Raw genomic sequence first — 57436 nt, forward strand, 5'->3', positions numbered from 1 at the left:
TGCGCCAGCTGGTGGGAACACAGTGCCGGACCCGCACGCTCCCGGACACCTATCTGATGGGAGACTTTGCGGACACTACCGGGGACGACGCCGTGGGCGTTCTGTACCTCGAGTCCGGCGGCATCGTGGAGAGCTTCCCCCTGCCCGGCGGCGTCCGGCGATGGGTTGCCCACACCGACCAGCTGATGGGGTCGGCCACAGCGATGGACCTGGCCCGCCTGGTCCGTGAGCGCACCGGAATGCATCCGGATCCGGAAACCAACACCATGCTCAGTGCTTTTTCGGTGCGCACAGGGCTGGCGCGCCGGCTGGTCCGGGGCCGCACCGTACTCATCGGTGACGCCGCCCACGAGGTAAGTCCCATCGGCGGCCAGGGCATGAATCTCGGCTGGCTGGATGCCGAGGGACTCGCCCCGATCATCACCGCCTCCCTGCAGGGACACGATGTTGGATCGAAGCTGGAAGCCTACGGCCGGGACCGTCGCCGGGCTGCGCTTGTGGCTTCCCTGCAGGCCCAGCTGAACATGGCGCTGGGCAGGCCGCTGGCTCCGAGGATTTTGGCGGGCCGCAATGCGGGGGTAGCCCGGATCCTCCGGTCCCCGTCGGCCGGCAACCTGGTAGCCCGCCGGTTCACCATGCAATAGGCCGGCGGTGCAGCTTGTGGCTGACACAGGTCATTGCACAGCCGCAGCTTAACGCGATCAGGCCCGGCCCCTGAGGGGACCGGGCCTGAAGGTGCACGACCTGTCACTGCTGAGCCCGCGGCCTCCGGCCGGCGGCACTGCCGTCGGCCGGAGGGTTATCGCCTTGCGGCGCCGCTGCCTTGCACGGTTTCCGCGGCGTCTGCGGCGGTTCCGTTGTCCTGGGCAGTGCCCGGCACGGTGGACATGGCTCCGGAGTTCCCCACATCGGAGCCGCCGTTCATCCCCGGCTCAACCGATGTCGTGGCGGTCGGCTTGATGTCGAGCGTGCGGCGCAGGATCTGCTCCTTGATGAAAAGCACGGCAATGAATGCCACCACGGAGATGACTGCGGCGATCTGGAAGATCGTGGCAGTGGCGTCGCCGTATGCGGCACGGAAGATGCCCTGGATGGCGGGCGGCAGGCTGCCAATGTCGAGCGAGTCGCCGGCACCGCCGTCGGACACCGGAATGTTGGCGGCGCGCAGGCCGTCAGCAGCACGGCTGCTCACGGAGCTGGACATGACGGCACCCAGCACCGAGACACCGATGGCACCGCCAACGGTGCGGAAGAACGCAATCGAAGCGCTGGCAGAGCCCACCTCGGAAACCCGGACGGTGTTCTGCACCGCCAGGACGAGGTTCTGCATGAGCAGGCCCATGCCCAGGCCGAGGACGAAGATGTACAGGCTGACCAGGACCATGTCGGTTTCGTGGTCCACGGTTCCTGCCAGCCCGGTCCCGGCGATAACCATGATCGTTCCCGCAATCAGGAACCGCTTCCACTTACCGAAGCGGCTGATCAGTTGCCCGGAGCCCACGGAACCGGCCAGGTTGCCGGCGATCATCGGAAGCATCAGCAGGCCGGCTTCGGTGGGGCTGAAGCCGCGGGCAATCTGGAAGTACTGGCCCAGGAAGGTGGTGGAGCCGAACATCGCGATTCCCACGGAAACGGAGGCCACAATGGCCAGGGCCGTTGTGCGCTGGCGGATGATCTGCAGCGGGATGATGGGTTCGCGGACCTTGGACTCCACGAGGACCAGCAGGGCCAGGAGAACGACGGCGCCGCCCACCATGGCGGCGGTCTGCCAGGACATCCACTCGTAGTAGTCGGCCTTGCCGGCGAATGAAACCCAGATCAGCAGCAGGGAGACACCGGCGGTCAGCAGGAGCGAACCGAGCCAGTCGATGCTGACCTTGCGGCGGGTGTGCGGCAGGCGGAGCGTGACCTGAAGCAGGAACAGTGCCACTACGGCCAGCGGCACGCAGAGGAAGAAGGTCCAGCGCCAGCCCAGCGGGCTGTCCACGATGAAACCGCCCAGCAGCGGGCCGCCGGCCGTGGCGACAGCCATGACCGCACCCATGTAGCCGGAATACCGGCCTCGCTCGCGCGGCGGGATGATCGATCCGATGACGGCCTGTACCAGCGCGGTCAGGCCACCCATGCCGATGCCCTGGATGACACGGGCGGTGAGCAGGACGGGCATGTTATCCGCCAGGCCGGCAACCACGGAGCCGATGACGAAGACGATGATGCTCAGCTGGACCAGCAGTTTCTTGCTGAACAGGTCGGCGAGCTTGCCCCAGATGGGGGTGGAGACGGCGTTGGCCAGCAGCGCCGCCGTGACCACCCAGGCGAAGTCCGTCTGCGTGCCGTGCAGGTCCGCCATGATGGTGGGCAGGGCGTTCGCCACAATGGTGGTGCTCAGCATGGCGGTGAACAATGCCGCGAGCAGGCCGGTCAGGGCCTGGAGGATCTGGCGGTGGCTCATTTCGCCGGGAACGTGGTTCTGCCGGGCAGGCTTGGCGCTCCGGCGGCCCTTGGCGGCCTTGGGGTTGTTGGGTTCGTTGGGGTTCTTGGGGTCGATGCCGGATGCGGACGCCGTGGCGTCCTGGCCGGGACTGGTTGTGGTTCTCTGCGACTCTGTCACTTCGCTGTCTCTCCTGCCGGGATGGGCATCTGTTGGGTACCCGGCTTCATTGCGCGGATTGCTGTGTGTAGTGATTCTGTGAGCTTGGCCAGCGATTCGCTGGCCGAACGTGCTTCTTCGCCTGTCCAGTCTCCGAGCATGTCCTGGAGCAGGGCTGCGCGGCGGCGCATCTCGTCAGCTACCACCCGGGTTCCCACCGGGGTGAGGCTCATCAGGTACGCCCGCCCGTCATCCGGATGGGGCCGCCGGAAGACGTAGCCCATCTCCACCAATTCGGTGATGTGCCGGCTCAGTCCTGCCGCCCCGATGCCCAGCTTCTCGGCCAGTTCGGTGGCCCGGATCTCGCCGGCATCGCCGATCATCCGCATTACTCCCTGCAGAGCAGTGCCCGGCCCCCGCGGATCCGCACTCTTCTGCGAGAGGCAACGCAGCTGGCGCTGGAGCTTGAAGACCAAGCTGATGAGTTCTTCGGCCGACTGCTGGTTGACTGCCACAAAACACCTGTCTGAATAATGTTGTTTGCCTCAGGCAACGATACGAGAAGTAATTGCCTTAGTCAACGAAATAATGGCAGGAGTTGCTTCACGCTGAAGTTTTTCGGCAGGGATGCCTCAGGCGGGCTCGCCGGAGTCAGCGGTTTACCGGCGCTACATATTCCCTGCTCCGCATATTCCTTGGTCCGCACCGGAAGCCGCTCAGAGCCCTCCAGCGCGGACCGCTCCGGACCGCTTAGACCGCCAGGTGCGTTGGGGAGAAGAGGCCAAGAGTCGCTTCGACCACCACCACGTTGGGCCCTTCGGCGGCGAGGGATTCAGCCAGTGCCGCCCCCACGCCGTCGGGCGCGGTCCTGAGGGCCGGGACGCCAAAGGACTCGGCCAGCTTCACGAAGTCCGGACCGGCAAGCTCGGTGGCGGTGGCCTTGCCGAAGGCGTCCACCATGTATTCGCGCAGGATGCCGTAACCGCCGTCGTCGACAATCAGCCAGGTCACGGGCAGGTTGTGCTGGCGGGCGGTGGCGAGTTCGGCGATGGAGTACATCGCCGAGCCGTCACCGGAGACGGCGAGGACGCGCTCCCCCAGCCCAACGGCACCCCCGATCGCTCCGGGGTAGCCGTAGCCCAGGCCGCCGGCACCCTGGGCAGAATGGAACTGTCCGGATCTGGCGTCCCAACAACTCCAGGCCCAGTACGCGGAGATGGTCATGTCCCAGTAGGTCTGCATGGAATCAGGAACTGCGGCGCGGATGTCGGCCATGAATTTCCGCTCCGTCACCAAGTCCTGGCCATCCAGGCGGGCGGATACCTTCGCCAGGGTCTGAGCCACGAGATCCTCGGGCGCCTGCCCGTTCCAATCCGGAACCTTCGCTCGCGAACCGGGGACAACGACGTCGAGGGCCTCCACCAGCGCTGCGAGGGCCTGGCCGGCGTCGGCACGGATGCCCAGTGCGGGCCGGTTGGATTCGAGCACCCGCGGCTCGGCATCAATCTGGATGATCCGGCCGCGCGGCGCGAGCGTGAAGTAATTGGACGTGACCTCGCCCAGGGAGGAGCCGATCACCAGCAGGACGTCGGCCTCTTCAAGGACATCGGTGGTGTGGCGGTCCTCGATCCACGACTGCAGGGACAGCTCATGGTTCCAGGGAAAAGCACCGTTTCCCCCGGGCGTGCAGATCACCGGTGCCCGCAGCATCTCAGCCAGGGACAACAGGTCCGCTTCAGCACCTCCCCGGCGGGTGCCGCCGCCGGCAATGATGGCCGGACGCTGCGCTCCGGAAAGCCACCGGACCGCTTCCTTGACCAATTCGGTCCGCGGCGGATTGTCGAACGGTTCGGCCAGCGCATCCTCGACGGCAGGAACCATCACCGGGTTCAACAGGACGTTTTGCGGGATTTCCAGCCACACCGGACCCATGGGTGAGGAAATGGATTCCGTCCAGGCATCCTGGATGGCCGAGGGGATGCCTGAGGCGTGCTGGATGAGGCGCTGGCTTTTGGTGACGTTGGCTGCCGACGCCTTTTGGTCATCGAGCTGGTGCAGCATGCCGCGGCGGCGGGCGCCAAGTCCCTCGATGGGTATCTGGCTGGCCACCACCACCATCGGCACGCCGGTGGCGTAGGCCTCCTGCAGCCCGGCGAGTGCCGTGAGAGCCCCCGGTCCGGTGGATAGGAAGACAACGCCCACCTGTCCCGTGGCCCGGGAGAAGCCGTCGGCAGCAAAGGCTGAGTTGTTCTCCACCCGCGAGGAGACAAACCGAAGCTCTGAGCGGGAGAGGGCGTCGAAGAGCCCCAGAGCGTGCTGGCCGGGAATGCCGAATACGGTGGTGGCCCCCAGAGCAGCCAGGGTTTCCACCACAAGGTCACCACCGTTGCGCACCGGAGTCTGTTCGCGGAGGCCCCGGTCCCTGCCGTCTTCTTCCAGGCCGCCCTCTTCTGCCAGTGCACTCATTCCGAAAGTCCCATCAACGTGATCAGGTCATAGGCGACGTGGGAAGCGGCCACCGCGGTAATGTCGGCGTGGTCATACGCCGGGGCCACCTCGACGACGTCGGCGCCCACCAGATTCAGGCCCCGCAGCCCGCGCAGGATTTCCAGCAGTTCGCGGCTGGTCATGCCGCCGGCTTCAGGAGTGCCGGTTCCGGGCGCATGGGCCGGGTCCAAAACGTCGATGTCAACGGAAACGTAGAGCGGCCGGGTTCCGATGCGGTCCCGGAGTTTGGCGATCACTTCGTCCACCCCCTGCCGGAAGACATCGGAGGAGGTCACAATGCCAAAGCCAAACCGCCGGTCGTCCTCAAGATCCCGCTTGCCGTAGAGCGGTCCGCGGGTGCCCACGTGCGAAATGGCCTCAGTGTCGAGGATCCCTTCCTCCACCGCCCGGCGGAATGGGGTGCCGTGGGTGTATTCCGCGCCAAAGTAGCTGTCCCAGGTATCCAGATGCGCGTCAAAGTGCAGCAGGGCAACGGGCTGCCCGGCGCGTTCGGCGGCGGCGCGCAGCAGGGGCAGGGCAATAGTGTGGTCCCCGCCCAGGGTCAGGAGCTTGGTTCCGGATTCGGTCAGGCCGAGCGCGTTGGCCTGGATGGCTTCGATGGCCTCATCGATGTTGAACGGATTGACGGCCATGTCTCCGGCATCCGCAACCTGGAGGTTCTCGAACGGAGAGGCATCCAGCGCCGGGTTGTACGGACGCAGCAGCCGTGAAGCCTCGCGGACATGGTTGGCTCCGAAGCGGGCGCCGGGCCGGAAGGAGACCCCCGAGTCGAACGGAACCCCGACAACGGCCACATCCGCAGATTCGACCTCGTCCAGCCTCGGCAGCCGCGCATACGTGGCCGGGCCGGCGTACCGCGGCACACGGGCCGCATCCACAGGTCCGATATTGCCGTTGGCGGTGATCCGCGGCGGATTCTGCATGCTGGCTGCTCCGATTCCGGACCTGCCCGAAACGGCCATGCCCTGTGCAGGCCTCTCCGGGACAGGCGCCCGGACCTCCGGACGCCGTTGCCTGGGAGGCATCAATAGTTTTCCCTGAGGCTAAAGTGGAACGGCAGCTCCCGTCAAGACTAGGCTGTTCCTATGGCGGCTCAACAACACAGTGCGGACAGTAACTACGACGTCGATGTTCTGATCGTGGGCGCAGGCCCCACAGGGCTGGCCCTCGCGGCTCAACTGGCGAGTTTTGGCACCAGTTTCCGAATCATCGACCGCGACTTGAACCGGTCGGAACATTCCCGGGCGCTGGCTCTGCAGCCGCGCACATTGGAAGCTCTTCGTCCGTTCGGCATCAGCAGTGCGCTGGCAGCGGCCGGCCGCCCCGCACGCGAACTGCACCTCCATCTTCCGGACCAAACCATCCCCGTGGATTTGGCCGACGCCGGCATCGAAGACTCCGAGTTTCAGCATCTGCTCTTCCTCTCCCAGGCGGAGACGGAACGCGCCTTGCTTTCTTACCTGGCCGGACGCGGAGTCCGGGTTGAGCGCGGTGTTGAGCTCCACGACTTGGAACGCCTTGACTCCGACGATCCCTTCGCCGGGATGGAAGCCAAAATCCAGCGGATGGACCGAGGCATCGAACGCGTCCGTGCCCGCTACGTGGTGGGTGCTGACGGCGCGCACAGCACCGTCCGCGCCAAGGCCGGCATGGACTGGCGCGGCGGGGTCTACCCCGGAACCTTCGTGCTGGCGGACCTGGAAGCCGACGGCGTGGAACCGGGCATTGTGCATTCCTATCTCAATGAGGACGGCTTCATGCTGCTGTTCCCGCTGGGCAGCCCCTCCACCTGGCGGCTGATCAGCATGAAGGATAAGGCAGACACCGCCGAGGCAACCCTGGACTCCCTGCAGTCCATCGCCGACCGGTTCACCGGCGGCACGGTGACGCTTTCCGATGCCAAGTGGATCAGCACCTTCAAGCTCTCCCACCAGATGGCCGAATACTTCCAGGACGGCTCGGTCTTCCTGGCCGGCGATGCAGCTCATGTTCACTCCCCCGTGGCGGCCCAGGGCCTGAACACCGGAATCCAGGACGCCCTGAACCTCGGGTGGAAGCTGGCCCTGGGTGCACGCGGGCTGGCTTCGGACGACCTGGTGGACAGCTATGACGCCGAACGGCGGCCCGTGGACCAGAGCGTCCTGCAGTTTACGGACCGTATCTTCCGGCTGGCTTCCAGCAAGAACGGTCTGCTGAAGCTTCCCCGGACCAAGATCCTCCCCGCCCTCGCACCGAAGGCTTCGGGCTCCAAGGCCCTGCGCAACCGCCTCTTCCGTACGGTCTCCCAGTTGGACACGCAGTACCGCGGCAGCGACGTGGTGGACACCGGCGCTACCCGTCTGCCGGCGTTCCTCACTGCCGGGCCCAAAGCCGGCGACCGGCTTCCGGACGCCGTGGTGCTGGACCACGGGCGCGAACTGCGCCTGCACGACGTCCTCTCCGCCCCCGGCTTCCATATCCTTCTGTGCGGTCCGGGCTGGCCGGCAGACGCCCAGCTGCGGCTGCACAACGCCTTGGAACGGCTCTCCCCGTGGGTCAGCGTCCGGCGCCTGAACGTGGGGAGCCGGCTGGCAGCCGCAAACCCCAATGAGGTCCAGGACGTCACCGGACTGGCGTTCGAACGGCTTGGTTTGAGTGTCCGCCGCCCGGAACTCCTGGTGGTGCGGCCCGACGGGCACATCGGCTTCCGTTCCCAGGGCATCGACACCACCGCGGCAGTGGATTACCTGAACCGGCTCACCACGCCCGCGGCAGCACTGAAGCCCGCCCCGGCAGAGGCTTAACCGTCCCGGCGGAGCCCGGGAACCGGCGGCCGGCTTTCGTCAGCTGGCCGCCGGGCTAACCAGCGTCCACAGGACCACGGCTTCCTCATCCGAGGGGTTGTGCCAGGAGTGCGGCTCCTGCCCGGGGAACGTCACGGTGTCTCCCTCGGACAGCTCCATCGTCTCCCCGGCGAACAGCAGGACAAAGCTTCCGCGGGACACATGGACCACCTCTACATCGCAGTCCACCGAGTACAGCTCGGTTTCCCCGGACCCGTGGGGCGCAATGACGGCCCGGATGACCTGGACCCGGCGTTCCGCCCGGGAAGTCACCAGCCGCTCGGTGATGCCGGTGCCGCCAAGCTGCACCGACGGTGCGTCATTCCAGCGCGTCAGCTCCCTGGCAGGAGCGGAGAAAAGGTCTCCAATGGAGATCGACAGCACCTGGCACAGGGTCAGCAGCGAGGCTACCGACGGGGAAGTGAGGTCCCGCTCCACGCGGCTCAGGAAGCCCTTCGTCAGGCCGGTCGCCCCGGCCACCTGCTCAATGGTCATTCGCCGGGCCTGCCGCGCGAGGCGAATCTTCGGCCCGATGGCCACCGGGGCGTTGGAGGGCTCTACGGGCAGGGCCTTCATCACGGCAAACGTCCTCTCACTTCTCGTCCCTGCCGCAAACCCGCAGAGTTCCCTTCACCGGTTCCGTACTCTGCAACCTAGCTGCGTTCCGGGACTCCGGCAGCTTCGACCTCGTCCGAGTCCGAATCCTCGTCGTCGTCCTCTTCCTCGGGATCACCCTCGTCTTCTCCGGTCCACACCTTGATGATCGCCCAGGTGACGGCCGCGATCGGAACCGAGAGGATGGCGCCGACAATGCCGGCAAGGATGGTTCCGGCGGTCAGGGCCAGCAGGATGACGAGGGCGTGGATGCTCAGGGTCCGGCCCATCACCACCGGCTGCAGGAAGTTGCCTTCCAGCTGGTTGACCAGAATGATCACGATGACCACGATCAGTGCCACGATCGGACCGTTGGCCACCAGGGCGATCAGGGCCGCGAGCACGCCCGCCGCCGTGGCACCCACCAGCGGGATGAAGGACCCAACAAACACGATCACGGACAGCGGCAGGGCCAACGGCACCTGCAGGATGAACAGGGCCGCACCGATGCAGATCGAGTCGACGGCGGCCACAATGGCGGTTCCGCGCACGTATCCGCCCAGCACTTCCATGGCACGGGTTCCGGACAGGCGCGCCTTTTGCAGCCGTTCGCCGTGGAACCAACGAAGAATGAAGGCCCAGATCTTGTCCCCGTCCTTGAGGAAGTAGAACAGGACCACGGCCATCAGCAGGAATCCGGTGACAAAGTTGGTGGCCACACCGATGCCGGCCAGCGCACCGTTGCCCACGGTGGAACTGGTGGCGAAACTGATCGCAGTGTCACGCGCGTTTTCGATGGTGGCGGCGTCATGCGGGATGGGGCTGTCCTGGATCAGCTCATAGAGCTGGTTGAAGCCATCCACTGCCTGGTCCACGAGCGAGCTCCACTCACTGCGGATGGCAAAGACGATGCCCGTGATGAGCCCGCCGAAAACCGCAAGCAGGAGCAGGAAGGACACCCCGGTGGCGAGGGCGCTTGGCCAGCCCTTGTGCCGGAGCCAGTTCACGAACGGAGCGATTGCTGCGGCCAGGATCAGGGCCAGCAACACGGGGATGACCACCAGGGTGATCTGCAGCAGCCCGTAAACTGCCACGCCCACCAGGAGCAGAACCAGCAGGATCTGGGCGGAACGCTGGCCGGCATGGCCAAGGGCGCCGTTCCAATACCCGTTGGGAGCATCCCGAGCCGGTCCGCGCTTGAGGGGGGACGGTGTTCTGGGCATATCTGATCTTCCTGTCTGCGAAACCGGGTGAAGAGTTGCTCTAGCTGTTTTCTGTTGTGCTGCCGTTTTCGGCAGAGTTTGGGGTGTCCGGGGCATTGCCGCCGGCGGCGCCTGGCTCGGTGTTACCCGGACCGGTCAGGCTGTCCCGGACATGCCGGCGCATCACCTTCCCGATCAGCGAGCGCGGCAGATCCGGGATTTGCACGATCCGGCGGGGCACCTTGTAGGCGGCGAGTTCATTGCGGACGTACTCGCGGAGGCCTTCAGGGTTGAAATGCGCGTCTTCCTTCAGGACCACTGCCGCCACCACGTCCTCACCCCCGCTGGCCCGGCCAATGCCGACGACGGCGGCGTCGGCAATGCTGTCATGGCGCATCAGGGCTTCCTCCACCTCGGTGGGGGAAACATTGAAGCCGCCGGTGATGATCAGTTCCTTGATCCGGTCGCGGATGGTGACGAAATGGTCTTCATCCACGGTGACGATATCGCCGGTCCGGAACCAGCCCCCGTCCAGCAGTGCAGCGCTCGTTTCCGCCGGCTTGTTCCAGTACCCCTGGAAGACCTGGGGCCCGCGGACCAGCAGTTCCCCCGGCTCGCCCTGCGGGCGGTCGATGTCCGGGTTTTCCGGGTCCACAACGCGGATATCGGTCAGCGGGAACGGCACACCCACTGTCCCGGACTTCCGGGTGGGTCCCATCGGGTTGCCAACCGCCACCGGCGAGGTCTCGGTCAGGCCGTACCCTTCGATCAGGTGGCCTCCGGTGGCCTCTTCCCAGACCTTGACGGTGGACGCCGGCAGGTTCATGGCACCGGAAATCGCGTAGCGCAGGCCCTTCAGCGATATGCCCTGCTCCTTGGCCCCGGCCGCAATGCGGTCGTAAATCGGAGGAACCGCGGGCAGGAAGGTGGGAGGCGACTTCTTCACGGCCTTCAGCACCAGGTCCACGTCGAATTTGGGGAACAGGACCAGCTTCGCACCGAGGCTCATGGCCGTGGTGAGGCACAGCGTCAGCCCGTAGGCGTGGAACATGGGCAGGACGGCGTAGAACGTCTCCTTGCCCGGGCGCAGCCCGGGCACCCAGGCTCTCCCCTGCGCCGCGTTGGCCATCAGGTTGGCGTGGCTGAGCATGGCACCCTTGGGGCTGGACGTGGTGCCGCTGGTGTATTGGATGGCGGCCAGGTCCGACGCCGCGGGGCGGGGATGACGCCGGGGCAGCGGCCTGTTATCCAGCAGTTTCTTCCACACGACCACGCGGCGCGGCCCCGCGGCCGGGGGCTTGGAGACAGTCAGGGCGCTGCGGGCCTTACGTGCGGCGGGCACCGGAAGTTTCAGGGCCAGCCGGTTTTTCAGCGGCATGCTGTCGATGAGGTTCACTGAGATGATGGTGCGCAGCGGAACGTCCTCCGGAAGCGCCTGCAGCCGGTCCACTGCCTGGTCCCACGCCACGGCTACCGTGGCGCCGTGGTCCTCGAACTGGTGGCGCAGCTCCCGGTCGGTGTACAGCGGGTTGTGCTCCACGACGACGGCGCCCAGCCGCAGGATCGCGTAGAACGCCACGATGTGCTGGGAGCAGTTCGGCAGCACCAGGGCAACCCGGTCGCCCTGCTTCACGCCGAGCTTCTTCAGGCCGTTGGCTGCCCGGCGGATCTGTTCGCCGAGGGCCTGATAGGTGGTGGTTGCACCAAAGAATTCAAGGGCCGGTTTCGACCCGTACTTCCGGATTGATTCGTCCACCATGTCCACCAGGGATCCCTCCGGCAGACGCAGGTCCACGGGGACTCCGGCGCTGTAGTGGCGGGTCCAGGGCCGCGGGAAGTCTGCCGGGGCTGAAAGCGTAGAAGTACTCACGTCTCCGACTTTAGCCGCTGGGCGGAGGGCATCCTGCCGTGGCCCGCCCGGTCCGGTGCCAAAAACGTCTCCCACTGGCTGCATCCTGCCTTCCTCTGATTGCTGGTCATTCTCGGCTACACTGATAGGTCGAAGGGGAGTAGCTCCGGCCCTCCCGCATCATCCATGGTAGTAAACGCACGCAGCAGCGATTGCGTTTCATGCGCCGGATGTGCGGGCAGCCGAGGTCTGTCGACATACTGGCCGCCGTTGTGCGGCCCGGCATTCCACCCGCAGCGTTCAACGCGCGGGCGAGCGAGACCTTCGGTCAGTTTGACTACCAACTGACCGGAGCCTCCCGAAAACCGCTCCGGTCCCCGCACCAGGAGCATTGTGAACACCCACCCCGCAGACGAGCGCTTCTCAGGTTCCGAGCCGCCGTCGTCGTCCGACCTTAAGCGGTGGCGGCAGTATCTGGCGGATGAACGCGCCGAGGCAGACACCTACCGCTACCTGGCCGAACGCCGCGACGGCGAAGAACGCGACATCCTGCTGGCCCTCGCCGAAGCCGAAGGCCGCCATGCGGCCCACTGGCGCGAACTGCTGGGAGAAGACAGCCACCGCGAAGTCAGGGCAACCCTGCGCAACCGGATGCTGGCATTCCTGGCCCGGCGCTTCGGATCGGTCTTTGTACTGGCCCTGGCCCAGCGTGCCGAAGGCCGCTCCCCCTACGCACAGGATCCCCATGCCACCAGCGCCATGGCGGCGGATGAGCAAATCCATGAGGAAGTGGTCCGCGGACTGGCCACCCGCGGACGGACCCGGCTCTCCGGCAATTTCCGGGCAGCCGTATTCGGGGCCAATGACGGCCTCGTATCCAACCTGGCCCTGGTGATGGGCATCGGAGCCACCGGCGTGTCCAGCGGTTTCATCCTCTTCAGCGGGCTGGCCGGGCTGCTGGCCGGCGCGCTGTCCATGGGCGCCGGCGAATACGTGTCGGTGCGTTCCCAGCGTGAGCTGCTGGAAGCCTCCCGCCCCACCCAGATCACGCTGGATGCCGCCAAGTCACTGGATATCGACGCCAACGAACTGGTGCTGGTCTACCGGGCGCGGGGCATGACAGCCGAAGCAGCCGAACACCGGGCAGCTGAACGGATGGGACTGTACAGCTGCGACTGCGACCCGAGTTTTTCACTCAATCCCGAGGCTGAGGAAGACGCCGGCGACGAGCACGAAACCGTGGGAACCGGACTCGGTGCCGCCGTGTCCAGCTTCTGCTTCTTTGCTTCCGGAGCCGTTATCCCCGTCCTGCCGTATATCTTCGGGCTTACCGGTGTGGCCGCCGTCGTTCTTTCCTGTGTCCTCGTGGGCCTTGCCCTGCTCATGACCGGCGCGGTGGTGGGCCTGCTTTCCGGCGCTTCGCCGCTGAAGCGCGGACTGCGCCAGCTGGCCATCGGGCTGGGCGCTGCCGGGGCTACCTACCTGCTCGGGCTCCTCTTCGGCACCGGGGTGGCTTAGGCTTCCCCCATGACTGTTTCAGTGCCTGTCCTTCCGCTGCGCAGCGGAGCCGCCATCCCGCAGATCGGACTGGGCACGTGGCCCCTGGACGACGACGAAGCGGCGAGCGCCGTGGACACTGCTGTGGGACTGGGCTACCGCCACTTCGACACTGCCGAGAACTACCGCAACGAAAAGGGCGTGGGGGTTGGGCTGCGCCGCAGCGGAATCGACCGTACGGAAGCTTTCATTACCACCAAGTTCAACAAGGAATGGCACAGTTACGACGGCGTCCGCAGGGCTCTGGACGCTTCCATGCAGCGGCTGGGCACGGAGTACGTGGATCTGCTGCTGATTCACTGGCCCAATCCCGGGCTGGACCAGTACGTGGAGGCGTTCCGAGGGATGCGCGCCGCGCAGGATGAGGGCCTGGTGCGGGCGGTGGGCGTCTCCAATTTCAAGCCGGCCCATCTGCAAAAGCTCGCCGACGCCGGGTTGGTTCCGGAAGTGAACCAGGTTCAGCTTGACCCCTACCGTCCGCGCCGTGATGTGCGCGAGGCCAACGCGTCGCTGGGCATCGTGACGGAAGCCTGGAGTCCGCTGGGCAAGGGCACTTCCCTGCTGGAGGAAGCCCTGTTGAAGGACCTTGCGGCCAAGTACGGCAAGACGCCGGCCCAGATTGTCCTGCGCTGGGATGTCCAGTCCGGCATCGTCACGATTCCCAAATCCGCTAACCCGCAGCGCATGGCGGAGAACCTGGACATTTTTGGTTTTGAGCTGGCGCCGGAGGAAATGTCGGCCTTGGGAGGCCTGGAAACAGGGCTCCCGGTAACCGATTCGGACAGCTTCGGCCATTAGGACAGGAGTCCGCTGCACCTTCGCCTCCGGCCTGCGTCCCCGCACCTTTGCGGAGAGGCGCGTGTGTGTGTTCTGCCACCGCGCGGCCGCCGGAATTCGCGTAGAACCGCGGTAACATGCGGTTGCCGCGGTTAGCCGGCCCTCGGAGCATTTGACTTGAAAGCCCAGCCGGGAAACTCTGATAATGACTACGAGTCATTACGTACCAGGTACGGAAGAACGCACAAGAGGGGCAGCGTCGCTTTCATCACCCGGTAGAGCCATGCCCGCAGAACCATTGGACGCAGAGTCTGTGTCTGCGAATCCGCTGATGAGCCGCCTCGTCCCAAGCCGCCTGTCGACTCCCTGCGGAGCCGGGCATTTCTTCCGTTAACACCAAGGAAGGCCTATGGCTAACATGACTGAACCTAACCCCGTTCCGGGGCAGGGCCGGGAAGGACGCGGCGGAGCGATCCTCCCTGACGCGGCCCCCGGAACAGCTTCACTGCACGGCTATGATCAGCCCGCAGCGACCGTTGAAGCAGACGTAAACCCCGACCAGGAGCTGTTGCAGCAGCTGCGGGAAACCGAGCGTGCGCACGAAGAAGCGCGCAGCACCGAGACTCCGGCCAAACTGGACAAGGTTCTCTTCGGCATTACCGGAGCGCTGGCCATTGCCTTTATCCTCTGGGGTTTCTTCGGCGGGGATTCCCTGGCGACGTCGTCACAGGCCGCCCTTGACTGGGTCATGACCAATACCGGTTGGCTCTTTGTGCTGCTGGCGTCCTTCTTTGTGGTCTACGTCCTGTGGCTTGCACTGGGCCGCTTCGGAAACATACCGCTGGGCAAGGATGACGAGGAACCGGAGTTCACTACTCTGTCCTGGATTTCCATGATGTTCGCCGCCGGCATGGGCATTGGCCTGATGTTCTACGGCGTGGCAGAACCGCTCTTCCACTACGTGTCGCCGCCCCCGGGCACCGTGGACGGACAGACGCCCGAAGCCCTGCGCACGGCGATGGCCACCTCCATGTTCCACTGGGGCCTGCACCCGTGGGCCATGTACGCCATTGTTGGCATCGCCATGGCCTACGGAAGTTACCGGCTCGGCCGCAAACAGCTCATTTCTTCGACCTTTACCTCGCTGTTCGGCAGGGCACGGGTGGACGGACCCCTCGGGAAGCTGCTGAATATCTTCGCCATCTTCGCCACCCTGTTTGGCACCGCAGCATCGCTGGGCCTGGGCGCACTCCAGATCGGCAGCGGACTTGAATCGACCGGCTGGATGGGAACGGTGGGCACTCCGATCCTGGTGGGCATTGTCGCCATTCTGACGGCCTGCTTCGTAGCCTCTGCCATGTCCGGAATTTCCAAGGGCATCCAGTGGCTCTCCAACATCAATATGGGCCTGGCCCTGGTTCTGGCGATCGTCGTCTTCATCGCCGGACCCACCCTCTTTATCCTGAACGTGGTTCCCTCCGCCATTGCCGACTATGCCGGCAACATGGCGGAGATGGCTTCCCGGACCGAGGCCGTGGGCGATGAATCCATGCGCGAATGGCTCTCCGGCTGGACCATCTTCTACTGGGCCTGGTGGCTGTCCTGGACGCCTTTCGTTGGCATGTTCATTGCCCGGATCAGCCGCGGCCGCACCATCCGCCAGTTCGTCACCGGCGTCCTGCTGGTGCCGTTCGTGGTGACTGTTCTGTGGTTCTCCATCTTCGGCGGAGCCGCCATCGGCACGCAGCAGAGCGCGGCACCGGGAGAGGCAGACGCCCTGACAGCGGCCGCCGGATCCGATGCCGCACTGTTTGAGCTGCTCGCACTGCTGCCCATGCCCAACCTCATCGCCGCCGCCGTGGGAGTTCTGGCGATGGTCCTGGTGGGCATCTTCTTTGTCACCGGAGCAGATTCCGCGTCCCTCGTGATGGCTTCCCTGAGCTCCAACGGCTCGGAGAAGCCGGCCCGCGCGATCGTCATCTTCTGGGGTGTGCTGACCGGCGCCGTGGCCGCAGTGATGCTCATGGCCGGAGGCGATGATCCCTCGGCGGCCCTGGGAGCCCTGCAGCGCATCACCATTGTGGCGGCCCTGCCGTTCGCCATCGTCATGCTCCTCATGACCGTGGCGCTGGCCAAGGACCTCGCCCGCGACCCCATGGCCCTGCGCCGTGAGTTGACCAAGTCAGTGGTGCAGCGCGCCATTGCCGCCGGCGTGGACGAGCACGGCGGATCAACGTTTGACCTGTCGACCGTTGAACACGACACGACAGCGCACGACGTCGTAACGCCCGCCCCGGTGCCGGCACCCTCGGCCCGGGCAGGCAAATCAGCAGACGGGGAAACTCTGAACCCGCGCAGCTAACCGCGCCGAGGACTCCAGCAAGCTGAAGCACCACAACAAAAAGGTTCCGGCCGCCGCTTTCTGCGGCGGCCGGAACCTTTTGCTTTACCGGGGCTGACCCCTAGTGAACCGTTCCGCGAAGCTGCTCTTCGACCTCTTCCAGGCTCTTTCCCCGGGTCTCGGGCATGAAGCGCTTCACGAAGAGGATGGCGCAGATGCCCAGGGCCACGAAGATGAAGAACGTGGAGGAGATTCCCAGTCCCGCCATCAGGACCGGGAAACAGAAGCCGACGGCGAAGTTCGCCATCCACTGGACGAACACGGACAGGCCCATGCCCAGACCGCGGACCCGCAGCGGAAAGATTTCAGCGATCATCAGCCAGGTCACCGGTGAAATGGAGCCCTGCTGGAAGGCTAGGAACAGCACGGTCAGGGACAGCACCACAAAGCCGCGCGCAGTTCCCTCGGGCATGGCAATTGAGGCAACTCCAATCAGCAGCAGCGTGGTGGACGTGCCGATCAGCCCGGTGATGAGCATGGGCCGCCGCGCCACCTTGCCCAGCAGCCAGATGCCCAGGATTGCCGCGGCAACAGACACCACCCCGTTGGCGATGTTGGCGGTGAGCGCGGCCTCGGTGCCGAATCCGGCGTCGGCCAGGATTTGGGTGCCGTAATACACAATCGCGTTGACGCCGGTGATCTGCTGCACCACTGACATCCCCATGCCGATCAGGAGCACCCGGAACAGCCAGGGCTCGGCGAAGTCCTTCAAGGACCCGTGACGGGTGGTTTCCTCGGCGGCCAGGGCCCGGACGGCGTCGTATTCGGTTTGCGCATCTTCGGTGCTGCGGATTTTCTGCAGGACGGCCATCATCTGCGGATAGCGTCCCTTCGCGGCGAGCCAGCGCGGGCTTTCCGGAACGAACTTCATGCCGATCCACAGGGCGATGGCCGGCAGCGACGCCGCGGCAAGCATCCACCGCCAGATATGGTCTTCTCCGCCCCACACATTGCCGATGCCTGCGTTGACGGTGAAGGCAGCCAGCTGGCCGGTGACAATCATCAGCTGGTCGCGGGTCACCATTTGTCCGCGCCGGTTGGCCGGGGCAATTTCGGACAGGAACATGGGCACGACGGCGGAGGCGCCGCCCACGGCCAGGCCCAGCACCACGCGGGCCACCACCATCAGGCCGACGGCGGGTGCTGCGGCAGTGCCGAGGGCGCCTGCGAGGAAGACCGCGGCGAGGACCATGAGCAGGCGGCGGCGGCCAAACCGGTCAGCCAGCTGCCCGGCGGCAAGCGCGCCGAATGCCGCCCCGAAAAGCAGGCTGGAAGTGATCAGTCCTTCGGTGAACGGGGTCAGGCCCAGGTCATCTTTCATGAAGGGCAGCGCCCCGTTGATGACCCCCGTGTCATAACCGAACAGGAAGCCTCCGAGGGTGGCAATCCAGGAGGCACGCCCCAGCGCACCGGGGTGGCGGTTGCGGCCCTGCCGGCCGGAGGGGGTTTCAGTTGCGGACATCACGTTCTTTCTGGATATAGCCAAGCGCACAAAAACCCCCGCCGGCCGGAAAAACTCCGGCAGACGGGGGCAGATGCGTGCGTATTAGAGCGCTGCGAAAACTTCGCGCAGCAGAGTCGCAGTCTCGGACGGCGTCTTGCCGACCTTGACGCCCGCAGCTTCAAGAGCTTCCTTCTTGGCCTGGGCGGTTCCTGCGGAACCGGAGACGATGGCGCCGGCGTGGCCCATGGTCTTGCCTTCGGGAGCGGTGAAGCCGGCCACGTAGCCCACAACGGGCTTGGTAACGTTGGCCTTGATGTACTCGGCAGCGCGTTCTTCGGCGTCGCCGCCGATTTCGCCGATCATGACGATTGCCTTGGTCTCGGGGTCAGCTTCGAACGCAGCCAGGGCGTCGATGTGCGTGGTGCCGATGACGGGGTCGCCGCCGATGCCGATTGCGGTGGAGAAGCCCAGGTCCCGCAGTTCGTACATCATCTGGTAGGTCAGGGTGCCGGACTTGGAGACCAAGCCGATCGGGCCCTTGGAGGTGATGTTGTTCGGGGTGATGCCAACCAGGGCCTCGCCCGGCGTGATGATGCCGGGGCAGTTCGGGCCGATGATGCGCGTGATCTGGTTGCCGTTTTCGTCCACCTTGGACTGGGCGTGGGCCCAGAACTCGGCGGAATCCTGCACGGGAACACCTTCGGTGATGACGACGACGAGGCCGATGCCGGCGTCGATCGCTTCCATGACGGCGTCCTTGGTGAAGGCCGGCGGCACGAAGACGATGGAGACATCGGCGTCGGTCTTGTCCATGGCCTCGGTGACGGTGCCGAAGACGGGCAGTTCCACGTCGCCGTGGGTGACGGAGGTGCCGGCCTTGCGGGCGTTAACGCCGCCGACAACCTGGGTTCCGGCCTTGAGCATCAGGGCGGTGTGCTTGGTTCCTTCGCCGCCGGTGATGCCCTGAACGATGACCTTGGAGTCCTTGTTCAAGAAGATAGACATAAGGGGATTCTCTTTCTAAAGGTTCGACAGGCTCTGGATCAGCGAGCGGCGTGAGCGAGCTCGGCAGCCTTGTCGGCGCCTTCGTCCATGGTGGTTGCCAGCGTGACCAGCGGGTGGTTGGCCTCGGCAAGGATGCGGCGGCCTTCTTCGACGTTGTTGCCGTCCAGGCGGACGACCAGCGGCTTGTTGGCTTCGTCGCCCAGGATTTCCAGGGCCTTGACGATGCCGTTGGCGACTGCGTCACAGGCGGTGATGCCACCGAAGACGTTGACGAACACGGACTTGACCTGCTCGTCGTTCAGGATGACGTCCAGGCCGGCGGCCATGACGGATGCCGAGGCTCCGCCGCCGATGTCCAGGAAGTTGGCGGGCTTCACGTTGCCGTGCTTCTCACCGGCGTAGGCGACGACGTCCAGCGTGGACATGACCAGACCGGCGCCGTTGCCGATGATGCCCACCTGGCCGTCGAGCTTGACGTAGTTCAGGTCATTGGCCTTGGCCTTGGCCTCGAGCGGGTCCGCTGCGTCCTTATCTTCCAGCGCGGCGTGGCCGGGCTGGCGGAAGTCTGCGTTTTCGTCCAGGGAAACCTTGCCGTCGAGGGCAACGATGTCACCGGCTCCGGTGCGGACGAGCGGGTTGACCTCCACGAGCGTGGCGTCTTCCTTGACGAAGACGTCCCACAGCTTCAGGATCGCGTTGACGACTCCTTCGCGCAGTTCCGGTGCGAAGCCGGCGGTGTCGACAATCTCTTCTGCCTTTGCCTGGTCGATGCCCACGGCGGGGTCAACGGCAACGCGGGCCAGGGCGTCGGGGCGCTCTACGGCGAGGACCTCGATTTCCATGCCGCCTTCAACCGAGCACATGGCCAGGTAGTTGCGGTTGGCGCGGTCCAGAAGAACGGAGAAGTAGAACTCCTCGGCAATGTCCGCACCCTGTGCGATCATCACGGTATTAACGGTATGGCCCTTGATGTCCATTCCGAGGATGTCGGAAGCGTACTGGAACGCCTCGTCAGCGGTCTTGGCGACCTTGACGCCGCCGGCCTTGCCTCGGCCACCGACCTTGACCTGCGCTTTGACGACAACTACGCCGCCAATCTTCTCGGCTGCAGCTTTTGCTTCTTCAGGAGTGTGCGCCACGATTCCGGCAAGCACGGGTACTCCGTGCGCCTCAAACAGATCGCGCGCCTGATATTCAAACAGGTCCACGGGCTAGTGTCCTTCTACGTCGAAGTAGGTTTACATTCGATCAAATGATCGCAGAAGCAGATGCGTCACGCCGGTCTGCCTCTCTGGGAACTTTAGTCGCTTGGTGTCCGACGCCGTCCCCAGAGTACCCCTTTAGTGATTAAGCGCACAGTTCTATGGTTTGTAGAAATTGGGCACCGTGAGCTATGAGGACGGAGCTTACCGCAAGCGTCAGGACTCTTTGGTCAGCGGCGCGTACCGCAGCAGGAGGCGCTTCTCACCGACGTCGAACTTGACCTTGGCTACGGTCTTGTCTCCGCTGCCTTCCACCGCGAGCACGGTCCCGTGTCCAAAGGAGGTGTGGTTAACCTTGTCCCCCGCGGACACGGCAATGACTTCCTTTTGCGGCTGGACCCGGCCGATGGCCTTGGCCACGGGCGCGGCGGAGATGTTGCCGCCGGTCCCGGAGCCCGACGCCGATCCGGCGCCCCAGTGCGAGCCGCCGTAGCGGCTGGAGCCGGAACCGGTGCTTCCGCCCCAGGTGGGCCGGTCCATCCCCTCGCGCTTCCAGTCGATGAGCTCCCCCGGAATTTCGCCCACAAACTGGCTGGCCGGGTTGTACTGGCTCTGTCCCCACATGCTGCGCACTTCCGAGCGCGTGATGTAGAGGCGTTTGCGGGCGCGGGTCAGGCCCACATAGGCCAGCCGCCGCTCCTCGGCCAGTTCCGCCGGGTCGGTGGCGGAGCGCTGGTGCGGGAACAGCCCCTGCTCCATGCCGGTCAGGAAGACCACGGGGAATTCCAGGCCCTTGGCGGTGTGCAGCGTCATCAGGGTGACCACACCCTGCCGCCGGGATTCCTCCACGGCAGCAGCAACTTCCTCGGCGGATCCCTCCGGGGCGTCGGGAATGGAGTCGGCGTCCGCCACCAGGGAAACCTGTTCCAGGAATTCGCCCAGCGATCCCTCGGGATTGTCCTTTTCGTATTCGCGGACCACGGCCACCAGCTCGGCAAGGTTTTCCACCCTTGATTCATCCTGGGGATCCGCGGAAGAACGCAGCTGCGCCAGGTAACCGGTCTGTTCAAGCACAGCTTCCAGAGCGGCGGAGGCGCCGGAGCCGTTGGCTACTTCGGCCAGGTCATCGATGAGCTTGACGAACCCGTTGACCGCGTTCAGTGACCGGGTGGCCAGCCCGGGGGCCTCCCCGGCCCGCCGCAGGGCTGCCATGAAGGAGATGCGTTCCCGTTCGGCCAGGGCCGCCACGGAGTATTCGGCACGGTCGCCGATCCCGCGTTTGGGCTCGTTGAGGATCCGGCGCAGGTTCACGACGTCGTCGGAGTTCACCAGCACGCGCAGGTAAGCCAGCGCGTCCTTGATTTCCTTGCGCTCGTAGAACCGGGTGCCGCCCACCACTTTGTAGGGCAAACCCACGCGCACCAGGACGTCTTCCAGGGACCTTGACTGTGCGTTGGTGCGGTAGAACACCGCGACGTCGCCCGGGCGCAGACCCTCTTCGTCCTGCAGGCGGTCGATTTCCTCGGCAATGAACCGGGCTTCTTCGTGTTCGTTTTCGCCGACGTAGCCAACAATCTTCTCGCCGTTGCCCTCGGCCGTCCACAGCCGCTTTTCCGGCCGGTTGGGGTTGCGGGAGATGACGGCGTTGGCCGCGTTGAGGATGGTCTGGGTGGAGCGGTAGTTCTGCTCCAGCAGGATGGTGCGTGCCCTCGGGTAATCCTTCTCGAAGTCATTGATATTGCGGACGTCGGCACCGCGGAAGGCGTAGATGGACTGGTCAGAGTCCCCGACGACGGTCAGCTCGGCCGGCGGAATGTCCAGCGTGTTGCCTTCCCCGGGCACACCCACCAGTTCCCGGACCAATGCGTACTGGGCGTGGTTGGTGTCCTGGTACTCGTCCACGAGGATGTGGCGGAACCGGCGGCGGTAATACTCGGCCACTCCGGGGAAAGCGCGGAACAGATACACCGTCTGCGCAATCAGGTCGTCAAAGTCCATGGCGTTGGCTGAACGCATGCGTTCGGCGTAGCCCTTGTAGACGTCCGCCACGGCCTGCTCGAACGGATCGGCGTAGTTGGCGGAGGCTGCAAAGGACTCCTCATCAACCAGCTCATTTTTCAGCGCGGAGATCTTATGCATGATCATCTTGGGAGTGAAGCGCTTGGGGTCCAGATCGAGACCCTTGGCCACCAGGGTGATCAGCCGCAGGGAATCGGCGGAGTCGTAGATCGAGAAGTTGGAATTCATGCCCACGGTCTTCGCCTCGCGGCGCAGGATGCGCACGCAGGAGGAGTGGAACGTGGAAATCCACATGGTCTTGGCCACCCCGCCCACGAGTGCTTCGATGCGCTCACGCATTTCCGCCGCGGCCTTGTTGGTGAACGTAATGGCCAGGATCTGGCCGGGGTTGGACCGGCCCGTGGCCAGCAGATAGGCAATCCGATGGCTGAGCACCCGCGTTTTTCCCGACCCGGCGCCGGCAACGATCAGCAGCGGCGAGCCGGCATGCTTGACGGCTTCCTCCTGCTGCGGATTCAGGCCGTGCAACAGTTCCGCCGCCCGCTTCTCGTCCACGCGGGAGGCAGCCCGGTGGTGCTCTCCGCCGGAGGACCCGGCCGGTGCCGCATCCGTCTTCACGGAGTCGGTTTTGGCAGAGTCAGTCTTGGGAGAGTCGGTTTTGGCGGCTGAAAAGTACGGATCAAAAAGATAGTCCATGGTGTTCTTAAGTCTAGGCGCTGGCACCGACCATTTCCGGCGGCCCGACCTGCGCGGCAGCGGCCCTACAGACCGTGCCGCGGCGTCAGGCAGAAGCGGAGGCGAGCGCGTCCCGGATTTCACTGACCGCTGAAGCCGTTCCGGCGATGTGCCAGCGAAAGCCGTTCACTTCCTCCACAGCGGTGCTTCCGCCGGCAGCGCGCACAATGGCCTTACCCGGCAGCCAGTCCCATTCCGGGCAGCTGTGCTGGAACCAGGCACCGAGACGCCCGGAAGCTACCCCGCCAAGATCGCAGGAACCCGATCCCAGCATGCGGATCGTGGCAGTCCTCGAGGCTGCAGCCGTCCAGGGGCCGGCCACCTCGGGACGGCGGAGCCAAGTGGGATGCAGATACGTTCCGGCGCTGAGACGGTCCAGGGAGACGTCGTCAAGCGAAGGCATCGGCGTCCCGTTCAACGTGGCGGGATGCCCCTCTCCCCCAACCCACAGCTGATCTTCCTGCGGCTGGTAGATGGCTCCGAGCAGGACGTCCGGGTCTCCGTCGAGGGAATCCGGCTGGTCCGCCTTCAGGGCAATGGCGGAGCACCAGTAAGTGGATCCGGCAAAAAAGTTGTAGGTGCCGTCCACCGGATCAATGACCCAGGACCGGCCTGAAGTGCCCTGCACGCTTGCACCCTCCTCCCCCACGATCCCGTCGTGCGGCCGCAGCCTGCGCAGTTGTTCCACCACCAGTTTTTCCGCGGCGTGATCCGCCGCTGTCACGACGTCGGACACGCTGGTCTTGGCTGTGGCGGTCAGTCCCGCCGAGCGCATGCGCAGTGCCAGGGCACCGGCTTCACGCACCAGATCAGCGGCCAGGGAAAAGTCATCCTTTGTGGCGGTAACGTTCATGCCGACAGCCTATCCGCAGGCACCTGCGAACCAAAGGAAGCGGACCGGGAGCCGCAAACCGGCGCCGGGCCGGGCTGCCTCCGCTCCGCAAAACTGATGAAGGGAAGCGGAGATACCCTTATAAGCATGGGAAAAACTCCGGCACAGCGGGCAGCGAAGCACGGCTCCGAAGCGGCAATGCCTCCGCATCTTGCACAGACCACAGCTCCCCGCTCTCCGCAGCAGACCAAGTCCAACGCGAATCTGCTCCTCACGGCAGCTGTTGTCACCACCTTGTTTATGTTCTTTTACCTGCACCTCATGGTGCTGGAGCAGATGACGCAGCTCTCCAACGGCATGGCCATGCCGGATTCGCTGGTGGGCGGTTACAGCATGGAGTACCTGGCTGACCTCCGCTCGGTAATGGACGGGGATGCCCTCGGCCAGCTCAGCTACGTCCATAAAACAGCGGGCACCATCTTTCCCCTGATGTTCGGGTTTACCTGGCTGCTGATCATTGGGCTGAACGCCCGCGGGCGGATCCGGCGCTGGGTACTGTGGGCAGCCCCGATCCTCTTTGTCATTGTCGACCTGTGGGAGAACGTCGCCATTGACGCAGCCTTGGGCACCGGAACCCTGACCAGTGCCGACGCCACGCTGGCGAGTGTCCTGACGATAGCCCGCTGGGTGCTGTTCGCCCTGAGCCTGCTGGCCGCTGTTGTTGCCGTGTTCGGCCGACGCGTTCCGAAATCTTCCCAGCGGCTCCCGCGCTAGGCAAAGCGGGACGGGGGCCGGCCCGGCGGAGCTACTCGGCCGGGCTTTTCTCCGCCGCAAACCCCTTGGTGAGACTCCCGGCGACTCCGGCCAGAAGAACATATGCCGCGATTATCAGCACCCTGTAGGCTCCGTCGCCGAGCGAATCGCTAAGCATCGTTCGTCCGGCGAAGATGAACCCCGAAGCGCTGAGACAAAAGTGCAGCCGAGGCGAACCAAAATACTCTGCGTTTCGACAAATCGCTGTCTTTCACCGGACACTCCCTGCGTTTGAAAGCTCTACCGGCCCAAGGCTCCAGAAGGACCCTGAACCGCTCGAAGCACTGCGTCAAAATCAGAAACCGGACACAAACATACATAATGTTGTCACCGCCGTCACCCAAGAGCGGATTTTGCGAAACCCGGGACGGTGAAGATGAAGTCCCGGCGGGAGTTATGCGCCGGACACGGAACGGGAGAGGGCCCGCCCGGCATCGTCCGGACGGGCCCTCTCCCGTTACTGCTTCGTTTGTCTTACGTTTCTATTGCTGTGACGGTGGCTGCTGCGTTACCGGACATCCGCCCGGTGCGCACCCGCGGGTGCGGTCTCCAGCTTCGGGCCCGAGCCATTCCCCGGCTGCGCCTCGTGACGGCCGCCCCCTGTGCCGTTGGACTCCGGCTTGGACGGCCACCAGAACTTCTCCCCCAGGATGAAGACCAGCGCCGGAACAATGACGGTCCGCACCACCAGGGTGTCCAGCAGGACACCGATGGCCACGGTGATGCCCACCTGGGTCAGCGTGACCAGCGGCAGGACACCCAGGACGGCAAACACGGCCGCCAGCAGGATGCCGGCGCTGGTGATCACGCCGCCGGTGGAGCGCAGCGCACTGAGCATGCCCGGCTTGGTGCCCATGGTCATGGCGTTCTCACGTGCCCGGGTGGTCAGGAAGATGTTGTAGTCCACACCCAGGGCCACCAGGAAGATGAAGGAGTACAGCAGGGTCAGCGTGTCCAGCGCGGGGAAGCCCAGCACGTTCACGAACAGGAACCAGCTGATGCCGGTGCTGGCAACATAGGTGAGCAGCACGGATGCAACCAGCAGGACCGGCGCTACGAGGCTGCGCAGCAGGACCAGCAGGACCAGGAACACCAGGATGATGACTGAGGTGACCACCAGCGTCAGGTCGTGCTGGTTCGCCGCGAGCTGGTCCACGCGTTCGGCGGCTTCTCCGCCTACCAGGGCTTCGTATTCAGGGGTTTCGGCCAGCTGATCGCGCAGGTCGGTGATGAAGGCATTGGCGTCCGCCGTCCCCGGTTCGTAGCTGTCCACCACATCAATGCGGGTGATGCCGTTGTTCTCCCCGGCGACTTCAGCGCTGGAGACGCCCTCCACAGCCGCGAGTTCCTCCGCCGCTGCATCCGCCGTGTCGGAGGCGACCAGGACGGTCACCGGCGAGGTGGAGCCGGCGGGGAAGCCCTCGGCGAGGGTTTCGGCGGCCGTAACGGCCTGCGGCTTTTCAGTAAACTGCTCGTTTTCGCTCAGCCCGATTTGGACGTTGAACAGGAGACCGCCGGCAGCCAGCAGGACGACGACGGCGACTGCGGCGATGCGCTTGGGCGCCCGTGCCGTCATTTCACCCAGCTTGCCCCAGAACTTTCCTTCACGGGCAGCGTCCCCCACCTTGGGCACGAACGGCCAGAACAGCTTCCGTCCCAGCAGCACCAGTGCGGCGGGCAGGATGAACAGCGCGCTGAGGATGGCCAGGACAATGCCGGTGGCCGCGGAGAAGCCCAGGCCGCGGTAGCTCATGGTGTCAGTGAACAGCAGCACCAACAGTGCAAGGATCACGGTGCCGCCCGAGGCAATGATCGCTTCCCGGGTGCGGGTCAGCGCCTTGCCCATGGCGGAGTACTTGGATTCATGAATGCGCAGCTCTTCGCGGTAGCGGGCAATGAGCAGCAGTGCGTAGTTGGTGGCGGCACCGAAGACCAGCACGCTGGTGATGCCCACGGCCGAGGGGTCAACGTCGATGCCCACCACCGGTGCCAGCAGGTCGACAACCTTCAGGGCAGCCTGTTCAATGGTTCCCACCACGGCCAGGGGAACCAGCCAGAGCCACGGGGACCGGTAGGTGATGAGCAGCAGCAGTGCCACCACGCCGGCGGTGACCGTCAGCAGGATGAAGTTCGCGCCGGAAAACACGCCGGCGAGGTCCGCGGTAAATGCCGCGCCTCCGGTGAGCTCGGCCTTGATGCCTTCCGGTGCGGCATCCGAGATGCTTCCGCGGAGGCTTTCCACCTCAGCGGCCACCGCGTCGCCGTCGTCGGCCGCGGCCTGCAGCGTAACCGGCACCAGGCCAACGAGCTTATTCTCCGAAACGATCGGCGGAACCTGCGGAGGCGGGCCCACGGCCCCAAGTTCCGCGGCCGCAGCGTTGATGTCCGCAATGGCCGCCTGGTCAGCGTCCGTCAGCGCCCCGCCGTCTTCGCGGGACACCACGATCAGCGCGGTGGATTCCTGGGCGTCGGGAAACTCTTCGAGGAGTTCATTGACCTGGGTGGTCTGATATTTGTCGCTCAGCCCGCCAACCGTGCTCGCTTCGTTTTCCTGCGCCGGCAAAGCAAAGAGGCCAATGACGACCGCAAGGCTCAGCAGCAGCGTGATCCAGGCCGCTTTGGCCGACTTCACTATCCCTGCGTACATGCTCGCTCCTGGTGCTTTATGAAAGTATCTCCCGAAAAAAGTATCTCACTTATGGAGATACTTCAACCTCGAGTTACTATGGGAGCGTGGAAAACGAGGATCTGCGGCGAGACATTATTAATGCCATCCGCGGCATGGGCCTGGACGGGCAGCGGGTAGCGGATACCTTTGCGCACCAGCAGGGGCTGAACAACACGGACATGCGGGCGCTGACCCTCATCATGGAAGCCGAGGTTCGGCATGAGGCGCTGACGGCCGGCCAACTCAGCGCTAAACTCGGCACCTCCTCCGGTGCCACCACAGCAGTCATAGACCGCCTGGAGCGGATCGGACACATCCACCGAAACCGGACCCATTCGGACCGCCGAAAAGTGACGCTGCACTTCGAGCCTCTGGCCATGCAGATGGCCGGCGCCTACTTCGGACCCCTCGGAGCCCTCACCGCTGAGGTCATGAACCGTTACACCACCGAGGAACTGACAACCGTCCACCGGTTCATGGAAGACATGCGCTCGGCCTATGCCGCTCATCAAGCCGCACTTGAGCAGGCCGAACCGCGGGCACCCGAGACTTCACCTGAACAACACACGCGCTGAGACCTGCGCCAACCCGGCCGCAGAAACAGGTAAGCTGATAACCGCCTGCCGGCCAGCCCGGCAGTCCGCCCTCGTAGCTCAGTAGGATAGAGCGGCCCTCTCCTAAAGGGCAGGTCGTCGGTTCGATTCCGGCCGGGGGCACCACCTCTTTAAAGGGCTCCTCCGCCCAGGGAGCCCTTGTGCACACGGCCGCTAGCTGCGGACCTCATCCGCGGCGGGATCCACCGTGGTTTCCACGGCAAACTGTGTGCCGTGCAGTTCCGCATACCGTCCGCCCAGCTCCAAGAGTTCGGCATGCGTTCCCTGCTCAGCGATGCGCCCTCCTTCGATGACCAGGATCTTGTCCGCATTGCGGATGGTGGACAGCCGGTGGGCAATGACGACGGCGGTTCGCCCTTCCAGCGCCTCTCCCAAAGCGGCCTGCACGGCGGCCTCGGACGTGGAGTCCAGCGCCGCAGTTGCCTCGTCCAGAATCACGATCCGCGGCTGTGCCAGCAGGAGCCGCGCAATAGTCATCCGCTGGCGCTCTCCGCCCGAAAGCCGGTAACCGCGCTCCCCTACCATGGTGTCCAGACCGTCCGGAAGGGAGCGGATGAGGTCTTCAAGGCGCGCACGCCGAAGGGCATCCCAGACCTGGTCCTCGGTGGCATCAGGATTGGCCAGCAGCAGGTTGGACCGGATGCTCTCATGGAACAGGTGCCCGTCCTGCGTCACCATGCCCAGGGCCTGGCGGATGGAGGCAAAACTGACATCCCGCACATCCGTGCCGGAAAACCGCACGGCTCCGGAATCGACGTCGTACAGCCGGGAAAGCAGCTGCGCGATGGTGGATTTGCCGGCGCCCGAGGTGCCCACCAGGGCAACCGTCTGGCCGGGCTCCACCCGGAACGAGATTCCGTGCAGCACTTCCTCCCCGCCGCGCGAGTCCAGCACCGCAACATCCTCCAGGGAGGCCAGCGACACTTTGTCCGCAGTGGGATAGGCAAACCGCACGTCGTCGAATTCGACGCCCAGCGGACCGTCCGGAACCGGCACCGGATTTTCCTTTTCCCGAATGAGCGGCTTGAGGTCCAGGATCTCGAATACCCGCTCAAAGCTGACCACCGCGCTCATAATTTCCACCCGGGCATTGGCCAGCGAAGTCAGCGGTGCGTAGAGGCGGGTCAACAGCAGCGCCAGGGTCACGACGTCGCCGGTGTCCAGGTTGCCGGTCAGCGCAAAGTAACCGCCCAGGCCGTAGACGAGTGCCAGCGCGAGGGCTGACACCAGCGTCAGCGCGGTGACAAATACGGCCTGCATCATGGCCATCTTGACGCCGATGTCCCGTACTCGGGCTGCACGGACGGCAAATTCAGTGGACTCCTGCTCCGGCCGGCCAAAGAGCTTCACCAAGGTGGCTCCGGGTGCGGAGAACCGTTCGGTCATCTGGGTGCCCATGGAGGCGTTGTGATTGGCGGCTTCGCGGCGCAGCGCCGCCAGCTTTCCGCCCATGCGGCGGGCCGGGATCAGGAACACCGGCAGCAGCAGCATCGCCAGAACGGTCACCTGCCACGAGGTATTGAGCATGACTATGAGCGTCAGCACCAGGGCGACAACGTTGCTCACCACCCCGGACAGGGTGCCGCTGAAGGCCTGCTGGGCACCGATGACGTCATTATTGAGCCGGCTGACCAGCGCTCCGGTTCGCGTGCGGGTGAAAAAGGCGATCGGCATTTTCTGGACATGGTCAAACACGGCTGTCCGCAGGTCCAAAATGACCTGTTCGCCGATTCGCGAGGAGAACCAGCGGGTAGCCAGCGACACTCCCGCATCCGCTACTGCCACTGCGGCAATGAGCAGGGCCAGCCGGATCACGGTTCCGGTGGCGGAGCGGTCCACGATGGCGTTGACCACTTCACCGGCCAGCACCGGAGTGGCCACGGCAAGGAACGCTCCGAGTGTGGACAGCAGGATAAAGCCGATCAGCTGCTTCTTATAGGGAGCTGCGAACGCGACGATCCGCCTGAGTGTCTCCCGGGAAATCTTGTTGGTGCCGCCCTTGGCAGTGGAGATCTTATGAAGGGAACTCCACGCCGCGCCTTCCATGCTCATGATGAGTCCTCCGTTGTTGTCACTGTCCAGCTTAAGCCTCGGCACTGACACGGCATTCCGAATGCACGCTGGTACACTTCCATTCGCCACCTGCCATCAGGAACCCGGCAACTGACGAAAGGCTTCCATGCCCACGGCGCTTCTACCGCAGGAGGAAACGTCCGACGCTGCAGACGTGCAGTATGCGGTGGTGGCGGTGCGGAGTCCGGATCTCCGGGCCACGGCGGAAACGGTCCTGCGGGCAGCAGGGGTGGTGCCGCTGCAGGCAACTGATGAACACCAGAGCATCCGGGCGATCCAGGAACACGACGTCGTCCTGGGCATTGTCGATGCCGACATGCTCGCGAGCGTCCGGCCCGAACAGCTGCGCCGGCTGAGGCAGGAACCTCTCATCGCCGGCGTGCCGATCCTTCTGTTGTCGGGGAACGGGCCACTGGACATAGAGGCAATGGTCCGGGCAGGCATCACCCACTTTGCGAGCGGACGGATTGTGGATGAGGATCTCACCAACCGGGTTGCCCTGCTTCTGGCCGGCAGCCGTGCAACCCGCCGCCGCCGCATCGCAGCAGCCCGCCTCCGGGATAAAACCCGCGCGGTTTCCGCGGCCCTGCGCGCAACCAATGACCCTGAACAGATGGCAGCACTGGTGGTGCAGGGACTCGGCGAGGCATTCGGTGCGTGTGCTGTCCGGATGGACACTTTCCCGGATGAACGGGTTCCGAAGCTGTCTGCATCGTGGAGCCGGGTTCCGGAAGCTGCTGACCTGCCGCAGGTCCCGCTCCCCGATGCGGTTCTGCTGTGTTCCTCCCTGTGGGACCGGGAGACGGTCCTGCGGGTGGAGGACCATCTGTGCCCCGGCGCTGTGGAAGACACCATCCTGCCCGCCGGCGCGCCGCCCCATCCGCGCACCTCCGTTTTTGCGCCGCTGGCCCACGGGGACCAGGTGTTTGGTTATGTCTGGATCGCGGGAACCGCGGGAGCCCGGAGGTGGAGCCGGACCGAGCTTTCCCTGATCCAGCATGTGTGCGGCAACCTGGCGCACGGACTGCTGCAGGGCCACCTCATTACGGGCCAGCGTGAAGTGGTGACCCGGCTAAGGGAACTTGATCAGGCGAAGACAGACTTTGTAGCCACGGTAAACCATGAACTGCGAACACCCCTGACTTCCATCACCGGCTACCTCGAACTCATCCTGGACGGCTCAGGAGGGGAGGTCCCGCCGCATGTGGCACAGATGCTGGACATCGTGGGACGCAATGCTGTCCGTCTTAACCAGCTCATTTCCGATCTCCTGACCATCTCGCGCGCAGAGGCTCAGACGATTCTGCCCTCCGTGGAAGAGATGGACCTCGGGGAGCTGCTGTCCTCCGTGGCCGCTGCGCTGGCTCCCGCCGCTGCCGCCAACGCGATTACCGTGCGGCTGGTCCCTGCGGCCGCCCCGCTCCTGGTGGACGGAGACAAAGCCCAGCTGGAACAGGTGTTTACGAACCTGCTGTCCAACGCAGTGAAATTTACGCTTCCCGACGGGTGTGTGGAGGTGCGCGGCGACGTTATCCACAGCGATGCGGGAGTCCAGGTCCGGGTGGAAGTGGCGGACAATGGCATCGGAATCCCGGAGGCCGACATCCCGAAGCTCTTCCAGCGTTTCTTCCGGGCATCGAATGCAACAGCCGCGGCCATTCCGGGAACAGGGCTCGGTTTGGCCATTGTGCAGGACATTGTCCACCGGCACGGCGGAGAGCTGGGCGTCGACTCCGCTGCCGGGCGAGGAACCACGGTCACCGTTTCTCTTCCCGCCCGCTGACCGGCGGCATTCCGGCCTCAGGCCAGAATACGCTCCGGGAACGCGTAGCAGTTCAGCGAAGTGCCGCGGCTGAAGCCCACCAGGGTCATCCCGGCGTCCTGGGCCAGTTCCACCGAGAGGGACGACGGCGCACTCACCGCCGCCAGCACGGGAATCCCGGCAAGCTGGGCCTTCTGCACCAGTTCAAAGGACGCCCGGCCGGAAACCTGCAGTACGGTCCCGCGCAGCGGCAGCATTCCCGCCCGCAGCGCCCACCCCACTACCTTGTCCACCGCGTTGTGGCGTCCCACGTCCTCGCGCAGGCAGAGCAGCTCTCCGTCAACACTGAACAGCCCTGCCGCATGGACTCCCCCGGTGCGGTCAAAAACTTTCTGATGCTGCCGCAACTTGTCCGGCAGCCCCGCCAGCGTCGGCAGCGGCACACGTACGTCGTCGGCCCCCAGGGAAAAATGCGAGGACTTGCGCACCGCTTCAATTGAAGCGGTGCCGCAGATACCGCACGAACTGGAGGTGTACACGTGCCGTTCCATGGCTGTGTCCGGAAGCGCAGTTCCGGGGCGAAGCTGCACGTCCACCACGTTGAACGTCTGCTGTCCGGAATCGTCGACGCCGGCACAGTAGCGCAGGCTGATCAGCTGTCCCGGATCCCAGATAATGCCTTCAGAGACCAGGAAACCCGCCACCAGATCAAAGTCGTCGCCGGGGGTGCGCATGGTTACGGTAAAGGAGCGTCCCTCAACCCTGATTTCCAGGGGCTCCTCACCGGCCAGCACATCCTCGCGCTTGGTGGTGGTTCCGTCAGTCCGGAACTTAGTAACCTGTCCGCGGCGGGTAACCCGTCCCATTCCGTCTCCTTAGACGCGTGCCGCACCCGCCCTGTGACGGATCCGCTGATTCTCAGTTGCCCGGCCGGAGTCCCCGGCCGTTTCCCTTTTTGAGATTAGCTCACGCGGTGCTTTCCGGGGCACCCGCAGAGACATCTACCGTGCCGGCGGCTCCTGCACCGACCAGGGCAACGGCAGTGCGGTGACGGCCTCGTCCATGGTGCACCCCGCCTCGGGCACCACCATGACTGCGTCCGCATCTGCTATTCCGCGGAGCATGCCGGACCGGAAATAGGGGGACGGGACGGCCCGCCCGTTCTCAATCCGGCACGGGACCAACCGCGTGCGTCCGGGCAGAGGCTCCATGTCCACGCCCACCAGGACATGGCGTTCCGGCGAGAGCGGTGCTCCGCGGAGTCCATCCAGAAGCGGCTGAAGGACGGAGAACACTGCCATCATCGCCGCCAGCGGGTTGCCGGGGAGCGCGACGAGCAGCCGCCCGTCCGGAAGCCGCGCCAGCATGGTGGGATGTCCGGGGCGCATGGCAATGCCGTCAATCAGCATTTCCGCCTGCATGTCCTCCAGCGCCTGCCGCAGGTGGTCCGCTTCCGAACGGCCCGTGCCGCCGGTGGTGACCAGGACATCACCGGAAGACATGGCGATGGAGGTTTCATCGGTGGCATCGCTGCTCAATGCAGCCACCACGTCTTCATAGCGGTCCGAGACGCGCCTGACCACATCCATGCGGCCGCCCATCATCGTGATGAGCTGGGGCAGCTGGGGTCCGAAGGTATCCCTGACCTGCCCCGATTCAGGCAGTCCGTACTCGATGACCTCATCGCCGGTCAGCAGGAGGGACACCCGCGGTGCGCGGAGCACCGGCAGGGTGTCGTGCCCGCACACCGCTGCAAGGGCTATGTGCGCCGGGTTGAGGAGGGTCCCCTGCTTGATGGTGACTTCTCCGGCTGCTGCTTCCTCCCCGGCCGGGCGGATATGCTCGCCGTCCGCGGGCTCGTCCGGCCGGGCCGCGGAGCTGAGGTTCAGGACCGGATTGTCGGTTCCGGACACAATGCCGCTTTCAGACCGCAGCACGCTGGTGGCACCGGCAGGAATCATGCCGCCCGTAAGGATGGCGACTGCCTGCCCCGGCTGAAGCGGGCGCCGGCCGGATTCCTTGTGGATCTGCCACCGCTCGATGTGCGGTTCCTCATGGGTCACGAGATGCCACGGCGCCGGTCCGGCCACTGCCCACCCGTCCATCGCGGACGAGGCATAATGCGGGACCGGCTGCAGGGCCGGCGCATCCTGGGCGAGGACCTGGCCCAGCGCATCGGCCAGCTGAACGGTTTCATAAGGCAGCGCCCGGCCGGCGGAGAACGCCAAGCTGCGCGCATTCTCCCAGGGGGCATTGGGCTGGAGCGGAAGTATCACGGGGGTGGAATTGTCAGTGGTCATTAACGTCTCCGGTTTCACCATAGGTTTTGCACTCCCGGGCGGCCACGCGCATAGCTGCGTTCATGGCCGCAGTGTCGCCGGTCTGGCCGCTGCCTGCCGCGAGGCCTGCAGCGAATCCGGCCACGAAAGTGGTCAGCGGAGCAGCGGGGCGAACCACGGAGTGTGCCGCGTCGGAAGCCAGCTGCAGCACTGCGCTGACATCCACCGTGGTTCCTTCTAGCTCGAAGGCGGTGAGCAGTCTGCGGCACCACTCCTCGAGTTGTTCTTCTTGGCTTGCCATGTTCCTGCTCCTTAACGGGCTTTCAATTGCGCGTTGCGGGATGCTCAGCATCTCCGGCGCCGCCGGTGTCCACCGACCAGCGCCTGGCATCCTCCCACGTGTCAATGTCCGTTGTGCTGTGGGGCGGAACCGCAACGCTCCTGTATTGCACCCTAGCAAGGAGCCGCTTCATCGAAAGGTTTTCCAATCCTGCAGGCCTGTCGAAAAAACCGATCGCAGCGCCCAGATGGGCCGTCCGGTAGAGCCCGGCCAGCGGCTGCTCGCGTCCGGATTCGTCAACGGCCAGGAGGGAGAGAGGCACCGGGCCGCGTGTACCGTCGGAAGCTTCGGACAAAAGTGCGTTGACTGCCCGGGAGATGAACGGCATGTCACAGGCCAGGACCAGGGTCCACTCGGGCGGACGCCGCCCTGCCTGTTCATCCTGGGCGGCCAGCGCCGTCCATGCCGCCGCCACCGCCGCCGCAGGCCCGGAGAATGGCGGATCTTCGCGGATCAGCAGAGCGGGGATTCCGCCCGCCTCCAGCGCCTCCTGCAGTTGGGGCGGTCCGGCGACAGCCCGTTCGGCAGCACCGGATGCTGCTTCCAGGGCAACAGCCAACAGCGTTCGCCCGGAGGACTGAAGCAGCGCCTTGGGGGTTCCGCCCAGGCGCGACGACCTTCCCCCGGCCAGCACAATGGCGTTGAACGAGGGCATTGCCGTATCCATCACCGGCATCAGGCAGCCGTGCCGGCATCGAGGAACTGACTCCACTGCGGGGCCGGGCGCTCCAGTTCGCGGATTTGCCAACGAGCCCCGCGGGGCGGCTGGGGATGGATGCGCAGCTGCCATCCGAGCTGGTTCAGAGTCCTGTCTCCCTTGGCATTGTTGCAGCGCAGGCAGCAGGCAACCATGTTCTCCCAGCTGTCCTCTCCGCCCCTGGATCTGGGCAGGACGTGATCCACGGTGGAGGCGGCCTTGCCGCAGTATGCGCACTGGTGCAGGTCCCGGCGCAGAACACCCCGCCGGGTAACGGGGGTGCCTTCGCGGTAAGGAATTTTCACGTATCTGTGCAGCAGGATCACCGAGGGGCGCGGAAGAATTTCCGTGGGTCCCACCACTGGATCCCCACTCTCGGCAATAACACTGGCCTTCCCTGACAAGACCAGCACCAGCGCCCGGCGGAAGCTCACAACGGCCAGCGGCTCGTAGCCTGCATTCAGAACGAGAGTGCGCATGCACATTCCTCTTCGCCTGCGGTCCTTCGGCGGGAGGTTGCCCGCCGCGGTTGACGGTACTTCACATGATCTATGGAAAGAGTATGCCCGGATCCTGCTCTTCGCCATTTTCGGCGCCGCCCGGCGGTTTAAACGGATCAAGGGTTCCTCCCGGAGGAGAAACCCTTGACCGCTGCTGGCGAACCGGCAGGCAAACTGTGTGTAGCGTTTTCTAGCGGACGTGGATGTACACGCCGCCCGAGCCCAGCTCTGCCGGAGCCACAACAGTGGAATTACCGTTGAATCCACCGTGGATGGCTTGGCCGTTTCCAACGTAAACAGCAATGTGGGCCATGCCCATGCCGCCGTCGGCGTAGTAGATCAGGTCGCCGGGAACCGCTTGGGAGGCGCTGACCGTAGTTCCCAGAGACAGGTAACCGGCGGGCCAGTCATGGAAGCTGATGCCGGCGGCAGCCAGTGAGTTGGTCACCAGCATGGTGCAGTCCTGTGACACGCCCAGCTGCGCATAGGCAGCGGCGGCGATGGTCGCAGCAGTGCCGGAGGAAGCAGCCGGAGCCGCTTCCGGCGCCGGGGCCGCCGCCGGAGCGGAAACAAAACCTGCCGGTTCCATGGCCGGAGCAGCTTCTTCCGTCAGCACTGCCTGGGCAGGTGCCTGTGAAGGAGCCTCGGCCGGCAGCGGCTGCGCTGCCGGCGCTGCCTGGGGCTCGGTTGCCTGCGGCTGCGCAGCAACAGGCTGCACTTCCTCAGACGGAGTTTCCTCAGGCTGCGCTTCGGGGGCCAGAATGACGCCGGCCACGGCCGGACGGTCAAAGCTCACCATGGCGGTTGCGGGAACCATCAGCTGCGTAGACGCCGCCAGATCCAACGTGCTGGTTTCCGCGCTGCGGACCACATCGGAACCTGTTGCGTTGGCCGCAACGCCGGTGCCCAGAACCAGGCCTGATGCGGCAACTACCACAGCGGCCTGACGCCCAAAGGTTCCGGCGTTGGCGGACACTGCCTGCGCAAGCGTGCTCAGCGCAGCGGTACGCGCTGCGGGCGCCCGGTGACGGGCGCGCTCAGTTGTAGATGTCATGCGGGTGCAATCTCCGTTATCTGCAACAGGGCTTAGCTGACGCGGACGAAGCTTGCGCCGCCGAGGTAGGACAGCGGGTGCAGCACGGTGTTCATACCGTCGAAGCCGCCGCTGATGACCTGGCCGTTGCCCACGTAGATGGCTACGTGGCCGGAGGTGATGACGAGGTCGCCGGGCTCGGGCGAGCCAACAACCGAGCCGAAAGCGTAGAACTGTGCGGGGGCGAGGTCGCCCACCGACTTGCCGACGGAGCGCAGTGCATTCTCCACCATGGCGGTGCAGTCCTGAGCAACACCGAGCTGCGCGTAGGCCGAAGCAACGAGTGCTGCGCCGACGCCGCTGGTTACCGGAGCCGGTGCGGGGGCCGGAGCCTGAACCGGTGCGGGAGCTGCAGCGGCGGGTGCCGGGGCAGCAGCCTGGGCCTGAGCCGGCGTGTTGGCCGCGGGGGCCCAGTTGGCAGTGGTGGCTGCCAGCGGTGCGGAAGCCTGCTGCGTCTGAGCGGCAACTGCCTGCTCAGCCTGAACAGCCTGCTCGGCCTGAACTGCAGCGGCCTGCTCAGCCTGAACAGCTGCCTGTTCCTGAGCAGCGGCTTCAGCGGCGGCAGCCGCTTCTTCTGCTGCGATGCGGGCGCGGTAGTCCGCTCCGGAAACGGAGGAGACGGGCTGCATGGTGGCCAGCTCAAACGGTGCCTGTGCGGAGACAGAAACAGCGCCGGTTGAAGTTACGACACTGAGCGGGGTGGCTTCGAGTACCTGGCGGTCGGTGCTGGGGGCTGCCTGGGCGGGAAGGCCTGCAGCGAGGACGAGGCCTGAAGCGGCAACGACGACGGCGGCCTGGCGGCCGATGGTTCCAACATTGGAGGTGACGGCCCGGGACAGTGCTGAAACGGGGCTCGACTGGACTGCGGACGCGCGACGGCGGCCGTGAGCTACTGATGACACAAGTTTGCCTCTCCCAATGCCTACGAGGTGAGCTGTCGGATTCGGATGGGAGTCACCCGGCTGCGTGGGCGGTAAGGCCCGTGCAACTTAACCCCTAGGGTTTCTTTCGAAACCCGAATGTGGTTCCCCCGCCTCTGCCATGCGATGTTGCGAACGGACCTCAAACAGTGGCAGAGCTCGGCGATCTGTTCGAGGGTGCCCGACCTTTGGCCGATCAAGCACGAGGACGACCCTACAACAACATTTGTCGAATGTCACGTTCAGGTCACGAAATGGTTATCCTGCGGTCACAGCCAACCGAGCGGGTCAACGACCTCGCCGTTGACCATCACTTCAAAGTGAAGGTGGCAGCCCGTTGAGGCGCCTGTGGTGCCGCTGGCGCCCACCAGGGCGCCGCGCTCCACCTTGTCCCCCACGGCCACAGCCAGGCTGGACATGTGGTTGTACGTGGTTTCCACGCCGTTGCCGTGATCAACCACCACGCGGTTTCCGCCGCCGAAGTCGTGCCAGCCCGAGAAGGTTACGGTGCCGGCTGCGGCAGCCGTGACATCCGTGCCGCAGGCAGCGGCAAAGTCCTGGCCGCGGTGCAGCTCGTCTGCGGCACCGGTGATGGGACTGACGCGGTAGCCAAAGCCGGACGTCTGAACGAGCTCCGAGGCCAGCGGTCGGGCAAGAGCGCCCGCGGATGCACCGGCGGAAATCTCCGCACCGGACGCCACAGCCACGTGGTGGAGCTTTGCTTCCGGGTCAAACCGGCTGCTCAGGGCGGGCCGGTCAAAGTTAACGGCGGCTGCGGGATCCGCTGAAACTACCGGCGCTTCCACGGCGACAGGCTGCATTTCCTGGGCTGGTTCGCTCACGGCTGCGGTGGTGGGGACCGCAGCAGTAAGGATCATGCCCGAGGCTGCTGCGGTAATGGCGACTTTTTGTGCGGCACCGCCGATGGAGCGGTTTCTGGATTCTGCTCGGCGGCGGCCGGATCTGGGGCCGTTGTCCGGGCGTGGAGCGGGGGCCGGGGCAGACGCGCGGCGCCTGCCCGGGGCAGCATGCTTCGACAAGGTATACCTCTCTCATATGCCTGCGAAGTTAGCTGTCGGATTCGAGTGGAGAAACTCGGCCCCGCATTCAGCGACGGGCCGCACCGTCGATGCGGGGGCAGTGCTGATGCTGGAGGCTTCACCCCAAGGCAGCTCAAGCTGCCGGTGATGGGTCCTCCGCCCCTGCCTGAACTATGTAATTCCGGGCCAGTGGCAGGGTTCGGCGTAAGGCCCGGATAACGGTGTTATTTCAACGTCAGTAAGTCACTATAGGTGAAGATGCCCAAAAGAGACCATTTCGTTATCCGAGTGTGGATACAAACACGTGGGCAGCCACCTCTGGAGGAAGTTCCAGGGCGCCTTCGATTCCGGGAACGCGCACAGAAATGTAGCCCGCCACCACTTCGGCACTGATCTCCGCTCCGGGGCGCAAACCCGCCTCATCGAACTGGCAGAGCAGTTCCGGTTCCACCTGGACCGGTTCGGCCAGCCGGACCAGCTTCATCTTGGTTCCCGGCTCCGCCTGCGCCACAGCGGAAACGAGGTTGGTCACGCCGTCGTGGAACGGTTCAGCGGCCACGCCGCCAATCTCGGCGAGACCCGGAATGGGGTTGCCGTAGGGCGACTCCGTGGGATGCCCCAGCAGGTCGTACAGCCGCCGCTCCACGCGCTCACTCATGACGTGTTCCCAGCGGCAGGCTTCGTCATGGACGTAAGCCCAGTCCAGGCCGATCACGTCCGAGAGCAGGCGTTCGGCCAGCCGGTGCTTGCGCATCACTTCAGTGGCGCGGCGGCGGCCCTGCTCGGTCAGCTCCAGGTGCCGGTTGCCCGAGACCACCACCAGGCCGTCCCGCTCCATCCGCCCGATCGTCTGGGACACGGTTGGCCCGGAGTGGCGCAGCCGCTCGGCGATGCGCGCCCGGAGAGCCACGATGTTCTCTTCTTCGAGCTCCAGGATGGTCCGCAGATACATTTCGGTGGTGTCAATGAGGTCCGTCATGGCAGGCCGCTCCTAGGTACTCAATTGGGAAGATCAGGAGAACAACGGCGGACGCCGCCCCCACAGGTCAGTACTGCCAATACGTTAGCTCATCCGGACAAAGGGCAGATAATTCCGTCGGCTCCGGACGTCCCGGCGTGCGGGTTCACAAATCGCATGCGGACGGGGCGGTGGGGCAGAATGAAAGGCACATCAGAGCACCCTGCCTACCGCTTGGAGCGACACCCCATGGGCGAAACAGCCGCAGTAAAGATCCCCGCCGAACTCCTTCCCAGGGACGGGCGGTTCGGGGCCGGTCCGTCAAAGGTTCGTCCGGAGCAGCTGGAGGCACTGTCCCGCGCCGGAGCCCGCCTGCTGGGCACGTCCCACCGACAGGCTCCCGTCCGCAACCTGGTGGGCAGCATCCGCGAGGGACTGTCGAGTCTCTTCCGCGCCCCGGAGGGTTATGAAGTGGTGCTTGGCGTTGGCGGCTCCACCGCATTTTGGGATGTGGCATCCTTTGGGCTGGTCCAGGACAAGGCCCAGCATCTGTCCTTCGGCGAGTTCGGTTCCAAGTTCGCCGCTGCCACCGACAAGGCACCCTTCCTTGCACCGTCCTCCATCATCAAGGCCGAACCGGGCACCCGTTCCGTTGCGGCGGCCGAATCCGGGGTGGATGTCTATGCCTGGCCCCAGAATGAGACGTCCACGGGTGTTGCCGCCCCGGTGGCACGCGTTGCCGGCGCGGACCCCGGTTCCCTGATCCTGATTGATGCCACTTCGGCGGCGGGCGGCCTGGATGTCGACCTCGCCGAGTCGGATGTCTATTACTTTGCTCCGCAGAAGAATTTCGCGTCCGACGGCGGCCTCTGGCTGGGCATGTTCTCCCCGGCGGCGCTGGAACGGGCCGCGCGGATCAATGCGTCAGACCGCTGGATTCCGGACTTCCTCAACCTGCAGACGGCTATCGACAACTCTCGGCTGAACCAGACCTACAACACGCCCTCGCTGTCCACACTGGTGACCCTCAACGCCCAGATTGAATGGCTCAACGCGAACGGCGGCCTGGATTTCGCCTCGGCCCGCACTGCGGACTCGGCCGGCCGAATCTATTCCTGGGCCGAGGCTTCCCCCGTGGCCACCCCGTTCGTTGCCCGGCCCGAGGACCGTTCCAACGTCATCACCACCATTGATTTTGAGGATCACATTGACGCGGCGGCCCTCGCCAAGACACTGCGTGCCAACGGCGTCGTGGACGTGGAACCGTACCGCAAGCTCGGCCGCAACCAGCTGCGCATCGCAACCTTCGTGGCCATCGAGCCGGACGACGTCAGTGCTTTGCTGCAGTGCATCGACTATGTCATTGAGCACTCCCGGTAGCAGACGGCGCACCCCTGGTGCAGGACCCGGACCCTACGCTGGTTCCGGGTCCTGTTCCGTTTCACTCGTAGTCATGTGCAGCCGGCGGGGAAGGGTCCGGTCATAGTGGATCCGCAGGTGGTGGGCACGCCAGGCCCAGACAAAACCGACGACGGCGGTGATCAGTCCGGAGGCCGCGGCAACGCCGAGGCTCCAGCGGGGCCCAAAGCTGTTGGCTACCCACCCCACCAGCGGGGCGCCGATGGGAGTTCCGCCCATAAAGATGGCAAAGTACAGGGCCATCACACGTCCGCGCATCACCGGCGCTGTGGTGGTCTGGACATAGGCGTTCGCGCTCGTCATCAGCGTCAGCGCAAACAGACCCACCGGAATCAGGGACACCGCGAACCACAGAAGAGTGGGAGAGGCAGCGGAAACCAGGCACGCGGCCCCAAAGGCGCCGGCGGCCCCGAAGACAAAACGCAGCCGGGGTTTGTCCCTGCGGGCCGACAGCAGCGCCCCGGTGACGGACCCGATGGCCATGACGGAGTTCAGCAGTCCAAAGATTCCGGCGTCCTGGCCAAACTCGGTACGGGCCATCGCCGCGATGTACACGGCAAAGTTCAGGCCGAATGTTCCCACAATAAAGATGGCCAGCAGCACCATCACCAGGTCCGGGCGGTACCGGACATATTTCAGCCCTGCCCTGATCCGGCCCTTCCCCGGCGGGGCCTTGGGCAGCACCCGCAGCTCGGAACTGCGCATCTTGAGCAGCGCCAGAACCATGGCGGCGAAGGTGAACGTGTTAATAAGGAAGACCCAGCCCGGGCCAACGGCCACTGTCAGCAGGCCGGCAACTGCCGGGCCCACCATGCGGGCACCGTTAAAGGAGGCGCTGTTGAGCGCAACGGCGTTGGGAAGATCAGCCTCGCCCACGACTTCCGAGACAAAGCTCTGGCGTGCCGGTGCGTCGACGGCTGACACCACGCCCAGGGCCAGGGCAAATGCGTAGACGTGCCACAGCTGGGCCTCGCCGGATAGGACGAGCACGCCCAGGCCAAGACCCAGCGCAGCCATGGCCACTTGGGTGAACAGCAGCACCCTGCGCCGGTTATAGGTATCAGCCACCAAACCTGCCCACGGCGCGAGAACCAGCTGCGGCCCAAGCTGCAGCGCCATGACAATGCCCATGGCCGCTGCGTCCTGGTCGGTGAGGATGTCATAGACCAGCCAGTCCTGGGCTGTCCGCTGCATCCAGGTGCCGATGTTGGACACCAATGCACCGATGAACCAGATTCGGTAGTTAAAGAAGCGCAGTGAACGGAACACAGCTCAGCACCGTCCACCCATGAACTTGTTGACTGCTGCCCCCGGACCCAATGGTTTAGCGCTCCTCCTGAGTTCCCGCCCCGCCGTTCGCGGAATGACCGGCACTGTCCTCAGAGTGTCCGCCGCGGTCCCGCTCGTCTCCTTCGTCGCCGTCGGCCTGCGCCCGGGCGGCTTCCTCCGCGGCAACGGCGGCTTCCTCCGCGGCTACATCCTCCGGACGGATCCGCTCCGACCACGGCACCCACTCGGGAGCGAGGACGGCATTCTCCGAGGGAAGCAGCCCCACCTCGCAGACCGTGGCAACCTTGCCGCGCGGCACCCTGGCCACGGTGGCGTACCAGTGCCAGCCGTTGTATCCGGGGCGCAGGGATTCAAAACGGTGCGTCACCAGGCGCTCAGCGTCCGGCGTTGCCCCTATGTAGGCGCCGATCTGTTCCGGGGGAACAACTTCCAGAAGTCCTGCACGTGCCGCTTCAACGGCAGCGGCAAGCACTGCGTCAGGCTTGGACGGGCGTCGTGCAGCACGCCGCGGTGCCGTGGCAGCGGACTGCCCTCCGGGAGCTTCGGGAGCCGGAGAATCCGATTCGGAATGGGTTGTTGCGCGAGTGGTCATGCAGTGGATCCGCCTTATACGTCCAGGTCATCGGCGACGGCGCGCAGAACGGCCGCCACCTTGGTGGCATGCTTCTTGTCCGGGTAACGGCCCTTGCGCAGGCCGTTCGAGACTGCATCCAATAGTTTAATAAGGTCTTCCGTAATAACCGCCATGTCATCCGCGCTCTTCCGCGTGGCCCGTGCCACTGACGGCGGCGCTTCAAGGATGCGGGCCGAGAGGGCCTGGGGGCCGCGGCGGCCGTCGGCAACGCCAAACTCCATGCGGGTACCGGGCTTTACCTCGGTGACGCCTGCCGGGAGGGCGGAGGCATGAAGGAAGACTTCCTGCCCCTCGTCCGTGGCCAGAAATCCAAAACCTTTACCAGTGTCGAACCACTTCACCTTGCCGATGGGCACTTCGGTTACCTCGTTCTTAGCTAATGAGTGCAGCAGTTATACCTGCCGCAGTGTTGCGCAACCCGCAGTGCCGGCCGTATGCAGAAATGAATGCTCCGGTAGTTCCGCACCTACCGGATGCTTCCGATACTGGGTCGTCCAGATACCAGGTCATCAAGATACTGAGTCATCCAGATACTACGGGAGAGATACTACTGGGAAGCTTGTTCCCTTTAGAATATCCCGGCAGTGCATTCCTTCTCCCGTGCCGGACCTTTGGAGCCGGGAGTTTCCGCTGTTAGCGTTAAATTCATGGACACCAGCGCGCCTTCTCCCGGCAGGACCCCGCACCGGACCGCAGCAGACGTGCCGCGCTGGCGGCGGGTACTCACGGGTGTGGCAGCGCTGCTCGCCGTTCTGGGCCTGCTTTGCCTGGGTGCCGTCCTGCTCTCGGCCCTGCGCGGGGAAAGTGTGTGGCCCGGCTACGCAGCGGGTGCCATTTATGCCCTCCCGGCAGCATTCCTCCTGATGGCAGCGCTGATAATTGACGGAATTCGCCGTCGGCGGCGCGGCTAGGCCGTTCGTTTTGGAACCGGTTCGGGTAACGTAAAGACGATGTCCGCGATCCGAGCCTTAGCCGAAGATCTAGCTTCACGCAGCGACGACCAGCTGCGTGAATTGCTTGCGGCCAGACCGGATCTGGTGTTGCCTCCCGTTCCGGATTTCCAGGCCCTCGCGGCGCGCGCCTCAACCCGCATCAGTGTGCAGCGGGTGTTGGAAAAGCTCACAGCGCCTGAGCTGCAGGTCCTTGAAGCCGTGGACCTGACCACCAATGAGGATTCGCATCTCAGTACTACGGCGTCCTGGCTGAAGAGCGCCATCGCGGGGTCCACCATCAAGGCGCTGGACGCCATCCTCAATCATCTGCATGCTCTCGCCCTGCTCCGCCGCGCGACCCCGCACCCCGGGGCCCCCAAGGCCGACGCCGGGCGCCGGTTCTATCTGCCGGTATCAGTGCTCGGTGAAGCACTGGGAGCTTATCCGGCCGGCCTTGGCCGGCCCTATTCCACCCTTGCCGTCCAGCAACCCGAATTCGGTCAGCGCCTGGTGGGCATCGTGGAGGGGCTGCGCAGAAGCGGCATAGCCATGGAGCGGGCGGACACACCGGCGACGGCGGCCCATTCCCTGCACCATCTCGTTTCGGATCCGGTGGCCTGGGCCTCGCTGATGTCCGGTGCTCCGCCCCAGACACAGGAGCTCCTGAAGCGATTCAAGTACTCCCCGGTGGGTGCCATTCCCAAAAAGGCCACCATGGGCCGCGCCGTTCTGGACAATCCCTCCCCCACTCCGGTGGAGTGGCTGGTGGCCCGCGGCCTCCTGGTTCCGCTGGACGCGCTGCATGTTGAACTCCCCCGGCCGGTGGGGCAGGCGTCCCGCGGCCATGTCATCGTTTCCGATTTCCAGCTTTCCCCGCCGGCACCGGTCACCCGCCAGGTTCCCAACAGTGTCCGGGACAACGCCGCTTATGGGGCGGTGGCGGAAACCCTGCGGCTGGTGACCGAACTGCTCACCCTGGCCAAGACAACTCCCATCAGCACCCTGCGCTCCGGCGGAGTGGGAGTGCGGGAAGTGCGGCGTGTCTCCGAGTCACTGCGCATCGATGCTTCCGCCACCGCCTGGCTGCTGGAACTCTCCGCCCTGTCCGGACTGCTCGCCCTCGACGTCACTACGTCACGGTGGTGTGTCACGGAGCGGGAGTGGTTGACCCTGGACCGGGACGAGCAGTGGAAGCAGCTGGTTTCGGCCTGGCTCGAAGCGGACCGCGCGCCGTCCCTGGTCGGCAGCCCGCTGCCCGGCGGCGGTGCCGTCAATGCTCTGGCGGCCGAGGCATCACGTCCGGATGCCCCCCTGGTGCGCAAGCGGGCCCTGGAAATGCTGGCCCGCCTGGCGGCTGAGGACACCGCCGGGGAAGGAACCACCGGAGCCCTCGACGCCGCTGGCCTGGTCAGCGCACTGACCTGGCACCAGCCGCGGCTCCAGCGCAGGTTTGCGCGGCTGGTCCCGGGCATCCTCAAGGAAGCAGCCCAGCTGGGGCTGCTCGGGTCCGGTGCCCTCACTGATTTGGGAGCAGCGGTTGCTGCCGGGGATTGGGATGCGGCCTTGGACCGCCTGCGCGGCGCCCTGCCGGAGCCGCTTCATTCGTTTCTCCTGCAGGCAGACCTGACTGCAGTGGCTCCGGGTTATCTGGAGCCCGGCGTCGCGCGCCGCCTTGCCGCCATCTCGGTAGCCGAGGGTCAGGGGCCGGCGGCCATCTACCGCTTTTCCGCCGACTCCGTCCGGCAAGCCCTGGACAGCGGACAGAGCGCTGCCGAGATCATGGAATTCCTGCACCGGCACTCCGCCACTGACGTGCCCCAGCCGCTGAAGTATCTGGTCGAAGACACCGCGGCCCGCTACGGCCGGCTCCGGGTCGGCTCCATGGCCTCCTATCTGCGCAGCGACGACGAAGACGGCCTGACCGGACTGCTGGCAGATCCGGGCACCACGGCCCTGGGCCTCGTACGCCTCTCGCCCACCGTCGTCGGATCGGTGGCAAGCCCGCAGGAACTGTCCTACACCCTGCGCGAACTGGGCTACTCGCCGGCACTGGAGGGGCGGGCACGCCCGGTGGCGGGTTCACATGCCCATCCCCCCGTGACGGTGCCCGCATCTTCCCGGACCCGGATCAATCCCTGGCACCTGACGGACGAGGACATCTCCGAACAGCTGGCCGCACTCCGCGGCGAAGGACCGCCGGTGGCCGGGCACGGCGAAAGCCAGCCGCTGGTCGGGCTGGAGATCCTGCGCGAGGCCATCCGCACCCGAAGTTCTGTCCGGATGGGCGTTGTGGACAGCCAGGGGAATCAGCGGCAGGAAATATTCGTTCCCTTATCAGTCACCGACGGACGGGTGCGGGTTTTCGATCCGCGCCGCGACGTGGAGCGAGTGGTGTCGGTGCACCGAATCATGGACGTAGAAATAGTGGAGGATACCCCGGCGCATGGCTGACGGACCGTTGATTGTCCAGAGTGATAAAACCATTTTGCTGGAGGTGGACCATCCCCAGTCGACCGAGGCCCGGCACGCCATTGCGGCGTTTGCCGAGCTGGAGCGGGCTCCGGAGCATATCCACAGCTACCGGCTGACGCCGCTGGGCCTGTGGAATGCCCGGGCTGCCGGCTTGGACGCCGAACAGGTTTTGAACACCCTGCTGACGTACTCCCGCTTTCCCGTGCCGCATTCGCTGCTGGTGGACATTGAGGAAACCATGTCCCGGTACGGGCGGCTGCGGCTGGAGAAGGATCCCCAGCACGGCTTGGTCCTGCGGACCACGGACTATCCGGTACTGGAAGAGGTCATGCATGCCAAGAAGATCCAGCCGCTGCTGGGTCCGCGCATCGACGGCGAGACGGTGGTGGTGCAGTCCGCGATGCGGGGACAGCTCAAGCAGCTGCTGCTGAAGCTCGGCTGGCCGGCCGAGGATCTGGCCGGCTACGTGGACGGCACGCCGCACCCCATCATGCTGAACGAGGACGGCTGGGCGCTGCGTCCGTACCAGAAGCTGGCCACTGAGAACTTTTGGGCCGGCGGCTCCGGCGTCGTCGTCCTGCCCTGTGGTGCGGGCAAGACCCTGGTGGGCGCGGCAGCTATGGCCACCAGCTCCACCACCACGCTGATCCTGGTCACCAACACGGTGTCCGCTCGGCAGTGGAAGGATGAGCTGCTCAAGCGCACGTCGCTGACCGAGGATGAAATCGGCGAATATTCCGGTGCCATGAAGGAAGTCCGCCCAGTCACCATTGCCACTTACCAGGTGCTGACGCTCAAGCGCGGAGGCCTGTATCCGCATCTGGAACTGCTCGACGCCAATGACTGGGGCCTGATCATCTATGACGAGGTGCATCTGCTGCCGGCTCCGATCTTCAGGATGACGGCGGACCTGCAGGCGCGCCGGCGGCTGGGCCTGACAGCCACCCTGGTGCGGGAGGACGGGCGTGAGGGCGAGGTCTTCTCATTGATCGGCCCCAAACGCTACGACGCTCCGTGGAAGGACATCGAGGCCCAGGGCTACATTGCCCCGGCCGAGTGCATTGAGGTGCGCGTGGACCTGCCCCGGGATGAACGCGTTGCCTACGCCATGGCCGAGGACGGGGACAAGTACCGGCTGTGTTCGACGTCGGAGACCAAGACCGACGTCGTCGAGCAGCTCGTGAAGCGCCACGAAGGCGAGCAGACGCTGGTGATCGGGCAGTATCTGGACCAGCTGGACGAGCTTGCCCAGCGGCTGGACGCACCCGTCATCAAGGGCGACACTCCGGTGAAGGAACGCCAGCGGCTGTTCAATGAGTTCCGCGAGGGCGCCCTGAGCACGCTGGTGGTGTCCAAGGTGGCCAACTTCTCGATCGACCTGCCCGAAGCGTCAGTGGCCATCCAGGTCTCCGGTTCCTTCGGCTCCCGTCAGGAGGAGGCCCAGCGGCTGGGCCGGCTGCTGCGGCCCAAGGCCGACGGCAAGGCCGCGCACTTCTACACAGTGGTGGCCCGGGACACGGTGGACCAGGACTTTGCGGCCAAGCGGCAGCGGTTTTTGGCTGAGCAGGGCTATGCCTACTCCATCCTGGATGCCTCGGATATCGAAAAGCCGGTGTAGGGGCGAGCATCAGCCCGCGGTCAGCAACCTTCGAGCCCGCCTACAGACAACGCACAGCTAAATGTAAGAAACTGGTGCAGTGAACAAATCATCCGGACCTGAAGCCCGTCTCCTGGTTGTTGACGACGAGCCCAACATTCGCGAACTCCTGTCCACCTCGCTGCGCTTCGCCGGCTTCGACGTCGTGGCTGCCGGCAACGGGCGGGAGGCTCTGGCCGCTGTGGAGGACCACGCCCCCGACCTCGCGGTCCTGGACGTCATGCTTCCGGACATGGACGGCTTCACGCTGACCCGCCGCCTGCGGGCAGCCGGCCGGCACTTCCCGGTGGTGTTCCTGACCGCACGGGATGACACCGAGGACAAGGTCACCGGCCTGACCGTGGGCGGAGACGACTATGTCACCAAACCGTTCAGCCTTGACGAAGTTGTGGCGCGCATCCGGGCAGTGCTGCGGCGCACCCAGCCGCTCGACGAGGACGACGCCGTCCTCCGCGTGGACGACCTTGAGCTGGATGACGACGCCCATGAGGTCCGCCGCGGCGGGGTGATCATTGATCTTTCCCCCACCGAGTTCAAGCTGCTGCGCTATCTCATGCTCAATCCGAACCGGGTGCTCTCCAAGGCGCAAATCCTGGACCACGTCTGGGAGTACGACTTCAACGGGGATGCTTCCATCGTTGAGTCCTACATTTCCTATCTGCGGCGCAAGATCGACCGCAGCCCGGATGCTCCCGCCCTGATCCAGACCAAGCGCGGGGTGGGCTACCTTCTGCGCACGTCGGAGAAGCGCTAAGCCTTGCTCCGCCGCTGGAAATCCGCCTCGCTGCGATCCCAGCTCGTAGCAATCATGGCAATTTTGATGGTCATCACCGTGACCATCACGGGGCTGGCCACGATCTACGTGCTGCGGCAGATACTGATAACGCGCCTTGATGTGGAAATCGGCGACAATGCCCCGGCAGTGTCCCGCTATCTGCTTTCGGACGGCCCTGCGAGCGATACCTCCCTGTTCCAGTTCTACGGGCTCTATCTGGCCGACGACGGCAGCTACGGACTCGAGACCCACTCCGATCCCCGACAAGACACCCCCGTGGTGGACCATTACACGGCCGAGCAGGTGAGGGAGCTCGATCAGCAGGGACAGACGGTTCCCGGAACTGCACCGGGCAGCAAAGGCTGGCGCCTGAAGGTCTTCCCCCTTGAGGCCGCTCCCGGTTCGGTGGTTGTTGCGCTTCCGCTGGACTCCGTGGCCACCACCGTGGATGAAGCCGCGTCACTGGTGTTCTCCGTGGGGCTGCTCGGCACCCTGGGCGCCACCGGGATCGCTTACTGGGCCGTCACCCGGCAGTTCCGCCCGTTGAGCCAGGTGGAGAAGACCGCTGCGGCCATCGCTGCCGGCGACCTTTCCCGGCGCGTGGACGTCGGCAACCCGACCACGGAAATTGGCCGTCTGTCCCGCTCCCTGAACGCCATGCTGGCGCACATTGAAACCGCTTTTGCGGCCCGGACCAAGTCCGAGCAGAAGATGCGCCGCTTCGTCCAGGATGCCTCGCACGAGCTGCGCACCCCGCTGGTCACGATCCGTGGATTCTCCGAGCTGTACCGCCACGGCGCACTGCAGAAACCCGAAGAGGTGGCTGCGGCCATGGGGCGGATCGAGAGTGAGGCCAAGCGGATGGGCCAGCTGGTGGAGGATCTGCTTACTCTGGCCCGTGTGGATGAACAGCGCCCGCTGGAGTACGAGCCGGTGGACCTGATGCTGTTGGGCAACGATGCCGCGATGGACGCGCGTGCCAGCTCGCCGGGCAGGGAAATCCGCGTGGTGGGCCTGGACGGGCAGCAGCCGCGTCCGGCACCTACTTTGGGCGACGAGGCCCGGCTGCGGCAGGTAGTGGCGAACCTGATCACCAATGCCCTGCGTTACACACCTGACGGGTCCCCGATTGAGATTGCCGTTGGTGTGGCACCGGTTATCCACAACCGCTCGGACGCCGTGCTGGAGGTGCGGGACCACGGACCGGGCATCTCCGAGGAAGATGCGGCGCGGGTCTTTGAGCGTTTTTACCGCGCCGATTCCTCGAGGTACCGCGAGACGGGCGGCACGGGTCTTGGCTTGGCGATTGTCGCCGCACTGGTGGCACAGCACGACGGCACCGTACGGCTGTCCGAAACGGAAGGCGGCGGCGCCACCCTCTCCATCCGCCTCCCCTATCACCCCGCGGGGGACCTCGACGCGGAGCCGTCCGAGCCGGGCAGCTAGCGCAGGGCATCCCCCTCCACAGGGGCAGCCCCGGCGCCGTTTTCCCGTCCTGTCCACAGGTGTGACCTCGCCTGTGCGGCGCAGTGTCCGCCCGCCTAGCCTCGGAAGCTCAAGGCTCATGGAGCCGCAGGCAACTTCTGAAGGGGAGACACCATGGCACTAGTTTCAGTGGACAGCGAGGTTCTCGACGCCAAGAGCGCCGAGGTCCGCGGCACCATCGACCGGCTGCAATCGGAGATCAACCGGATGCAGTCAGGCCTGCAGTCCCTCAGCGAGTCGTGGCAGGGCCAGGCGTCGGCGAACTTCCAGTCCCTGGTGGCGGACTGGCGCAGCACCCAGGCCAAGGTTGAGGAGTCCCTGGCCAGCATCAATCTGGCCCTCGGTCATGCATCGGCGCAGTACGCGGAAACGGAAGCAGCCAACGTCGCTCTGTTTCGACACTAGCCCTGTTCCGGCACGCACCGGATGCATCCTGCGCCGGCTGCGTCCGGCACGCGCGGACAGCTCTGACCGGCTGCGTGCGGCAATGTCCGTGGACGCTAAAAGGCGCGGCACCTCAAAGGTGCCGCGCCTTTTAGCTGGCTAGCTGGGCCTTGCGGGTCAGCAGTGGGGGCTAGAAGCCGCCCATGCCGCCCATGCCGCCCATTTCGTCGCCGCCGCCCATGGCCGGTGCAGCCTTTTCAGGCTTGTCGGCAACTACTGCTTCGGTGGTCAGGAACAGACCGGCGATGGAAGCCGCGTTCTGCAGGGCAGAGCGGGTTACCTTTACCGGGTCGTTGACGCCGGCGGCCAGCAGGTCTTCGTACTCGCCGGTTGCAGCGTTCAGGCCCCAGCCCTCGGGCAGCCCGCGGACCTTGTCGACAACAACGCCCGGCTCCATGCCGGCGTTGAAGGCGATCTGCTTCAGCGGAGCATCGATGGCAACGCGCACAATGTTTGCGCCCGTTGCTTCGTCGCCCTCAAGGGTCAGGTTGGCGAAAGCCTTCAGGCCGGCCTGGATGAGGGCAACGCCGCCACCGGCGACAATGCCTTCTTCAACGGCTGCCTTGGCGTTGCGGACAGCGTCCTCAATGCGGTGCTTGCGCTCCTTGAGCTCAACCTCGGTGGCTGCGCCGGCCTTGATGACTGCAACGCCGCCGGCCAGCTTGGCCAGGCGTTCCTGCAGCTTCTCACGGTCGTAATCGGAATCGGAGTTCTCGATCTCGGCACGGATCTGGTTGACGCGGCCCGCGATTTCCTCGGCGTCGCCGGCGCCTTCCACGATGGTGGTCTCGTCCTTGGTGACAACAACCTTGCGGGCCTTGCCCAGCAGGTCGAGCGTGGCATTTTCCAGCTTCAGGCCGACTTCCTCGGCGATGACCTGGCCACCGGTGAGGATGGCGATGTCTGCCAGCTGGGCCTTGCGGCGGTCGCCGAAGCCCGGAGCCTTGACGGCAACGGACTTGAAGGTGCCGCGGATCTTGTTGACAACCAGGGTTGCCAGGGCTTCGCCCTCAACGTCTTCGGCGATGATCAGCAGCGGCTTGCCGGACTGCATGACCTTCTCGAGGACGGCAACGAGGTCCTTGACGTTGGAGATCTTCGAGTTGACGATCAGGATGTACGGATCTTCCAGGACTGCTTCCTGACGCTCGGCGTCAGTCACGAAGTAACCGGAGATGTAACCCTTGTCGAAGCGCATACCTTCGGTGAGCTCAAGCTCAAGACCAAAGGTGTTGGACTCCTCGACGGTGATGACGCCTTCCTTGCCCACCTTGTCCAGAGCTTCGGCGATGAGATCACCGATCTGCTGGTCGCCGGCGGAGATGGAAGCTGTGGCAGCAATCTGCTCCTTGGTCTCAATTTCCTTGGCGGAGGCCAGGAGCTCGGCCGTAACAGCCTCGACGGCCTTCTCAATGCCGCGCTTCAGGCTCAGCGGGTCAGCGCCGGCAGCAACGTTGCGCAGGCCTTCCTTGACCAGTGCCTGGGCGAGGACGGTAGCCGTGGTGGTACCGTCACCGGCAACATCGTCAGTCTTCTTGGCAACTTCCTTGACCAGCTCTGCGCCGATCTTTTCGTAGGGATCGTCGAGCTCGATCTCCTTGGCGATGGAAACGCCGTCGTTCGTGATGGTGGGGGCGCCCCACTTCTTCTCAAGGACCACGTTGCGGCCGCGGGGGCCCAAGGTGACCTTTACGGCGTCAGCGAGGATATTCAACCCGCGCTCGAGGCCGCGGCGTGCCTCTTCGTCAAATGCAATGATCTTGGCCATAACGGCTTTCGTCCTTCCGGAACAGTCATGCTGGGTGCTTAGATGTTGCATTCCAGACTGCGGTGCCCGCGACGGACGGGCCTGTGCGCGCGATCTCTTTTACGCGTACCCAGGCCCTCACCTCAGTGGCTTGCTCTTTCACTCAACGCCGACCGCTTTTTAGCAGTCATCCGGCAAGAGTGCTAAGTCAATAATTAGCACTCCCTCACACTGAGTGCAAGCGATCACGGCTTCGCGCTGTGTCCCTCACGCTCATCTGCAACCCGGAGCACAGGCAGGGGCACGCCAAACGGCGGCGGGCCCTGCAGAGGGGGCCGCCGCCGCTTTGTCCGCCGGACAGCGGACGCTCGCCTACTCTGCGCGGACGTCTTCCGCCTGCGGGCCCTTCTGCCCCTCACCAATCTCAAACTGCACCCGCTGGCCCTCTTCCAGGGTGCGGTAACCGGACGCCTGGATCGCGGACCAGTGGACGAATACGTCCGTTTGAGCCTCATCCACGGTGATGAACCCGTAGCCCTTTTCTCCGTTGAACCATTTGACGATCCCCTGCGCCATGCTCTTTCTCCCGCCTTGTTGCGAACGTGCCTTCCGCCAGGCTGCCCGTGGCGGAACGGGCCGGCACACAGCCGGTCCGGCGGACAGCGGATTTCCCCTGCTCGTTTGGGACCGGGTGCGGCACGGCTGGCACTCACTGTAGCCAGCAGAAAACGGGTCGCGGACCCGGATGGGCGATCGTTATGCAGTTTTTACGAAAAGAGAGTTGTTCCTACTGGAATCCCGGACCGGCCACCACGGTGACCAGGTCAAATTCTGCGGATTCGGAGAGTGCGGGGATCTCCAGGAGCCGGGACAGTTCCTGGGCACCGGCCAGCTGGTCCGCGCCGTTGTAGAAAATGACCGATCCCTGAAGCGGCTGTCCGCTCCACACGGCGATCTCTTCGGCGGTCCAGCCGTCTGCTGCGATGCGGCCGGAAACGATGGACCCCACCCCGGGAATGCCGGTTCCGTTCAGCACCACCACGGGCTGGCTGCGGTCCACCCCGTCCGAGGCCTCCGGGGAAGCCGGAGATTCACTCGGGGAGGCACCGGCGGAGGTATCGGGTTCCTCCGACGGCCCGGGCTCTGAAGCCGGTGCTGAAGCTTGTGCCGCTGCCGCCGGATCTCCGGCCGGCCCGGCGGCGTCGTCCGCCCCGATGCCAAGCCGGGGAAGGACAAAGTAGGCGGCGAGGCCCAGTACCAGGGCAAGCACCCCCACGGTAATGATCAGGCCAAGTCCGCGGGACCGTGCGGGGATCAGCCGTTCCCGGTGGACGCCCTGGCGCGATGATGTCTCGGGAACCTTGTCAAACTCATCCCGGGGATATGGGCTCATGGTGCGTATCAGTCCTTGGGTCTGCGGCGGCGACGGATTTAGACGTCAAAGCCTGAGCGACGGGCGGTGCGCGCACGCTGACGGGTTGTACGTAGTCTACGCAGTCTCTTGACGAGCATCGGATCGTGCGCGAGGGCGTCCTCGGTGTCGATAAGCGCATTGAGGACCTGGTAATAGCGGGTGGCGGACATGCCGAACAGTTCACGGATGGCCTGTTCCTTCGCCCCGGCATACTTCCACCAGGCCCGCTCCAGCGCGAGCATCTGCTGTTCTTGCTCTCCCAGGGGACTTTCGGGGTCAACCGCGCCGTCCAGCGAAAAGGCTTCGGTTGTTTCGGCCACAGAAATCTCCCAGATAAGTTGACGGTTCGATCCCATGCTAGTGGGGAAATAACATGCTTGCCATTTTGGCGCCGCCCGTCACACGGGCCCGCAGTCCCGCACGGCGTTGGCACCCGGGCGCCGCTGATCCCGGCGCCGGAACTCCCGCGGACACAGCCGGCGGCCCTAGTCTGGAGGGGTGAGCTCCAATGAACCGACCCTCTTCTCCCTGCCGCCGGATTCTCTTCCAGCCGGTTCCCGCCGTCCCGGGACAGGCACCGCCAACGACGACGCCGCGTCCGGCCCGGGCGCTGAACCTTTTCCTTTCGCAGCGCCCGCCGCGCTCAGGGACGTCATGGCACCGGACTGGGCCGCTGCCCTGGCCCCGGCCGCTTCTGAACTGCACCGGATCGCAGCATGGCTCGAGGAAGAGCGCGCATCAGGCAACACGGTGCTGCCGGCCCCCGGAAACATTCTCCGTTCCTTCTCCCGTCCCCTGGCCGAGGTGAAAGTCCTGCTCATCGGTCAGGACCCGTACCCCACCCCGGGCCACGCCGTCGGACTGTCCTTCTCCGTGGACCGGGGCGTGCGGCCGCTGCCCCGGAGCCTGAACAACATATATAAGGAACTCGACGCCGACCTCGGCATAGCGCCCTGCGCGCACGGGGACCTCAGTGCCTGGTCGGACCAGGGCGTGCTGCTGCTGAACCGTGTCCTGACCGTTCGGGCGGGAGACGCCGGTTCCCACCGCAGACGCGGCTGGGAGCAGATCACCGAGCTCGCCGTGCGCGCCGTCGTCGCCCGCCGGTCCGCCGACGGCGGCCGCGTGCCCCTGGTGGCCGTGCTCTGGGGCAATGACGCGCGCTCAATCGTGCCCCTGCTGGGTGAGGTGCCCCGCATCGAATCTGCCCATCCCAGCCCGCTCTCGGCATCGCGGGGATTCTTCGGCTCACGGCCGTTCAGCCGGGTCAACGAGATGCTGCAGAGCCAGGGTGCTGAGCCCGTGGACTGGGCCCTGGACGGGATACGGTAGGGGAAACGCCTGACCAAGGAGAATTACATGCCCGACACTGCTGTGCCCGCCGGAAAGCCTGCCCAGGATCCTCCCCGCCGGTCCCGGCCGCTGCTGACACTGGAGGTCCTGCGGCGCGAGCAGTTGACTCCGCATATGGTTCGGATCATTGCGGGCGGACCCAACTTTGAGCACTTTGCAGACAACGGCTTTGCGGACGCATACTGCAAGATCTGGTTTGGGCCGGACGGCAAGCCGCTGGACGGCAGCGCCGAGCTTGAGGCCCTCCGGGAGCAGTTCCCGCGGGAACAGTGGCCGGTCTCGCGGACCTACACCATCCGCAGCGTCAATGCCGCGGCGCGGGAGCTCGCCATCGACTTTGTGGTCCACGGCGACGAGGGGCTTGCCGGTCCCTGGGCGGCCCGTGCGGCCGCCGGCGAAAGCCTTTCCTTCACCGGCCCCGGCGGAGCCTTCGATCCGGATCCCGACGCCGGCTGGTACCTTTTTGCTGCCGATGAATCCGCGCTTCCCGCCACGGCTGCCGTATTGGAAGCCCTGCCCTCCGCCGCCGTCGGGCAGGTTTTTGTGGAAGTGGGCGGACCGCAGGACCGCCAGCCTCTCACCATGCCGGCAGGCATGACCGTGACCTGGCTCTACCGGGGAGAACTTCCGGCCGGGAACACCGGCCTGCTCGCCGCGGCCGTGGCCGCCGCTTCCTGGCCAAGCAACGACGTTCAGGTCTTCGCCCATGGTGAGCGGGAAGCCATGAAGGCACTGCGGGACGTTCTTTTCGGTGCCAGGGGCCTGGAACGCCGGCAGGTATCGCTGTCCGGGTACTGGGCGGCGGGACGCACTGAAGACGCCTTCCAGGCAGAAAAAAGGACCCCGGTGGGCAAGATCCTCTAGATCTCATCCTCCGGGGCCCTTCGTCCCGGCTGCCGGGAGCCGGTCAGCGGCGTTCGGCAGCCGGGTTCCTAGCGGCGGCGGTTTCGGCGGTCCATGCCTGACAGGTTCCGGGTCAGCGGGCGGGCCAGGTTGTCTCCAAACACCACGCCTCCGGCGATCGCCAGGATCACGGTCAGTGCATTGAAGATCCCCACGGCACCAACCGTGATGTCATCGGACGCGATGCTCAGGCCGTACATGGCGCGGAAGATGGAAAGCCCCGGGAACAGGAACAGCACTGCCGGAACTGCCACAATCAGCTGCGGAGCCCCCATGCGCAGGGCAATGATCCGGGCCATCATGCCAATAAATATGGCGGCGACGGCCGGCGTGAGCCGCGGTCCCATGCCCACCAGCTCCGCGAGCTCGAACACGAGGAACCCGGCAGCCCCGGTGAGGACCGTGGGCAGCACCAGGCTGAGGGGTGACTGCTCCACCACGCAGATGGTTGCCAGCGCCACGGCGAGCAGCAGCAGCGTCAGCACAAATGGATACTGTGATCCTGCCACCTGGGTAACGTCCACGCGCGGCACCCCCAGCAGCGCTCCCGTCACCAGTGCGACGGCGATGCCCGCCACCAGTGCGCCGAACGTCAGGAACGCGGACAGGAAACGTCCCGCAGCCGTCACGGGGAACCCGTTGATCGCATCCTGTACGGCGGAGACAAGCCGGCCTGTGGGCAGGAGCAGCAGGATTCCTCCGGCCACCACAATGCCCGGGGTGATGGGCACCTCGAATGACCAGAAGATCATGGCGATGGCCGTGACCAGGAAGCCGCTCGCCGCGGTGGTGAAGAAGTCCGGCACCCGCCACCGGCCCAGCACGCGCTGCAGCAGGCTCACCAGGAAGGTACTGACAAAGGCCACCGTTGACGCCAGCGGTCCGCCGCCGATGAAACCGACAATGGCGGCGGAAAAGGCGCCGGTGGAAAAGGTCACTGCCCACCGTGGAAACGGCTTGGGCCGGTGCGTAATTTCATTGAGCCGGTTGGCCGCTTCGGCACGGGTGATGCCGTCGTCGATGATGTCCGTGACCAGCTGGTGGACCAGACCAAGCCCGGCATAGTTGTTGGTCCAGGACCGGACCACCCGCATGACGGTGATGGGGGTCTGGTCCTTGGGCGAATAGTTCAGCAGCACCGACTGGTTGGTGATGTCCACCTCGATGCTGTCCAGGCCGAAGGCAGCGGTCACCGCAATGATTGCAGTTTCCACTTCCAGGGCGCCGGCACCGTAGCGGAACATGGTTTCGGCCAGGCCGAGGGCAAGGTCAAGAGTCTTCCGTGCCGAGGCATCCGGTCCGGCGCTGCGCACCAGCGGGTTGGCATAGGGAGATCCAGCCAGCCGCTCCACAATGGACATGGCCTGCGTGGGCGGAGTTTCGCCCTGCACCAACTTGCGCAGCATCCGCCGGGCGGCCGCAGAGGACCGGTCCTGCCGCAGGGCATTGGCGCTGCCGGGATGGTGGTGGCTGCCCGGCACGGTTTTGCGCGCCCGGGGCTTCCGCGGAGCCTGGCCCGTGTCCGGCCGTGGCCGGCCGGGCTGGGTTTTATCCGGGGCAAGCCCGCCTGCGCCGCCCTTGGCCGGGGTGATCATGACCGAGGTGGTGGGAGGCGGC

The 57436-nt window shown here is 65.2% G+C and carries 48 protein-coding genes, 1 tRNA gene and 2 riboswitches (2 of these 51 only partly in view); of the genes, 18 read left to right on the top strand and 31 right to left on the bottom strand.

Translation table 11 applies throughout. The annotated features are described in order from the left end of the window. On the top strand, nucleotides 1-644 hold the 3' portion of the coding sequence (locus AC4D2Q_RS16655; RefSeq protein WP_490947560.1) for an FAD-dependent oxidoreductase. The gene continues 583 nt to the left of window position 1, outside the view; the window shows 644 of its 1227 coding nt (coding positions 584-1227); its start codon lies beyond the left edge, outside the window; its stop codon occupies nucleotides 642-644. A gap of 155 nt (nucleotides 645-799) precedes the next feature. Here the strand turns inward: AC4D2Q_RS16655 and AC4D2Q_RS16660 are convergent, their stop codons facing one another. The 4 genes from AC4D2Q_RS16660 to speB all read right to left on the bottom strand — a co-directional run bounded on the left by AC4D2Q_RS16660 (nucleotide 800) and on the right by speB (nucleotide 6021). Then, nucleotides 800-2452: an MDR family MFS transporter gene (locus tag AC4D2Q_RS16660; RefSeq protein ID WP_490947622.1), complete on the bottom strand. Its 1653-nt coding sequence runs from the start codon at nucleotides 2450-2452 to the stop codon at nucleotides 800-802. Between the two features lie 155 nt (nucleotides 2453-2607). Further along, nucleotides 2608-3105 (bottom strand): MarR family winged helix-turn-helix transcriptional regulator, encoded by a 498-nt coding sequence (locus tag AC4D2Q_RS16665; RefSeq protein ID WP_490927712.1) that lies wholly within the window; start codon nucleotides 3103-3105, stop codon nucleotides 2608-2610. A 235-nt stretch (nucleotides 3106-3340) separates the two neighbouring features. Beyond that, the gene (locus tag AC4D2Q_RS16670) at nucleotides 3341-5056 is read right to left on the bottom strand and encodes a thiamine pyrophosphate-binding protein (protein WP_490947561.1); all 1716 of its coding nucleotides are present in this window, start codon (nucleotides 5054-5056) and stop codon (nucleotides 3341-3343) included. Further along, nucleotides 5053-6021: an agmatinase gene (gene speB, locus AC4D2Q_RS16675; RefSeq protein ID WP_490947562.1), complete on the bottom strand. Its 969-nt coding sequence runs from the start codon at nucleotides 6019-6021 to the stop codon at nucleotides 5053-5055. Before speB ends, AC4D2Q_RS16670 begins: the two co-directional genes overlap by 4 nt. A 162-nt stretch (nucleotides 6022-6183) precedes the next feature. Here speB and AC4D2Q_RS16680 point away from each other — a divergent pair, with 162 nt between their 5' ends. Then, complete coding sequence (locus tag AC4D2Q_RS16680) at nucleotides 6184-7881, top strand: FAD-dependent monooxygenase (RefSeq protein WP_490947563.1); 1698 nt, start codon at nucleotides 6184-6186, stop codon at nucleotides 7879-7881. 39 nt (nucleotides 7882-7920) lie between these two features. Here AC4D2Q_RS16680 and AC4D2Q_RS16685 read toward each other — a convergent pair whose 3' ends face one another. The 3 genes from AC4D2Q_RS16685 to AC4D2Q_RS16695 form a co-directional block, all read right to left on the bottom strand. After that, a complete protein-coding gene (locus AC4D2Q_RS16685) occupies nucleotides 7921-8496 on the bottom strand; it encodes a helix-turn-helix domain-containing protein (protein ID WP_490927708.1) in 576 nt (191 codons plus the stop codon). Between the two features lie 77 nt (nucleotides 8497-8573). Further along, nucleotides 8574-9737 (bottom strand): AI-2E family transporter, encoded by a 1164-nt coding sequence (locus AC4D2Q_RS16690; protein ID WP_490947564.1) that lies wholly within the window; start codon nucleotides 9735-9737, stop codon nucleotides 8574-8576. 40 nt (nucleotides 9738-9777) lie between these two features. Further along, entirely contained in the window at nucleotides 9778-11670 is a 1893-nt protein-coding gene (locus AC4D2Q_RS16695) for a long-chain-fatty-acid--CoA ligase (protein WP_490947565.1), read from the bottom strand. A gap of 288 nt (nucleotides 11671-11958) precedes the next feature. On the opposite strand from AC4D2Q_RS16695, the gene AC4D2Q_RS16700 reads away from it, so the two are divergent. From AC4D2Q_RS16700 to AC4D2Q_RS16710, 3 genes are all read left to right on the top strand, one after another. After that, a complete protein-coding gene (locus tag AC4D2Q_RS16700) occupies nucleotides 11959-13083 on the top strand; it encodes a VIT1/CCC1 transporter family protein (protein ID WP_490947566.1) in 1125 nt (374 codons plus the stop codon). A 9-nt stretch (nucleotides 13084-13092) separates the two neighbouring features. After that, entirely contained in the window at nucleotides 13093-13920 is an 828-nt protein-coding gene (locus AC4D2Q_RS16705) for an aldo/keto reductase (protein ID WP_490947567.1), read from the top strand. A gap of 397 nt (nucleotides 13921-14317) precedes the next feature. Continuing rightward, a complete protein-coding gene (locus AC4D2Q_RS16710) occupies nucleotides 14318-16261 on the top strand; it encodes a BCCT family transporter (protein ID WP_490947568.1) in 1944 nt (647 codons plus the stop codon). A gap of 100 nt (nucleotides 16262-16361) precedes the next feature. Here AC4D2Q_RS16710 and AC4D2Q_RS16715 read toward each other — a convergent pair whose 3' ends face one another. From AC4D2Q_RS16715 to AC4D2Q_RS16735, 5 genes are all read right to left on the bottom strand, one after another. Beyond that, nucleotides 16362-17762, bottom strand: a complete 1401-nt coding sequence (locus AC4D2Q_RS16715; protein WP_490947569.1) for a sugar porter family MFS transporter — start codon at nucleotides 17760-17762, stop codon at nucleotides 16362-16364. An 84-nt stretch (nucleotides 17763-17846) separates the two neighbouring features. After that, the gene (gene sucD, locus AC4D2Q_RS16720) at nucleotides 17847-18749 is read right to left on the bottom strand and encodes a succinate--CoA ligase subunit alpha (protein WP_400933744.1); all 903 of its coding nucleotides are present in this window, start codon (nucleotides 18747-18749) and stop codon (nucleotides 17847-17849) included. A gap of 38 nt (nucleotides 18750-18787) precedes the next feature. Then, the gene (gene sucC, locus AC4D2Q_RS16725; RefSeq protein ID WP_490927701.1) at nucleotides 18788-19957 is read right to left on the bottom strand and encodes an ADP-forming succinate--CoA ligase subunit beta; all 1170 of its coding nucleotides are present in this window, start codon (nucleotides 19955-19957) and stop codon (nucleotides 18788-18790) included. Between the two features lie 210 nt (nucleotides 19958-20167). Beyond that, on the bottom strand, nucleotides 20168-22666 hold the full coding sequence (pcrA, locus tag AC4D2Q_RS16730) for a DNA helicase PcrA (RefSeq protein WP_490947570.1): 2499 nt from the start codon (nucleotides 22664-22666) through the stop codon (nucleotides 20168-20170). 85 nt (nucleotides 22667-22751) lie between these two features. Further along, on the bottom strand, nucleotides 22752-23558 hold the full coding sequence (locus AC4D2Q_RS16735; RefSeq protein ID WP_490947571.1) for an inositol monophosphatase family protein: 807 nt from the start codon (nucleotides 23556-23558) through the stop codon (nucleotides 22752-22754). 126 nt (nucleotides 23559-23684) lie between these two features. On the opposite strand from AC4D2Q_RS16735, the gene AC4D2Q_RS16740 reads away from it, so the two are divergent. Beyond that, on the top strand, nucleotides 23685-24311 hold the full coding sequence (locus tag AC4D2Q_RS16740; RefSeq protein ID WP_490947572.1) for a hypothetical protein: 627 nt from the start codon (nucleotides 23685-23687) through the stop codon (nucleotides 24309-24311). Nucleotides 24312-24858: 547 nt separating this feature from the next. Here AC4D2Q_RS16740 and AC4D2Q_RS16745 read toward each other — a convergent pair. Further along, nucleotides 24859-26997, bottom strand: a complete 2139-nt coding sequence (locus AC4D2Q_RS16745) for an MMPL family transporter (RefSeq protein WP_490947573.1) — start codon at nucleotides 26995-26997, stop codon at nucleotides 24859-24861. A gap of 86 nt (nucleotides 26998-27083) precedes the next feature. Here AC4D2Q_RS16745 and AC4D2Q_RS16750 point away from each other — a divergent pair, with 86 nt between their 5' ends. Beyond that, on the top strand, nucleotides 27084-27593 hold the full coding sequence (locus tag AC4D2Q_RS16750; RefSeq protein WP_490947574.1) for a MarR family winged helix-turn-helix transcriptional regulator: 510 nt from the start codon (nucleotides 27084-27086) through the stop codon (nucleotides 27591-27593). 67 nt (nucleotides 27594-27660) lie between these two features. After that, nucleotides 27661-27737: transfer RNA gene (locus AC4D2Q_RS16755), tRNA-Arg, on the top strand. A 48-nt stretch (nucleotides 27738-27785) separates the two neighbouring features. Here the strand turns inward: AC4D2Q_RS16755 and AC4D2Q_RS16760 are convergent. Beyond that, complete coding sequence (locus AC4D2Q_RS16760; RefSeq protein ID WP_490947575.1) at nucleotides 27786-29684, bottom strand: ABC transporter ATP-binding protein; 1899 nt, start codon at nucleotides 29682-29684, stop codon at nucleotides 27786-27788. A 127-nt stretch (nucleotides 29685-29811) separates the two neighbouring features. On the opposite strand from AC4D2Q_RS16760, the gene AC4D2Q_RS16765 reads away from it, so the two are divergent. Then, nucleotides 29812-31488, top strand: coding sequence for a sensor histidine kinase (locus AC4D2Q_RS16765; RefSeq protein ID WP_490947576.1), 1677 nt, complete (start codon nucleotides 29812-29814; stop codon nucleotides 31486-31488). 17 nt (nucleotides 31489-31505) lie between these two features. On the opposite strand, the gene fdhD is transcribed toward AC4D2Q_RS16765, so the two are convergent. The 9 genes from fdhD to AC4D2Q_RS16810 form a co-directional block, all read right to left on the bottom strand. Then, nucleotides 31506-32333: a formate dehydrogenase accessory sulfurtransferase FdhD gene (fdhD, locus tag AC4D2Q_RS16770; protein ID WP_490927693.1), complete on the bottom strand. Its 828-nt coding sequence runs from the start codon at nucleotides 32331-32333 to the stop codon at nucleotides 31506-31508. A 135-nt stretch (nucleotides 32334-32468) separates the two neighbouring features. Continuing rightward, entirely contained in the window at nucleotides 32469-33767 is a 1299-nt protein-coding gene (locus tag AC4D2Q_RS16775) for a molybdopterin molybdotransferase MoeA (RefSeq protein WP_490947577.1), read from the bottom strand. After that, nucleotides 33757-34047: a DUF6457 domain-containing protein gene (locus tag AC4D2Q_RS16780; protein WP_490927691.1), complete on the bottom strand. Its 291-nt coding sequence runs from the start codon at nucleotides 34045-34047 to the stop codon at nucleotides 33757-33759. Before AC4D2Q_RS16780 ends, AC4D2Q_RS16775 begins: the two co-directional genes overlap by 11 nt. Before the next feature lie 22 nt (nucleotides 34048-34069). Then, entirely contained in the window at nucleotides 34070-34741 is a 672-nt protein-coding gene (mobA, locus tag AC4D2Q_RS16785; protein WP_490947578.1) for a molybdenum cofactor guanylyltransferase, read from the bottom strand. Between the two features lie 20 nt (nucleotides 34742-34761). Further along, nucleotides 34762-35262 (bottom strand): HNH endonuclease, encoded by a 501-nt coding sequence (locus AC4D2Q_RS16790; protein WP_490947579.1) that lies wholly within the window; start codon nucleotides 35260-35262, stop codon nucleotides 34762-34764. A gap of 211 nt (nucleotides 35263-35473) precedes the next feature. After that, nucleotides 35474-36337 carry an NlpC/P60 family protein gene (locus AC4D2Q_RS16795; protein ID WP_490947580.1) on the bottom strand — a complete coding sequence of 288 codons (864 nt, stop codon included), beginning with the start codon at nucleotides 36335-36337 and terminating at the stop codon, nucleotides 35474-35476. A 32-nt stretch (nucleotides 36338-36369) separates the two neighbouring features. Further along, nucleotides 36370-37278, bottom strand: a complete 909-nt coding sequence (locus AC4D2Q_RS16800) for an NlpC/P60 family protein (RefSeq protein ID WP_490927687.1) — start codon at nucleotides 37276-37278, stop codon at nucleotides 36370-36372. 3 nt (nucleotides 37279-37281) lie between these two features. Further along, a riboswitch (cyclic di-AMP (ydaO/yuaA leader) is annotated at nucleotides 37282-37447 on the bottom strand. Between the two features lie 118 nt (nucleotides 37448-37565). Further along, complete coding sequence (locus AC4D2Q_RS16805) at nucleotides 37566-38174, bottom strand: M23 family metallopeptidase (RefSeq protein WP_490927686.1); 609 nt, start codon at nucleotides 38172-38174, stop codon at nucleotides 37566-37568. A gap of 164 nt (nucleotides 38175-38338) precedes the next feature. Next, nucleotides 38339-38551, bottom strand: a riboswitch (cyclic di-AMP (ydaO/yuaA leader). 65 nt (nucleotides 38552-38616) lie between these two features. Continuing rightward, a complete protein-coding gene (locus tag AC4D2Q_RS16810; RefSeq protein WP_490947581.1) occupies nucleotides 38617-39315 on the bottom strand; it encodes an iron-dependent transcriptional repressor DtxR in 699 nt (232 codons plus the stop codon). 228 nt (nucleotides 39316-39543) lie between these two features. Between AC4D2Q_RS16810 and serC the strand changes: the two genes are divergently transcribed. Further along, the gene (serC, locus tag AC4D2Q_RS16815) at nucleotides 39544-40674 is read left to right on the top strand and encodes a phosphoserine transaminase (protein WP_490947582.1); all 1131 of its coding nucleotides are present in this window, start codon (nucleotides 39544-39546) and stop codon (nucleotides 40672-40674) included. Between the two features lie 33 nt (nucleotides 40675-40707). Here the strand turns inward: serC and AC4D2Q_RS16820 are convergent, their stop codons facing one another. From AC4D2Q_RS16820 to AC4D2Q_RS16830, 3 genes are read right to left on the bottom strand one after another with little or no spacing between them, the layout of a single operon-like run. Continuing rightward, on the bottom strand, nucleotides 40708-41982 hold the full coding sequence (locus tag AC4D2Q_RS16820) for an MFS transporter (protein ID WP_490947583.1): 1275 nt from the start codon (nucleotides 41980-41982) through the stop codon (nucleotides 40708-40710). Nucleotides 41983-42037: 55 nt separating this feature from the next. Beyond that, nucleotides 42038-42595, bottom strand: a complete 558-nt coding sequence (locus AC4D2Q_RS16825) for a DUF3027 domain-containing protein (RefSeq protein ID WP_490947584.1) — start codon at nucleotides 42593-42595, stop codon at nucleotides 42038-42040. 14 nt (nucleotides 42596-42609) lie between these two features. Continuing rightward, complete coding sequence (locus AC4D2Q_RS16830) at nucleotides 42610-42993, bottom strand: cold-shock protein (protein WP_210231717.1); 384 nt, start codon at nucleotides 42991-42993, stop codon at nucleotides 42610-42612. Between the two features lie 291 nt (nucleotides 42994-43284). On the opposite strand from AC4D2Q_RS16830, the gene AC4D2Q_RS16835 reads away from it, so the two are divergent. The 6 genes from AC4D2Q_RS16835 to AC4D2Q_RS16860 all read left to right on the top strand — a co-directional run bounded on the left by AC4D2Q_RS16835 (nucleotide 43285) and on the right by AC4D2Q_RS16860 (nucleotide 50363). After that, nucleotides 43285-43548, top strand: a complete 264-nt coding sequence (locus AC4D2Q_RS16835; protein WP_400933812.1) for a hypothetical protein — start codon at nucleotides 43285-43287, stop codon at nucleotides 43546-43548. Between the two features lie 39 nt (nucleotides 43549-43587). Beyond that, entirely contained in the window at nucleotides 43588-46020 is a 2433-nt protein-coding gene (locus AC4D2Q_RS16840; protein WP_490927681.1) for a helicase-associated domain-containing protein, read from the top strand. Continuing rightward, nucleotides 46013-47659, top strand: a complete 1647-nt coding sequence (locus tag AC4D2Q_RS16845) for a DNA repair helicase XPB (RefSeq protein WP_490947585.1) — start codon at nucleotides 46013-46015, stop codon at nucleotides 47657-47659. The genes AC4D2Q_RS16840 and AC4D2Q_RS16845 overlap by 8 nt, the downstream gene beginning before the upstream one ends. A gap of 79 nt (nucleotides 47660-47738) precedes the next feature. Beyond that, complete coding sequence (locus tag AC4D2Q_RS16850; protein ID WP_490947586.1) at nucleotides 47739-48452, top strand: response regulator transcription factor; 714 nt, start codon at nucleotides 47739-47741, stop codon at nucleotides 48450-48452. Nucleotides 48453-48506: 54 nt separating this feature from the next. Then, nucleotides 48507-49919, top strand: a complete 1413-nt coding sequence (locus tag AC4D2Q_RS16855) for a sensor histidine kinase (RefSeq protein ID WP_490947587.1) — start codon at nucleotides 48507-48509, stop codon at nucleotides 49917-49919. Between the two features lie 153 nt (nucleotides 49920-50072). Then, on the top strand, nucleotides 50073-50363 hold the full coding sequence (locus tag AC4D2Q_RS16860) for a WXG100 family type VII secretion target (RefSeq protein WP_490927678.1): 291 nt from the start codon (nucleotides 50073-50075) through the stop codon (nucleotides 50361-50363). A gap of 169 nt (nucleotides 50364-50532) precedes the next feature. Here AC4D2Q_RS16860 and groL read toward each other — a convergent pair whose 3' ends face one another. The 4 genes from groL to AC4D2Q_RS16880 all read right to left on the bottom strand — a co-directional run bounded on the left by groL (nucleotide 50533) and on the right by AC4D2Q_RS16880 (nucleotide 53883). Further along, nucleotides 50533-52170, bottom strand: a complete 1638-nt coding sequence (gene groL / locus AC4D2Q_RS16865; RefSeq protein ID WP_490927677.1) for a chaperonin GroEL — start codon at nucleotides 52168-52170, stop codon at nucleotides 50533-50535. 351 nt (nucleotides 52171-52521) lie between these two features. After that, on the bottom strand, nucleotides 52522-52725 hold the full coding sequence (locus tag AC4D2Q_RS16870) for a cold-shock protein (RefSeq protein WP_490947588.1): 204 nt from the start codon (nucleotides 52723-52725) through the stop codon (nucleotides 52522-52524). A 211-nt stretch (nucleotides 52726-52936) separates the two neighbouring features. Beyond that, nucleotides 52937-53542: a LytR C-terminal domain-containing protein gene (locus AC4D2Q_RS16875; RefSeq protein ID WP_490947589.1), complete on the bottom strand. Its 606-nt coding sequence runs from the start codon at nucleotides 53540-53542 to the stop codon at nucleotides 52937-52939. A gap of 38 nt (nucleotides 53543-53580) precedes the next feature. Further along, nucleotides 53581-53883 (bottom strand): DUF3263 domain-containing protein, encoded by a 303-nt coding sequence (locus AC4D2Q_RS16880; RefSeq protein WP_490927675.1) that lies wholly within the window; start codon nucleotides 53881-53883, stop codon nucleotides 53581-53583. Between the two features lie 178 nt (nucleotides 53884-54061). Between AC4D2Q_RS16880 and AC4D2Q_RS16885 the strand changes: the two genes are divergently transcribed. After that, a complete protein-coding gene (locus AC4D2Q_RS16885; protein WP_490947590.1) occupies nucleotides 54062-54895 on the top strand; it encodes a uracil-DNA glycosylase in 834 nt (277 codons plus the stop codon). A 27-nt stretch (nucleotides 54896-54922) separates the two neighbouring features. Next, complete coding sequence (locus AC4D2Q_RS16890; RefSeq protein WP_490947591.1) at nucleotides 54923-55780, top strand: siderophore-interacting protein; 858 nt, start codon at nucleotides 54923-54925, stop codon at nucleotides 55778-55780. 68 nt (nucleotides 55781-55848) lie between these two features. Here the strand turns inward: AC4D2Q_RS16890 and AC4D2Q_RS16895 are convergent, their stop codons facing one another. Continuing rightward, nucleotides 55849-57436, bottom strand: partial view of a threonine/serine exporter family protein gene (locus tag AC4D2Q_RS16895; protein WP_490947592.1) — the 3' portion only. It continues 248 nt past the right edge of the window; 1588 of the gene's 1836 nt are visible here — the last part of the coding sequence; its start codon lies beyond the right edge, outside the window — the gene reads right to left on this strand; the stop codon is at nucleotides 55849-55851.

The organism is Arthrobacter sp. TJ-178 (assembly GCF_058269275.1).

Excerpts from the sequence above, each read along its gene's own strand:
- AC4D2Q_RS16660 (WP_490947622.1), bottom strand. The coding sequence starts at position 2,452 with ATGAGCCACCGCCAGATCCTCCAGGCCCTGACCGGCCTGCTCGCGGCA.
- AC4D2Q_RS16670 (WP_490947561.1), bottom strand. The coding sequence starts at position 5,056 with ATGAGTGCACTGGCAGAAGAGGGCGGCCTGGAAGAAGACGGCAGGGAC.
- speB (WP_490947562.1), bottom strand. The coding sequence starts at position 6,021 with ATGCAGAATCCGCCGCGGATCACCGCCAACGGCAATATCGGACCTGTG.
- AC4D2Q_RS16680 (WP_490947563.1), top strand. The coding sequence starts at position 6,184 with ATGGCGGCTCAACAACACAGTGCGGACAGTAACTACGACGTCGATGTT.
- AC4D2Q_RS16685 (WP_490927708.1), bottom strand. The coding sequence starts at position 8,496 with ATGAAGGCCCTGCCCGTAGAGCCCTCCAACGCCCCGGTGGCCATCGGG.
- AC4D2Q_RS16690 (WP_490947564.1), bottom strand. The coding sequence starts at position 9,737 with ATGCCCAGAACACCGTCCCCCCTCAAGCGCGGACCGGCTCGGGATGCT.
- AC4D2Q_RS16695 (WP_490947565.1), bottom strand. The coding sequence starts at position 11,670 with ATGCAGCCAGTGGGAGACGTTTTTGGCACCGGACCGGGCGGGCCACGG.
- AC4D2Q_RS16705 (WP_490947567.1), top strand. The coding sequence starts at position 13,093 with ATGACTGTTTCAGTGCCTGTCCTTCCGCTGCGCAGCGGAGCCGCCATC.
- AC4D2Q_RS16710 (WP_490947568.1), top strand. The coding sequence starts at position 14,318 with ATGACTGAACCTAACCCCGTTCCGGGGCAGGGCCGGGAAGGACGCGGC.
- AC4D2Q_RS16715 (WP_490947569.1), bottom strand. The coding sequence starts at position 17,762 with ATGTCCGCAACTGAAACCCCCTCCGGCCGGCAGGGCCGCAACCGCCAC.
- sucD (WP_400933744.1), bottom strand. The coding sequence starts at position 18,749 with ATGTCTATCTTCTTGAACAAGGACTCCAAGGTCATCGTTCAGGGCATC.
- pcrA (WP_490947570.1), bottom strand. The coding sequence starts at position 22,666 with ATGGACTATCTTTTTGATCCGTACTTTTCAGCCGCCAAAACCGACTCT.
- AC4D2Q_RS16735 (WP_490947571.1), bottom strand. The coding sequence starts at position 23,558 with ATGAACGTTACCGCCACAAAGGATGACTTTTCCCTGGCCGCTGATCTG.
- AC4D2Q_RS16740 (WP_490947572.1), top strand. The coding sequence starts at position 23,685 with ATGGGAAAAACTCCGGCACAGCGGGCAGCGAAGCACGGCTCCGAAGCG.
- AC4D2Q_RS16745 (WP_490947573.1), bottom strand. The coding sequence starts at position 26,997 with ATGTACGCAGGGATAGTGAAGTCGGCCAAAGCGGCCTGGATCACGCTG.
- AC4D2Q_RS16760 (WP_490947575.1), bottom strand. The coding sequence starts at position 29,684 with ATGAGCATGGAAGGCGCGGCGTGGAGTTCCCTTCATAAGATCTCCACT.
- AC4D2Q_RS16765 (WP_490947576.1), top strand. The coding sequence starts at position 29,812 with ATGCCCACGGCGCTTCTACCGCAGGAGGAAACGTCCGACGCTGCAGAC.
- fdhD (WP_490927693.1), bottom strand. The coding sequence starts at position 32,333 with ATGGGACGGGTTACCCGCCGCGGACAGGTTACTAAGTTCCGGACTGAC.
- AC4D2Q_RS16775 (WP_490947577.1), bottom strand. The coding sequence starts at position 33,767 with ATGACCACTGACAATTCCACCCCCGTGATACTTCCGCTCCAGCCCAAT.
- AC4D2Q_RS16780 (WP_490927691.1), bottom strand. The coding sequence starts at position 34,047 with ATGGCAAGCCAAGAAGAACAACTCGAGGAGTGGTGCCGCAGACTGCTC.
- mobA (WP_490947578.1), bottom strand. The coding sequence starts at position 34,741 with ATGCCCTCGTTCAACGCCATTGTGCTGGCCGGGGGAAGGTCGTCGCGC.
- AC4D2Q_RS16790 (WP_490947579.1), bottom strand. The coding sequence starts at position 35,262 with ATGCGCACTCTCGTTCTGAATGCAGGCTACGAGCCGCTGGCCGTTGTG.
- AC4D2Q_RS16795 (WP_490947580.1), bottom strand. The coding sequence starts at position 36,337 with ATGACATCTACAACTGAGCGCGCCCGTCACCGGGCGCCCGCAGCGCGT.
- AC4D2Q_RS16805 (WP_490927686.1), bottom strand. The coding sequence starts at position 38,174 with ATGATCCTTACTGCTGCGGTCCCCACCACCGCAGCCGTGAGCGAACCA.
- AC4D2Q_RS16810 (WP_490947581.1), bottom strand. The coding sequence starts at position 39,315 with ATGACGGACCTCATTGACACCACCGAAATGTATCTGCGGACCATCCTG.
- serC (WP_490947582.1), top strand. The coding sequence starts at position 39,544 with ATGGGCGAAACAGCCGCAGTAAAGATCCCCGCCGAACTCCTTCCCAGG.
- AC4D2Q_RS16825 (WP_490947584.1), bottom strand. The coding sequence starts at position 42,595 with ATGACCACTCGCGCAACAACCCATTCCGAATCGGATTCTCCGGCTCCC.
- AC4D2Q_RS16835 (WP_400933812.1), top strand. The coding sequence starts at position 43,285 with ATGGACACCAGCGCGCCTTCTCCCGGCAGGACCCCGCACCGGACCGCA.
- AC4D2Q_RS16840 (WP_490927681.1), top strand. The coding sequence starts at position 43,588 with ATGTCCGCGATCCGAGCCTTAGCCGAAGATCTAGCTTCACGCAGCGAC.
- AC4D2Q_RS16845 (WP_490947585.1), top strand. The coding sequence starts at position 46,013 with ATGGCTGACGGACCGTTGATTGTCCAGAGTGATAAAACCATTTTGCTG.
- AC4D2Q_RS16855 (WP_490947587.1), top strand. The coding sequence starts at position 48,507 with ATGGCAATTTTGATGGTCATCACCGTGACCATCACGGGGCTGGCCACG.
- AC4D2Q_RS16860 (WP_490927678.1), top strand. The coding sequence starts at position 50,073 with ATGGCACTAGTTTCAGTGGACAGCGAGGTTCTCGACGCCAAGAGCGCC.
- groL (WP_490927677.1), bottom strand. The coding sequence starts at position 52,170 with ATGGCCAAGATCATTGCATTTGACGAAGAGGCACGCCGCGGCCTCGAG.
- AC4D2Q_RS16870 (WP_490947588.1), bottom strand. The coding sequence starts at position 52,725 with ATGGCGCAGGGGATCGTCAAATGGTTCAACGGAGAAAAGGGCTACGGG.
- AC4D2Q_RS16875 (WP_490947589.1), bottom strand. The coding sequence starts at position 53,542 with ATGAGCCCATATCCCCGGGATGAGTTTGACAAGGTTCCCGAGACATCA.
- AC4D2Q_RS16890 (WP_490947591.1), top strand. The coding sequence starts at position 54,923 with ATGCCCGACACTGCTGTGCCCGCCGGAAAGCCTGCCCAGGATCCTCCC.